General features: G+C 61.2%; 51 protein-coding genes (1 of these 51 only partly in view). 22 read left to right on the forward strand and 29 right to left on the reverse strand.

Annotated features, from left to right (window positions below; translation table 11 throughout):
* Positions 1 to 272, reverse strand: the 5' portion of a protein-coding gene (locus tag BUC24_RS09765; RefSeq protein ID WP_073214367.1) for a DUF1801 domain-containing protein. It extends 148 nt beyond the left edge of the window; the window shows 272 of its 420 coding nt (coding positions 1-272); the start codon lies at positions 270 to 272; its stop codon lies off the left edge, out of view.
* Positions 273 to 513: 241 nt separating this feature from the next.
* Here BUC24_RS09765 and BUC24_RS09770 point away from each other — a divergent pair, with 241 nt between their 5' ends.
* Positions 514 to 1113 carry a chalcone isomerase family protein gene (locus BUC24_RS09770; protein WP_073214369.1) on the forward strand — a complete coding sequence of 200 codons (600 nt, stop codon included), beginning with the start codon at positions 514 to 516 and terminating at the stop codon, positions 1111 to 1113.
* Between the two features lie 45 nt (positions 1114 to 1158).
* On the opposite strand, the gene BUC24_RS09775 is transcribed toward BUC24_RS09770, so the two are convergent.
* A complete protein-coding gene (locus BUC24_RS09775) occupies positions 1159 to 1383 on the reverse strand; it encodes a DUF6139 family protein (protein ID WP_073214372.1) in 225 nt (74 codons plus the stop codon).
* A 195-nt stretch (positions 1384 to 1578) separates the two neighbouring features.
* Between BUC24_RS09775 and BUC24_RS27500 the strand changes: the two genes are divergently transcribed.
* Entirely contained in the window at positions 1579 to 3603 is a 2025-nt protein-coding gene (locus tag BUC24_RS27500) for a methyl-accepting chemotaxis protein (protein WP_073214375.1), read from the forward strand.
* Here the strand turns inward: BUC24_RS27500 and BUC24_RS09785 are convergent.
* From BUC24_RS09785 to mltG, 9 genes are all read right to left on the reverse strand, one after another.
* Positions 3600 to 3800 carry a hypothetical protein gene (locus BUC24_RS09785; protein ID WP_073214377.1) on the reverse strand — a complete coding sequence of 67 codons (201 nt, stop codon included), beginning with the start codon at positions 3798 to 3800 and terminating at the stop codon, positions 3600 to 3602. The two genes, BUC24_RS27500 and BUC24_RS09785, sit on opposite strands and share 4 nt — an antisense overlap.
* 141 nt (positions 3801 to 3941) lie before the next feature.
* Positions 3942 to 4190, reverse strand: coding sequence for a hypothetical protein (locus tag BUC24_RS09790; RefSeq protein ID WP_073214380.1), 249 nt, complete (start codon positions 4188 to 4190; stop codon positions 3942 to 3944).
* A 66-nt stretch (positions 4191 to 4256) separates the two neighbouring features.
* Complete coding sequence (locus BUC24_RS09795; protein ID WP_073214383.1) at positions 4257 to 5180, reverse strand: class I SAM-dependent methyltransferase; 924 nt, start codon at positions 5178 to 5180, stop codon at positions 4257 to 4259.
* Positions 5181 to 5309: 129 nt separating this feature from the next.
* Positions 5310 to 6092: a TatD family hydrolase gene (locus BUC24_RS09800; protein WP_073214386.1), complete on the reverse strand. Its 783-nt coding sequence runs from the start codon at positions 6090 to 6092 to the stop codon at positions 5310 to 5312.
* 16 nt (positions 6093 to 6108) lie between these two features.
* Positions 6109 to 6627: a GNAT family N-acetyltransferase gene (locus BUC24_RS09805; protein WP_073214388.1), complete on the reverse strand. Its 519-nt coding sequence runs from the start codon at positions 6625 to 6627 to the stop codon at positions 6109 to 6111.
* A gap of 39 nt (positions 6628 to 6666) precedes the next feature.
* The gene (locus BUC24_RS09810) at positions 6667 to 7044 is read right to left on the reverse strand and encodes a PilZ domain-containing protein (protein ID WP_073214392.1); all 378 of its coding nucleotides are present in this window, start codon (positions 7042 to 7044) and stop codon (positions 6667 to 6669) included.
* Between the two features lie 10 nt (positions 7045 to 7054).
* Positions 7055 to 8086 carry a DNA polymerase III subunit delta' gene (locus BUC24_RS09815; RefSeq protein WP_073214395.1) on the reverse strand — a complete coding sequence of 344 codons (1032 nt, stop codon included), beginning with the start codon at positions 8084 to 8086 and terminating at the stop codon, positions 7055 to 7057.
* Positions 8087 to 8133: 47 nt separating this feature from the next.
* Entirely contained in the window at positions 8134 to 8760 is a 627-nt protein-coding gene (gene tmk, locus BUC24_RS09820; RefSeq protein ID WP_073214398.1) for a dTMP kinase, read from the reverse strand.
* 14 nt (positions 8761 to 8774) lie between these two features.
* Positions 8775 to 9761: an endolytic transglycosylase MltG gene (gene mltG, locus BUC24_RS09825; protein ID WP_073214400.1), complete on the reverse strand. Its 987-nt coding sequence runs from the start codon at positions 9759 to 9761 to the stop codon at positions 8775 to 8777.
* Positions 9762 to 9862: 101 nt separating this feature from the next.
* Here mltG and BUC24_RS09830 point away from each other — a divergent pair, with 101 nt between their 5' ends.
* The 3 genes from BUC24_RS09830 to BUC24_RS09840 are packed head-to-tail and all read left to right on the forward strand — an operon-like array spanning position 9863 to position 11917.
* Positions 9863 to 10909, forward strand: coding sequence for a CAF17-like 4Fe-4S cluster assembly/insertion protein YgfZ (locus BUC24_RS09830; protein WP_073214403.1), 1047 nt, complete (start codon positions 9863 to 9865; stop codon positions 10907 to 10909).
* A 4-nt stretch (positions 10910 to 10913) separates the two neighbouring features.
* Complete coding sequence (locus BUC24_RS09835) at positions 10914 to 11189, forward strand: DUF4936 family protein (RefSeq protein WP_073214407.1); 276 nt, start codon at positions 10914 to 10916, stop codon at positions 11187 to 11189.
* Entirely contained in the window at positions 11180 to 11917 is a 738-nt protein-coding gene (locus BUC24_RS09840) for an NRDE family protein (RefSeq protein WP_073214410.1), read from the forward strand. Before BUC24_RS09835 ends, BUC24_RS09840 begins: the two co-directional genes overlap by 10 nt.
* Position 11918: 1 nt before the next feature.
* On the opposite strand, the gene BUC24_RS09845 is transcribed toward BUC24_RS09840, so the two are convergent.
* From BUC24_RS09845 to BUC24_RS09870, 6 genes are read right to left on the reverse strand one after another with little or no spacing between them, the layout of a single operon-like run.
* The gene (locus BUC24_RS09845; protein WP_073214412.1) at positions 11919 to 12827 is read right to left on the reverse strand and encodes an SDR family oxidoreductase; all 909 of its coding nucleotides are present in this window, start codon (positions 12825 to 12827) and stop codon (positions 11919 to 11921) included.
* Positions 12824 to 13822, reverse strand: a complete 999-nt coding sequence (locus BUC24_RS09850) for an NADP-dependent oxidoreductase (protein ID WP_073214417.1) — start codon at positions 13820 to 13822, stop codon at positions 12824 to 12826. The genes BUC24_RS09845 and BUC24_RS09850 overlap by 4 nt, the downstream gene beginning before the upstream one ends.
* 2 nt (positions 13823 to 13824) lie before the next feature.
* Positions 13825 to 14607, reverse strand: coding sequence for an SDR family oxidoreductase (locus tag BUC24_RS09855; RefSeq protein ID WP_073214420.1), 783 nt, complete (start codon positions 14605 to 14607; stop codon positions 13825 to 13827).
* A gap of 17 nt (positions 14608 to 14624) precedes the next feature.
* Positions 14625 to 14927: a Dabb family protein gene (locus BUC24_RS09860; protein ID WP_073214423.1), complete on the reverse strand. Its 303-nt coding sequence runs from the start codon at positions 14925 to 14927 to the stop codon at positions 14625 to 14627.
* Positions 14928 to 14936: 9 nt separating this feature from the next.
* Positions 14937 to 16787 (reverse strand): acyl-CoA dehydrogenase, encoded by a 1851-nt coding sequence (locus BUC24_RS09865; RefSeq protein ID WP_073214425.1) that lies wholly within the window; start codon positions 16785 to 16787, stop codon positions 14937 to 14939.
* A gap of 59 nt (positions 16788 to 16846) precedes the next feature.
* On the reverse strand, positions 16847 to 18025 hold the full coding sequence (locus BUC24_RS09870) for an acetyl-CoA C-acyltransferase (protein WP_073214428.1): 1179 nt from the start codon (positions 18023 to 18025) through the stop codon (positions 16847 to 16849).
* Between the two features lie 206 nt (positions 18026 to 18231).
* Between BUC24_RS09870 and BUC24_RS09875 the strand changes: the two genes are divergently transcribed.
* The 3 genes from BUC24_RS09875 (at position 18232) to BUC24_RS26295 (ending at position 22961) form a co-directional block, all read left to right on the forward strand.
* A complete protein-coding gene (locus BUC24_RS09875; protein WP_073214432.1) occupies positions 18232 to 19929 on the forward strand; it encodes an MFS transporter in 1698 nt (565 codons plus the stop codon).
* A 142-nt stretch (positions 19930 to 20071) separates the two neighbouring features.
* Positions 20072 to 22129, forward strand: coding sequence for a S9 family peptidase (locus BUC24_RS09880; protein WP_073214435.1), 2058 nt, complete (start codon positions 20072 to 20074; stop codon positions 22127 to 22129).
* 109 nt (positions 22130 to 22238) lie between these two features.
* Positions 22239 to 22961: an energy transducer TonB gene (locus BUC24_RS26295; RefSeq protein ID WP_083598804.1), complete on the forward strand. Its 723-nt coding sequence runs from the start codon at positions 22239 to 22241 to the stop codon at positions 22959 to 22961.
* A 104-nt stretch (positions 22962 to 23065) separates the two neighbouring features.
* On the opposite strand, the gene BUC24_RS09895 is transcribed toward BUC24_RS26295, so the two are convergent.
* The 8 genes from BUC24_RS09895 to BUC24_RS09930 all read right to left on the reverse strand — a co-directional run bounded on the left by BUC24_RS09895 (position 23066) and on the right by BUC24_RS09930 (position 32350).
* Positions 23066 to 23353 carry a hypothetical protein gene (locus tag BUC24_RS09895; RefSeq protein WP_073214438.1) on the reverse strand — a complete coding sequence of 96 codons (288 nt, stop codon included), beginning with the start codon at positions 23351 to 23353 and terminating at the stop codon, positions 23066 to 23068.
* Between the two features lie 125 nt (positions 23354 to 23478).
* On the reverse strand, positions 23479 to 25566 hold the full coding sequence (locus tag BUC24_RS09900; protein WP_073214441.1) for a 3-hydroxyacyl-CoA dehydrogenase NAD-binding domain-containing protein: 2088 nt from the start codon (positions 25564 to 25566) through the stop codon (positions 23479 to 23481).
* Between the two features lie 76 nt (positions 25567 to 25642).
* The gene (locus BUC24_RS09905) at positions 25643 to 26347 is read right to left on the reverse strand and encodes an ABC transporter ATP-binding protein (protein ID WP_073214444.1); all 705 of its coding nucleotides are present in this window, start codon (positions 26345 to 26347) and stop codon (positions 25643 to 25645) included.
* Positions 26344 to 27093: an ABC transporter ATP-binding protein gene (locus BUC24_RS09910; protein ID WP_073214445.1), complete on the reverse strand. Its 750-nt coding sequence runs from the start codon at positions 27091 to 27093 to the stop codon at positions 26344 to 26346. Before BUC24_RS09910 ends, BUC24_RS09905 begins: the two co-directional genes overlap by 4 nt.
* The gene (locus BUC24_RS09915) at positions 27090 to 28367 is read right to left on the reverse strand and encodes a branched-chain amino acid ABC transporter permease (RefSeq protein ID WP_073214448.1); all 1278 of its coding nucleotides are present in this window, start codon (positions 28365 to 28367) and stop codon (positions 27090 to 27092) included. Before BUC24_RS09915 ends, BUC24_RS09910 begins: the two co-directional genes overlap by 4 nt.
* Complete coding sequence (locus BUC24_RS09920; RefSeq protein WP_073214449.1) at positions 28364 to 29308, reverse strand: branched-chain amino acid ABC transporter permease; 945 nt, start codon at positions 29306 to 29308, stop codon at positions 28364 to 28366. Before BUC24_RS09920 ends, BUC24_RS09915 begins: the two co-directional genes overlap by 4 nt.
* Positions 29309 to 29375: 67 nt before the next feature.
* Complete coding sequence (locus BUC24_RS09925) at positions 29376 to 30614, reverse strand: branched-chain amino acid ABC transporter substrate-binding protein (protein WP_073214452.1); 1239 nt, start codon at positions 30612 to 30614, stop codon at positions 29376 to 29378.
* A gap of 83 nt (positions 30615 to 30697) precedes the next feature.
* Positions 30698 to 32350, reverse strand: a complete 1653-nt coding sequence (locus BUC24_RS09930) for a 3-(methylthio)propionyl-CoA ligase (RefSeq protein WP_073214455.1) — start codon at positions 32348 to 32350, stop codon at positions 30698 to 30700.
* A 195-nt stretch (positions 32351 to 32545) separates the two neighbouring features.
* Between BUC24_RS09930 and BUC24_RS09935 the strand changes: the two genes are divergently transcribed.
* From BUC24_RS09935 to BUC24_RS09980, 10 genes are all read left to right on the forward strand, one after another.
* A complete protein-coding gene (locus BUC24_RS09935; RefSeq protein WP_083598805.1) occupies positions 32546 to 34030 on the forward strand; it encodes a protein adenylyltransferase SelO in 1485 nt (494 codons plus the stop codon).
* Between the two features lie 25 nt (positions 34031 to 34055).
* Positions 34056 to 34463, forward strand: a complete 408-nt coding sequence (gene msrB, locus BUC24_RS09940; protein WP_073214460.1) for a peptide-methionine (R)-S-oxide reductase MsrB — start codon at positions 34056 to 34058, stop codon at positions 34461 to 34463.
* A 5-nt stretch (positions 34464 to 34468) separates the two neighbouring features.
* Positions 34469 to 35101, forward strand: a complete 633-nt coding sequence (locus BUC24_RS09945; RefSeq protein WP_073214463.1) for a septation protein A — start codon at positions 34469 to 34471, stop codon at positions 35099 to 35101.
* On the forward strand, positions 35098 to 35376 hold the full coding sequence (locus BUC24_RS09950) for a BolA family protein (RefSeq protein ID WP_073214465.1): 279 nt from the start codon (positions 35098 to 35100) through the stop codon (positions 35374 to 35376). Before BUC24_RS09945 ends, BUC24_RS09950 begins: the two co-directional genes overlap by 4 nt.
* Positions 35377 to 35482: 106 nt before the next feature.
* Positions 35483 to 36262, forward strand: a complete 780-nt coding sequence (locus tag BUC24_RS09955) for a peptidylprolyl isomerase (protein ID WP_073214468.1) — start codon at positions 35483 to 35485, stop codon at positions 36260 to 36262.
* A 92-nt stretch (positions 36263 to 36354) separates the two neighbouring features.
* Positions 36355 to 37134, forward strand: coding sequence for a peptidylprolyl isomerase (locus BUC24_RS09960; protein ID WP_073214470.1), 780 nt, complete (start codon positions 36355 to 36357; stop codon positions 37132 to 37134).
* Between the two features lie 67 nt (positions 37135 to 37201).
* The gene (locus tag BUC24_RS09965; RefSeq protein ID WP_073214472.1) at positions 37202 to 37528 is read left to right on the forward strand and encodes a hypothetical protein; all 327 of its coding nucleotides are present in this window, start codon (positions 37202 to 37204) and stop codon (positions 37526 to 37528) included.
* Between the two features lie 129 nt (positions 37529 to 37657).
* Positions 37658 to 41641, forward strand: a complete 3984-nt coding sequence (locus tag BUC24_RS09970; RefSeq protein WP_073214474.1) for a Pls/PosA family non-ribosomal peptide synthetase — start codon at positions 37658 to 37660, stop codon at positions 41639 to 41641.
* Positions 41605 to 42153: a 4'-phosphopantetheinyl transferase family protein gene (locus BUC24_RS09975; RefSeq protein WP_073214476.1), complete on the forward strand. Its 549-nt coding sequence runs from the start codon at positions 41605 to 41607 to the stop codon at positions 42151 to 42153. Before BUC24_RS09970 ends, BUC24_RS09975 begins: the two co-directional genes overlap by 37 nt.
* A 481-nt stretch (positions 42154 to 42634) precedes the next feature.
* Entirely contained in the window at positions 42635 to 43078 is a 444-nt protein-coding gene (locus BUC24_RS09980; RefSeq protein WP_073214479.1) for a GNAT family N-acetyltransferase, read from the forward strand.
* Between the two features lie 20 nt (positions 43079 to 43098).
* Here BUC24_RS09980 and purL read toward each other — a convergent pair whose 3' ends face one another.
* Positions 43099 to 47145 carry a phosphoribosylformylglycinamidine synthase gene (purL, locus tag BUC24_RS09985; protein WP_073214482.1) on the reverse strand — a complete coding sequence of 1349 codons (4047 nt, stop codon included), beginning with the start codon at positions 47143 to 47145 and terminating at the stop codon, positions 43099 to 43101.
* A gap of 230 nt (positions 47146 to 47375) precedes the next feature.
* Here purL and BUC24_RS09990 point away from each other — a divergent pair, with 230 nt between their 5' ends.
* A complete protein-coding gene (locus tag BUC24_RS09990) occupies positions 47376 to 49001 on the forward strand; it encodes a response regulator (protein WP_073214485.1) in 1626 nt (541 codons plus the stop codon).
* Positions 49002 to 49003: 2 nt separating this feature from the next.
* On the opposite strand, the gene BUC24_RS09995 is transcribed toward BUC24_RS09990, so the two are convergent.
* Positions 49004 to 49585, reverse strand: a complete 582-nt coding sequence (locus BUC24_RS09995; RefSeq protein WP_073214487.1) for a hypothetical protein — start codon at positions 49583 to 49585, stop codon at positions 49004 to 49006.
* A 74-nt stretch (positions 49586 to 49659) separates the two neighbouring features.
* Positions 49660 to 53265 (reverse strand): hydantoinase B/oxoprolinase family protein, encoded by a 3606-nt coding sequence (locus tag BUC24_RS10000; RefSeq protein ID WP_073214490.1) that lies wholly within the window; start codon positions 53263 to 53265, stop codon positions 49660 to 49662.
* A gap of 74 nt (positions 53266 to 53339) precedes the next feature.
* Between BUC24_RS10000 and BUC24_RS10005 the strand changes: the two genes are divergently transcribed.
* On the forward strand, positions 53340 to 54833 hold the full coding sequence (locus BUC24_RS10005) for a bifunctional ADP-dependent NAD(P)H-hydrate dehydratase/NAD(P)H-hydrate epimerase (protein WP_073214492.1): 1494 nt from the start codon (positions 53340 to 53342) through the stop codon (positions 54831 to 54833).
* On the opposite strand, the gene BUC24_RS10010 is transcribed toward BUC24_RS10005, so the two are convergent.
* Positions 54805 to 55521 (reverse strand): ABC transporter ATP-binding protein, encoded by a 717-nt coding sequence (locus tag BUC24_RS10010; RefSeq protein WP_073214494.1) that lies wholly within the window; start codon positions 55519 to 55521, stop codon positions 54805 to 54807. The genes BUC24_RS10005 and BUC24_RS10010 overlap by 29 nt on opposite strands.
* Here BUC24_RS10010 and BUC24_RS10015 point away from each other — a divergent pair.
* Both BUC24_RS10015 and mnmH read left to right on the forward strand, forming a co-directional pair.
* Entirely contained in the window at positions 55520 to 56149 is a 630-nt protein-coding gene (locus tag BUC24_RS10015) for an arylesterase (protein ID WP_083598806.1), read from the forward strand. The two genes, BUC24_RS10010 and BUC24_RS10015, sit on opposite strands and share 2 nt — an antisense overlap.
* Positions 56146 to 57198, forward strand: coding sequence for a tRNA 2-selenouridine(34) synthase MnmH (gene mnmH / locus BUC24_RS10020; RefSeq protein ID WP_073214501.1), 1053 nt, complete (start codon positions 56146 to 56148; stop codon positions 57196 to 57198). Before BUC24_RS10015 ends, mnmH begins: the two co-directional genes overlap by 4 nt.
* The last annotated feature ends 265 nt before the right edge of the window (positions 57199 to 57463 follow it).

Raw genomic sequence — 57463 nt, forward strand, 5'->3', positions numbered from 1 at the left:
TTGAACAAGCCGGCAGGATCGCTGACGGCAGCGCCTTTCAGAAACGTTAATTTGACGGCCGCCTTATAGGTCTCGCCTGTGCAAATGATGCCGTTGCTGGACCACACCGGCGTGCCCATCCATTTAACTTCTTCCACCACCTCGGGCAGCGCATCGTGAATCAGCTTGCGCACTTCGCTCAGAGCGGCGCCGCGCCAGTCGCCAAGGCGCGCGATTTTTTGGTCGATGAACGCGCCCGGCGGCATGCTATCGGCGAGGTCGGCCACGGTCATGTTGTGCTCTCCTGGTCTGCGTATTGATTGAAATATAACGCTGTCCGGAATGGTGCGTCAAAGGGAATGTGCACCAAAAGGTGTCACGTTCGCATCAACGAAATCCACGAGTGTTGTTAGTTGATCGTGCAAATACATACGGATACATCTGCAGGCTTTTAGTTGCCGTTCATAAACAGTAGAATGGTATCAACTGTGAAATGTTCCTCAGCACAGTGTGACCATAAGCGACGGAGAAAAGATGACCGCAGTAAGTAAATTCAGCAAAGCTGTACTTGCATGTATGTTCCTCGTCATGGCCTCCGGCCAGACCATTGCGGCAGTCGATGCCGGCGGAGTCAAGTACGAAGACACGATGGCCTTGGGGGGCAAGGAATTAGTGCTCAACGGCGCTGGTGTGCGGAACAAGTTCGTCGTCAAGGTGTACGCCGCCGGCCTGTATTTGGCGGAAGCGCAAAGCACCGTCGATGGGGTGCTGAAGGTGGACGGTCCGCGCCGCATGCGGCTGGTCATGCTGCGTGACATTTCCGCCGAAGATCTGGGCAGCGCGTTCATGGTGGCACTGAGCCAGAACACGAGCGAACAGGACATGGCGAAGATCGTCACCCACGTCAGCAAGTACGGCGAGATGTTCGGCCAGGTCAGCTTCTTGCGTCGCGGCGACATCATCGATACCGACTGGATTCCAGGTGTGGGTAACCAGTGCTACGTCAACGGCAAGAAAGTCGGCCCGAACATTCCTGACCCGCTGTTCTATAACTCGGTCCTGCGTATCTGGCTCGGTGACAAGCCTGTCGATCCTGCACTGAAGGCCAAGCTGCTGGCCCCAGCCAAGAAATAATTGCTGTCTTACAGGGATGGCCATGCCATCCCTGCCGGCCCGCCCTCAATGCAGGGCGGTGACCGCATACCCTTTTTCGGCAATCTGCTCGCTCAGATGCTCGATATCGTAGTCCTCGATTTTTTCCGCGTCGTCATCGACTTCAAACGCCCTCGCCTCCACTTCCCAATCCGTATTGGTCGCTTCGTTGGGGATATTGCGGCTTTCAGGCACAGCAAGGTAAGAGAACTTGCCATCGTGTTCGGCACGGCGATAGATATCAAGGCGCATGATGATTCCTGGGTCAAGGTGGACTGCTTAATGTAAAGCACGGCAAGCCGTGCGTCTGTTAAATGCCCAACACTGACATTGCTGGACAAATCCCGCCTGCGTTGCTCGAACTAAAAATAAATTGTTACATTCCGCGTATTTCTTCTAAGACAGGACTAATATTATTCTCATCAGTAAAACTTTTGGGAGGCGGACATGTTCATCTCTTCGATGTTTGGCAAACTCAAATTGTGGCAAACCTTCACTGCCTTGAGCCTGCTGGGCTTGCTACTGGCAAGCATTCCCACCTATTTATACACCAAAGAAGCGGGCAAGGCCCTTGAAGCCTATACCGGCGAGCAAAATGGTGTCCCCGCCGTGACTGCGGTCTTGAAGGCTGTTCAGCTCACCCAGCAACACCGCGCCTTGTCCGCACTGGCACTGAGCGGCGTTCCCGAGGCCGATGCCAAACGCGCCGCAGTACAGGCGCAAGTCGATGGCGCATTCGACCAGGTCGACCAGGTCGTCCAGCAAAGCGGCAGCGCGGCATTGGCCGAAGTCTGGTCTGCACCGCGGCGCGAGTGGGCCACGCTGCGCGCTGCCGTGGCGGGCAAACAGGCCAGCGTGCCCGACAGTTACGCCGCCCATGTGCAACTTTTGGCCAAGATGCTAAAGGTCAATGAATTAATCGGCGATGAATACGGTTTGAGTCTGGATCCGGACAAAGACACCTACCAGCTGATTCAAGCCATCTATTACCAGTTGCCAGCGCTAACCGAAGACTTGGGGCAACTGCGGGCCAAGGGCGCAGGCTTGCTTGCAAAGAAAATGGCCGCCCCCGACGAGCGGCTCGCTGTCTCGGGCAACATTGCCCGAATCAATGAACGGATGGCGCAAACCGGCAACGCTTTCAGCAAGGCGGCCCGTGATAACGCTGTGATCGCCGGCCGGCTCGGGCCGTTGATGGCGGAAGCAAACAATCAGGCGCGGCAACTGGCAGAAACGGCCCAAAGCGCCATCGTCCCGCCCGCCGAGCTGACTGGCGAGCCGAGCCAGTACGTGGAGCAAGCCACGCGCGCCATTGACGCCCAATTCGCCCTGATCGACGCCACCCGGGTCGAACTCAGCGGCATGTTGGCCGATAAGATTGCAGCTTTCCACAAAACGCGCTGGACCATGCTCGGCTCCATGCTGGCGCTGGTTGGGCTGGGCGCCGGGCTGACGTGGATGATTTCGCATGCAGTCACCGCGCGCCTGAACAATGCGGTGGCGGTTGCCCAAGCTGTCGCCCGGGGCAACCTGGTGCAGGATTTTGATGTCGGCGCCGACAATGAAGTGGGCCAGATGCTGCGCGCACTCAAGGAAATGAATGACAGCCTGCGTGCCATCGTCAGCGACGTCCGTGCCAGCGTGCACACCATGAGCGCGGCAACGCGCGACATTGCCAGCGGCAATGCGGACGTCTCGCAGCGGCTTGAGTCGCAAGCATCCAATCTTGAAGAGACAGCCTCGTCCATGGAAGAACTGACCTCGACCGTACGTCAGAACGCGGACAACGCGCGCCAGGCCAATGCCCTGGTGATCGGCGCCGCAACGGCGGCCACCAAAGGCGGCAGCGTGGTATCACAGGTGGTGCAGACCATGGGCGACATCAACGATGGCTCGCGCAAGATTGTTGACATCATTGGCGTGATCGACGGCATCGCCTTCCAGACCAACATCCTTGCCCTCAATGCCGCAGTGGAAGCAGCGCGCGCTGGCGAACAGGGACGCGGTTTCGCCGTCGTGGCAACGGAAGTGCGCAATCTGGCGCAGCGCTCCGGCGCTGCGGCCCGGGAAATCAAGGACTTAATCACCAGCAGCGTGGAAAAAGTCGAGGCTGGAAACCAGCTTGCCGATCAGGCCGGTCTTGCGATGGAAGAGATTCAGAGCAGCGTGCGCCGGATCACGGCCATCATGTCGGAGATTGCGGTCGCGTCCGCCGAGCAGGGGGAAGGCATTGAGCAGATCAATCAGGCCGTCACTCAGATGGACGATATGACACAGCAAAATGCTGCCCTGGTAGAGCAAACGGCGGCGGCATCAAGCAGCCTGGAAGAACAAGCGGGCGCGCTGGTGAAGGCGATGAGCATCTTTACTCTCGGCGACGAGGCGCACGCACTTGCGGCCGGGCCCGTCATGGTGGCGGCGGCACGGCCACCGCGCCAGCGCCCCATGCTGCGGCAAGTCATCCGGAATTAACGTCCGGGATTGCTGCCCAGGATGCGCGCCGGCAGCATCACAATGGCGCGCAGCAGTTCGAACACGGCCTCAACGCCGACACCGAGCAAGCGAAACGGCAGCAGGATCAGCCACACCAGGGGATACAGGACCAGGGCCAGCAAGGCCAATGGCCAGCACAGGAACAGCACCAGCAGCCAAATCAGGAAAGTCAGCATTGCACACTCCGTTACGGGAAACAATCGGATGTGCAGACTGTAAGGAAGCAGCGGCGTTGACGCCAGCGGCATGCGATGGGCGGCATGCTGGGGGCGATCAAGCCGAAAAAAACGGGGATGAATGGTGCGGCTTGCGCTGCCTTACTGACCGACGCAGATGATCTTGGTGGTGTATTCGTGCGCGTTGGGTTTCTTGCCGGTGGCCCAGTTGATGGCTTCCTGGGCTTCCGCCACGGTCATGACCGTGGCTTTTTCCTTGTTCTTGATAAAGGAAACACCTTCGAATTTGCCCTCTTTGCTGCGCATGACTTTGGCAAACACGGGCGGTTTGGTGTCGCCATCGCTGATTTTGTTTTGCTGGACGAGGTAACGCTGATCGATCGATTCCATGGGGCGAACTTAAATAAGGTGAGGAAACCGCCATTTTAAGGCTTGCCGCCCCCGCATGCGGAAAAATCAGGCGTAGGCCGACAGCTGCGCGTTGCTGCTGTGGGCATGCGCGTGCACAAGCTCAGTCCGGATGGACGCTTCCAGCGATGGGATTGATCCCCCTGCCCGGTACTGGAAACTGACCTGCAGTACATCGCCTGGTTTTACCTGAATGGGCTGGCTCATAGGTACGCTCATGTAATGGTTGAGCCAGTCGATCGTGCTGTTCTCTTCGGGAACCACGGCAAGAATGTTCTTGGTGATAAAGCGCATGGCATTGACGATGCCGGCTTTTTCAATGGCAAACTGGCCTTGCCAGGCAATGGCGCTGTCCGTCGGCTGGCTGAAGTCCAGGATGCTGTAGACCGCCGGTGCAGCCAGTTCCACCGTACCTGGCTTGGCTGTCGAGGTTTCCTGGAACTGCACGATGGGCGCGTAGAACCCCTCGAAGTCATAATCCTGCTGCAATGGCTGCGCCGCCATGATCACCGCCTCGGGCAAAAACACGGGCAGCGGGCCGCCGAAACGGGCCAGATAGCGGCGCTTGAACGATTCCATGACTTCGACCTGCTTTTCACGCAGCATTGCCACGTGAATCATCTCGCAGATGACGACATCGACCGGCTCCGGCGGCAAATACTCGAAGGCATCGGCATGCACCACTTCGACTTTGTGGCCGTTGGGATTCATGGACAGCATTTTGCGCGCAGCCTTGACCATATCGGGATTGAATTCGACACAGTAGACCTTCGCCGCGCGGCCCGCCGCAAACCAGGACAGCACCCCGGTGCCGCCACCCAATTCGAGCACCTTGGCGCCGGGTTTAACCGCGTAATTGATGGCTGACTTGAACCCGTGCATGCGGTTCTGGTCCATCAACATATTGTGATGATAATGGACCGGGATAAATTGCCCCAGATAGCAGCTTTCAATTTCGCGTTCGTTGAGCATGGCGTTCCCTGGTGTGCAGTTTGAAGTCGATGTCACCATTATCAACAAACACCCATCGCGTCGAATTGCCGAGAAAAATCGCTTTTCCCCGTCAGTTCAGCGCATGCACATCACAGAAACAACTTCAACTTATCGCTGCACGCCCTTGAATAAATTGAAGAAGTTACTGGTGGTCTGCTCCGCCACCTGGACCAGCGGAATGCCTTTCAGGTCGGCGATGTATTCGGCCACATGCTTGACGAAGCCCGGCTCGTTCATTTTGCCCCGGTGCGGCACGGGCGCAAGATAGGGCGAATCGGTTTCAATGAGAATGCGCTCCATGGGCACTTCCCTGGCCACTGCCTGCAGATCTTTCGCGCTTTTGAACGTGACGATGCCGGAAAACGAGATGTAAAAACCCATTTCCAGGGCCGCTTGTGCGACCTCAAGCGACTCGGTAAAACAGTGCATGACGCCGGCCACACCGCCTTTGTCGGTCCCTGCGCCCTCTTCCTGCATGATGCGAATGGTGTCTGCGCTTGCTGCTCTTGTGTGAATAATCAAAGGCTTACGCGTGATTCTTGAAGTACGGATGTGGACGCGGAAGCGCTCGCGCTGCCATTCAAGATCGCCTTCGAGCCGGAAATAGTCGAGCCCCGTTTCGCCAATGGCAATGATTTTTGGATGTGCTGACAGTGAGACCAGCTGGTCCACGGAAGGTTCGGGCGTATCCATGTAATCGGGATGCACGCCAACCGAAGCGTAAATGTGGGGGTAAGTTTCGGCCAGCGCCAATACTTGTGGGAAATCGGGCAAGTCGACCGAGACGCACAGTGCGTGCGTGACCTTGTTCTCGGCCATCTTGGCGAGAATTTCAGGCATCCGGGCCGACAGCTCGGGGAAATTGATATGGCAGTGGGAATCGATATACATCCCACGATTATAAAGTCTAGCCGACGCGCCTGCCGAGGATAATCAGGTCGCGCTCAATGCCGTCCAGGTTGGCAACCCGCGGCAAATTCGCCCAGGTATCAAAACCGAACTTGCGGAACAGCGCCAGACTGGGCACATTGTGGCCAAAGATAAAACCAAGCAAGGTGTGCACAGCAATCTTCGGAGCAAAGGCCACGGCCTCCTCCAGGCAGTAGCGACCAATACCCTTGCCGCGCCAGGCCTCCTCGATATAAATCGACAATTCGGCCGTGCCCGAGTAGGCCGGACGGCCATAGAAATTGGAGTACGACATCCAACCCAGGACGGCAGGTGCCGCCGCCGTATCGGCCGCATCGTGAATGATCCACAGGGGGCGCCGTTCAGGATGGTGGTCGTCAAACCATTGCTGGCGCGAAGCCACCGAGACAGGCTCGGTATCGGCCGTCACTTCACGCGACGCAACCGTCGAGTTATAGATGGCAACAATGGCAGGCAAATCATCGGGACGGGCAATGCGATGGGTAAAAGACGGCATAGTACGAAACAAGGTTGAACCAGAGTGATAGACGCACGCTCAAAGCGTGTGGGTGGCGCGCGACGAACGCAGTGCCGCACCGAGGATTTCCTCAATGCGCAGCTTGGCACGGTGGCCCGTTTCATCGTCCGGGAAATGCACACCGATGCCCTGCGCCTTGTTGTTATTGGCGCCAGCCGGGGTAATCCAGGCGACTTTCCCCGCGATCGGGTACTTGTTCGGGTCGTCCATCAAGGCCAGGATCAGGTAGATCTCGTCGCCCAGCTTGTACGGCTTAACGGTCGGCACAAACATGCCGCCGTGTCGAAGAAAAGGCATGTATGCGGCGTACAAGGCCGCCTTTTCCTTGATGGCCAGCGAGAGCACCGAGGGCCGCGCAGGCTGCGTGGCGGTCGGGTCAGGTGGTTTGCCGGTCATGTAAATCCTTTCAGGTGCAGCATGTAGTGTAATCGAGCAACAAATCTTCTAAAAACAGTTTCGGCGACAAGGGGTGATCCGCAGTCGCCCGGCGCGCGTTGGCGCCCTTGATTGCGCGCAGCAGATTGGAAGTGTGCACTTTCCCGGCTAACGCTGCAAGTTCCTTCTGATATCGGGGGAAATATCTGATGCTTCCAGACAGTTTGTAGGAAAACACATCATAAAGCCAGCGTTGCTGCCAAGACACCACAGAACTGAGGGGTGTCTTGCTTAATTTATCAGCCGTTTTCAGCGCGCCGTCAACGCTGGGGTGGGCCAGCAGCTGCAGCAGGGTTTCCATTTCATCACGGTTGCCGGTCTCCGACTGGGCCAGCGCCGCCAGCGGCGCCCCGCCCTGTTCACGCAGCCAACTGTCGGCGTCGGCCAGACCTTGCGCTTTCAGCCAGGCAGCGGCCTGGGCGTGGTCGGGCATGGGCAAGGCAAACTTGCGGCAGCGCGACAGAATGGTCGGCAGCAGCCGGTCCAGGCTGTTCGAGGACAGCAGGAACACGGTGCCCGGCGGCGGCTCTTCCAGCGTCTTGAGCAGGGCATTCGAGGCGGGGGTATTGAGCGCCTCGGCCGGGTACACCACCACCACGCGTAAACCTTGGCGGTGGGTAGAAATGTTCATGAAGTCGGCCAGGTTGCGAATCTGCTCGATCTTGATTTCCTTCGATGGGGTCTTGCTGGCCTTGGCCTTCTTGCCCTCGCCGTCCGTACCTTCTTCGCCTTCCGGCGCCTCGTCTTCAAACGATTCCGGACGCACGCGCCGATAGTCCGGGTGGTTGTGCTGCGAGAACCAGCCACAGGATACGCAAGTGCCGCAAGCATGGCCGTCTGGCCGGCCGTTTTCGCACAACAATGCCTGGGCAAAGGTTTCGATAAAGTCAGCTTTTCCAGTCCCGGCGGCGCCGTGGAACAGGATCGCATGCGGCATGCGCGACCGCAGCTGTTGGAGCTGGCTCCACGCGGCCTCTTGCCATGGGTAGATAGAATTACTCATTTAATCAACAGCTTGCGACAAATAGATGAAGTCATTTCGAGCTTCACTTAAAGTAGTTTCTCAAGTATGGCCGCCAGCTGTGCGCGGATTGCATCTATACTTTGCGTCGAATCGACAACGACTATGCGTTCTGGAAACTGGGCGGCACGCCGCAGATATTCGGTGCGGCACGCCTCGAAAAAGTCCGCCTGCTCCTGCTCGAATTTGTCGAGCGTGCGGGTAGCGTCCAGACGCGCTCGCGCCACGGCCAGGGGCACATCAAACAGCAGTGTCAGATTGGGCTGCAGCGTGGGATGCACCCATTGCTCCAGTGCTTCCATCTTGCTGCGGTCCAGGCCGCGTCCGCCACCCTGATAGGCAAAACTGGCATCGGTGAATCGGTCGGAAACAACCCAGTCGCCGCGCGCCAGACCGGGCGCAATGACTTGGGCGATGTGTTCGCGCCGGCTGGCAAACATCAGCAGCGCCTCGGTTTCCAGGTGCATCTTTTCGTGCAGCAGCAAATCACGCAACTTCTCGCCCACGGTGGTGCCGCCAGGTTCGCGGCTCGACACCACGGTCTTGCCATGCGCCCCCAGCCACTCTGCGACAAAGGCAATGTGGGTCGACTTGCCGGCACCATCGATGCCTTCGAAACTGATGAACTTGCCTTTTACGGTGCTGCTTTGAGTCATGGAACGGCGACGCTTTATCGTTGGTATTGATTAACTGCTTTGTTATGGTCGTTCAAGTTATCCGAGAACTTGCTGGTACCGTCGCCGCGCGCCACAAAATACAGGGCATTGCTTTTGGCCGGCCCCAGCGCTGCCGCCAGCGATTGCACGCCTGGCAGGGCAATCGGGGTGGGCGGCAAGCCGCTGCGGGTGTATGTATTGTACGGGGTATCGGTCTCCAGATCCTTCTTGCGGATGTTGCCAGCGAAGTTGTCACCCATGCCGTAGATGACGGTCGGATCGGTCTGCAGCATCATGCCCTGCTTCAGGCGGTTGACGAACACGGCCGCAATCATGGCGCGCTCGGACTTCTGCCCAGTTTCCTTTTCGACAATCGAAGCCATGATCAGCGCTTCATACGGGGACTTGTATGGCAGGCTGGCATCGCGCTTTTCCCAGGCCGCGTTCAAGCGGTTGAGCAGCAGCTCATGGGCTTGCTTGTAGACGGCCAGATCGCTCGATCCCTTGGCAAACAGGTAGGTATCCGGGAAGAACAAGCCTTCAGGCGACTTGAACTCGCTTGAAATGCGCGCCAGCAGCTCTTTGTCGCTCAGCTCGGCCGTATCGTGCTTGAGGGTCTTGCTGGCGGCCACGGCCTGACGCATCTGCTTGAAGGTCCAGCCTTCGATGATGGTCAGCGACTCTTGCGCAAACTCGCCACGCACCAGCTGATCAACCAGCGCGCGCGGCGTTGTGCCAGGCTTGAGCTCGTAACTGCCGGCCTTGATGCGCGACGCCTTCTGGGTCACGCGCGCCAGCGTGGAAAACAAGTAGGGATTGATCGGCACCCCGGCACGGGCAATATCCTGCGAGGCAGCCGATACGCCACTGCCTGGCGCAATGACAAAGGCAATCGGCTCGCCTTCGGTCGTAATGGGCTGCTTGGCCCAGTACGAAAAGCCGGCCACCGCGGCAAGTGCGATCAGGATGACGAGATAGATGAATTTTTTTATGGCTCGCATGGGTGACTTGGCGGTTTTGTGCGGCGTCCGGCGGGATTTTCTCGACATCTCTATAATGAGCCCGTAATGATAAAGCTTTAATCAAAAATACATCAATTTATATGACCACCTGGAATGACTTACTCTTGGCGCAAGGTGCGCGACATAGTGCCACAGAGCAGCCGCATGTGCCAGATTTTGGACGCACATTCAGCGCTGCCGAGCTGGCGGCCGGTTTTGTGGCTGTTACCGGCGGCCTGGGCGTCATCGCCGTCAGCGGCGACGATGCCGCCACTTTCCTGCACAATCAGCTGACCAACGATGTCGAGCATCTGGGGCAAGGCGACGTCCGTCTGGCCGCCTATTGCTCGCCCAAGGGACGCATGCAGGCCTCCTTCCTGATGTGGCGCACGGCAGAAGCCGTGTTCCTGCAACTGCCGCAGCAATTGCAGCCTGCCCTGCAAAAGCGCTTGTCGATGTTTGTGCTGCGCGCCAAGGCCAAACTGGCTGACGCCACGCCCGAAGTGATCCTCGGTTTCGGTGGCGCAGCCGCTGGCAAGGTACTGGAAGGCATGTTCGGTGCGCTGCCAGCGCAGCCTTATACCCGGATCGACCATGCGCTGGGCACGCTCCTGCGCCTGGCCGACGCCTTTGGCGCACCCCGCTATCAATGGCTGACCACGGCTGCGCAGGCGCAGAGCGCCTGGCCCACGCTGAGCGCTGCCCTGATCCCCGCGGGCAACGATGCCTGGCAACTGTCGGCCATTCACGCCGGCGTGCCGGAAATCACGCTCAAGACGCAGGAACAGTTTGTACCCCAGATGGTCAATTTCGAGCTGCTGGGCGGCGTCAACTTCAAGAAGGGCTGCTACCCCGGCCAGGAAATCGTGGCACGTAGTCAATATCTGGGCAAACTGAAGCGCCGCACCGCGCTTGCCAGCATCGACACGACCGCAAGTGCCGGGGACGAAGTCTTTTCCGCCAGCGATCCCGACCAGCCCTGCGGCATGGTGGTGAACGCCGCGCCCAACGGCAAAGGTGGCGTGGATGCGCTGGTGGAAATGAAGCTGGCCGCCATCGAACAAGGCGATGTGCATCTGGGCTCGGCCAGCGGCAGCGCCCTGCACTTCCAGCCCATGCCCTACCCGCTCGACGCCATTGACGTCTGACCGCATGGACCTGTACATCTACTATCGCGTCCGCGACGAGCATGCCGCGCAACTGGGGCCGCGCGTGCGCGCGATGCAGGCGGCCCTTGGCGGCGCCGGCCAGCTCAAGCGCCGCCCCGGCTCCAGCGACGGCGTCCAAACCTGGATGGAAATTTACAGCGCCACGGCAGCGGATTTCGAAGCCCGCCTGGCGCTGGCCGTGCGCGAGGCTGGCTTGGCAACATGGATTGCTGGCGAGCGTCATACCGAAGCCTTTACGGACGTCGCCCCATGTGCCTGATCGTTTTTGCATGGCAAGTGGTGCCTGGCGCACCGTTGATTGCCGCTGCCAACAGGGATGAGTTCTACGACCGCCCTGCCGCGGCTGCCGGCACCTGGCCCGAGCACCCGCAGGTGTTTGCCGGGCGCGACCTGAAAGGCGGCGGCAGCTGGATGGGCATTACCCAGGAAGGCCCGCACGGCCCCAAGTTTGCCGCCCTGACCAACATTCGCGGCCCACAGGAACGCCGTCCCGACGCGCCATCGCGCGGCGCGCTGGTGGCCGACTATCTGGCTGGCGACCTGGATGCGCCCGCCTACATCGCCAAAATTGCCCAGGAAGTCGCCGACTACAACGGGTTTAACCTGGTGCTGGGCGACCGCGAAAATATGTACTGGTTTTCGAACCGCGCCATGGACGACGCGCGCAACGGCCAGGCGCTGGCGCCCGGCATCTACGGTATTTCCAATAGCTTGCTGGACGCGCCGTGGCCGAAGGTGGTGCGCACCAAGGCGCAGTTTGCCAGCCTGCTGTGCCAGGGCGCGCCCGAGGAAGCCTACTTCGAAATGCTGGCCGACACCACGCGCGCGCCGGACATGCGTCTGCCAGACACGGGCATTGCGCTCGACCTGGAACGCGTGCTGTCCGCCGTGTGCATTGAAACCACGGGCTACGGCACCCGCACCTCAACCGTGGTCAAGCTGTACCAGGACGCGCCCGCCGAACTGCACGAGCGCGTGCTGCAGTAAATTACTGGGCCGCCTTCATCTTGCTGCGCAGCAGATCGCGCACATGGGGCGTGGCCTTGTACGGATCGCTTGGGTTTTTCGCGTGCACAATTTCATCCATGCGGTCGGCCACGCCGCCCAGCGCGCCCGGATGCGAATAAATATAGAACTGACCGTTGGCGATGGCGTCAAACGTCATCTGCGCCACTTCGGCAGCAGATACTTTGCCAGACTCCACGGCTTTCACCGTCATTGCCTGCGCCACCTTCTGGCTGGCGGTAGCGGGTGTGGTCATGGCCACGTCTGCCGGGCGGTTGCGGTGCGACTGGCTGATGCCGGTGGGCACAAAGTAAGGGCACAGCACCGAGGCGCCAATCGGTGCTTCCACCAGTTGCAGGTCGTGATACAAGGTTTCCGACAGCGATACCACCGCGTGCTTCGACACGTTATACACGCCCATGGTCGGCGCATTGAGCAAGCCGGCCATGGATGCAGTATTCACAATATGGCCTTCATATGACGGATCTTTGGCCGCACTGTCGAGCATGAGCTTGGTAAAGGTGCGCACGCCGTGGATCACGCCCCACAGATTGACGCCTAGCACCCACTCCCAGTCGCTGACACTGTTTTCCCAGATCAAGCCCGCCGATCCAACGCCGGCATTATTGAACACCAGATGCACCGCGCCAAAGCGGGCCATGGTGGCGTCTGCCAGCGCTTGTACTTCCTCGGCGTGGCGCACGTCGCAGCGCATGGCAAGTACCTGCACGCCCTGCGCTTCAAGCTCGCTGCGGGTCGCGTCCAGGGCATCTTGCTGCACGTCGGCCAGCACCAGTTTCATGCCCAGTTGCGCTGCCTTGAGGGCAAATTCACGGCCCAGACCACTGGCGCCGCCGGTGATCACGACCACACGATCATTGAAATTTTTCATGGAATAAGTTGAACCAGTTGTTTGCCAAAGTTGCGGCCCTGAAGCAGGCCGATAAAGGCGTCGGGCGCTGCTGCCAGCCCCTGTGCCACGGTTTCACGGTATTTGAGCTTGCCGCCGGCAACCAGCGCGGCCAGCTCGGCCAAGCCTTGCGGCCACAGATCCAGGTGTTCGGTCACGATAAAACCTCGTACGCTCAGGCGGCTGGTGAGCATGAAGCGCAGATTGCGTACGGCCAGGTCGTCGCCGTTGTAGCCAGCGATCAAACCGCACAGCGCAATCCGGCCAAAGGCGTTCATCAGCGGCAAAGCTGCGTCAAAACAAGGGCCGCCCACGTTTTCGAACAGGGCATCGATCCCATCCGGCGCCGCGCGCGCCAGATCGGCCGCCAGATTGCCCGCTTTGTAATCGACGCAGGCATCGAAGCCAAGTTCGTCGATCACGTAGGCACATTTTTCGGCGCCACCAGCAATGCCCACCACGCGGCAACCTTGCAGCTTGGCCAGCTGCCCTACCGCGCTACCGACCGCCCCGCTGGCTGCCGACACGAGAATCGTGTTGCCGGCCACCGGCTTCATGATGTGGTTCAGACCGTACCAAGCGGTCATACCCGGCATGCCCACCACGCCCAAATAAGCGGACAAGGGAATGCGGCTGGTGTCGACCTTGCGCAGCAAGGCCCCGTCGCACACACCCATCTCGGCCCAGCCCAGCATGCCGACCACGTGGTCGCCCGCAGCAAAGCGGGCGTGTTTGGAGGCGAGCACTTCGCCGGCCGTGCCACCAAGCATGGTCTCATCCAGCGCCTGCGCGGTGGCATAGCTCTTGGCCTCGCTCATGCGCCCGCGCATGTACGGGTCCAGCGACAGGAAATGGTTGCGCACCAGGACTTCGCCATCCTGCAGTGCTGGCAAGGTCGCGGTTTCCAGTCGGAAGTTCTCGGGCTGGACCGCGCCGCGTGGACGGGCCGCCAATACAATACGTTGATACTCGGTCATGCTCAAACCGCCGAAACGCCACCGTCCACGGCCAGCGTCTGGCCCGTGATGTGCTTGCCGGCATCAGACGCGAACAGCAAGGCCACGCCCTTCAAGTCTTCATCGTCGCCAATGCGGCCCAGCGGCGAACCCTTGGCCAGCGCTTCTTCACCTATGCTCTCGAGCACGCCCTTGGTCATCTTGGAGGGGAAGAAGCCCGGCGCAATCGCATTCACGGTGATGCCGTGCGCGCCCCATTCGCCTGCCAGCGTGCGCGTGAAGTTGATGACCGCACCCTTGGAGGTGTTGTACGCCACCGTTTTCATGGTGCCTGGCGGATTGCCGGCCAAACCGGCGATGGAGGCGATATTGATGATGCGCCCGTATTTGCGTGGAATCATGGACAGCTTGCCCACCGCCTGACTGACCAGGAAGATGCTGCGGATATTCAGGTTCATGACCTTGTCCCACGCTTCGACCGGGTAGTCTTCGGCGGGTGCGCCCCAGCTGGCGCCGGCATTGTTGATCAGAATATCGATATGGCCCAGGCGCTTGATGGCTTCGTCCACCAGAGGGCCGATATGCGCTTCCTGCGACAGGTCCGCTGCAATGGCCGAGGCCTTGATGCCGCGCGCGGCAAGGTGGGCCACTGCCTCGTCCAGATCGGACTGCTTACGGGAGGACAGCACCAGCGTGGCGCCCTGCTCGCCCAGCGCCTCGGCCATTTGCAAGCCGAGACCACGCGAGCCGCCCGTGATGAGTGCCGTTTTGCCTGCGAGCGAAAATAATTCTTGGGTAGTACGCATCAGTTTTCCTTGGTCGGTCAAATTTCGTAGTCCATGCATTGCCGTTCAGCGCGTACGGCGCCGATGAACGGAATGAGGGCCTTGTGGGTGGGATGGGCGGCGTATTCGGCCAGTGCCGCGCGGTCGCGGAATTCCGAATACAGAATCACGTCGTACGTCGCTTCCAGGCCAGGCTGGGCCAGTACGACTTCAAACTTGATCGTGCCGGAGGACAAATTGGCACAGGCATCGAGGCGCTCCTTCATCAGGCGCGCATTGGTGGCCCGGTCGGCGCCCTCGGCGTGATCTTTTAACTTCCACATGACTATGTGTTTGAGCATCGTTATTCCTTAGAACCAGGCATCTTGCATGTCCAGCGTGGTGGTGTCGATACTGGCCAGCAGATCGAGTTGCTGCGGCACCTTGGGCAATTCCCACTGGAAGAAGTAGCGGCACGCCTGCAATTTGCCGTGATAGAAATTGGCATCGTCCTCGCTGGCGCCGGCCAGCTTGCCGCTGGCGACCAAAGCCTGTTCCAGCCACATCCACGCCACCACCGCATGCCCCACTGCTTCCAGATACAAGCTGGCATTGGCCAGGGTCTTGTTCATGTCGCCGGCTTCATACAGCGTGGTAGTGACCCGGCCGATGCGGGCCCAGACTTCTTCCAGCTGGGTAGCGTAACCTTGCAAGTCGGGCGCGTCGGCCAGGCGGACTTTGCCAATGCCGGCGGCAAGTTCGGCGCTGATCGCCTTGAACAGCGCGCCTTTCTGCATAGACACCTTGCGGCCCAGCAGATCGAGGCCATGGATGCCATGCGTGCCTTCGTGAATCGCGTTCAGGCGGTTGTCGCGGTAAAACTGTTCGACGTTATATTCGCGCGTATAGCCATAGCCGCCGTGCACCTGGATCGCCAGGCTGTTCGCCTCCACGCACCATTGCGATGGCCACGATTTGGTAATCGGCGTCAGGAAGTCCAGCAGCATGCCAGCGTGCGCACGCGCTTCGGCTTCCGGCGCCGTATTGAAATCGTCGACCAGCCTGGCCGAATACATGACCAGCGCCATCGCGCCTTCCGCGTACGCCTTCTGCGCCAGCAACATGCGCCGTACATCGGTGTGTTCGATGATGGCCACTTGCGGCCGTACCGGATCTTTTTCCGCCGGATGGCGGCCCTGCGGCCGGTTGCGCGCGTAATCAAGCGCGTGCAGATAGCCAGTCACACCCAGTACCGCAGCGCACATGCCGACGCCGATGCGGGCTTCGTTCATCATGTGGAACATGTTCATCAACCCCTGGTGTGGCTCGCCCACCAGATAGCCGATCGCGCCCGCCTTGCCATCGGGCTTGAAGCGGCCTTCGCCAAAGTTGAGCAGGCAATTGGTGGTGCCACGGCTGCCCATCTTGTGGTTCAGTCCCGCCAGCACGACATCGTTGCGTTCGCCTGGCACGCCATCTTCGCCCACCAGATACTTGGGCACGATAAACAGGGAAATGCCCTTCACGCCAGGAATCAGGCGGCCGTCGGGGCCGGGAATCTTGGCCAGGACCAGGTGCACGATATTGCCGGCCAGGTCATGCTCGCCAGCGGAAATCCACATCTTGTTGCCGGTCAGCCGATATTGGCGCTCGCCTTCCGGGCCGGCCACGGGATCGAGCTCGGCGCGAGTGGTGATGTCGGACAGGCTGGAGCCAGCCTGCGGTTCCGACAAGCACATGGTGCCGAAGAATTCACCCGCCAGCAAAGGCCGCACGAAGCGCTCGATCTGGCGCGGCGTGGCGGTCTTGAGCAAGGTGTTGGCATTGCCGACCGTAAGGAAAATATAGGCCGAGGTGGCGATATTGGCCGAGGTGAACCAAGCCGACAAGGCCTTGTCTACCACACACGGCAGCTGCATCCCGTCGAACTCGTAGTCCTGGCCAGACGCCATCAAGCCCGCTGCCGAAAACGCGTCCAGCGCTGTTTTCACCTCGGGAATAATGGTCACTTTTTCGCCATCGAAATGCGGTTCGTTGGCGTCGTTCTTCTTGTTATGGGGGGCAAACAGATCGGTGGCAATCTGCTCGGCGGTATCGAGTGCAGCGTTGAACGTTTCGCGGCTGTGGTCCTGGAAACGCGGACGCGCCGTCAGCGCCTCCACGTCCAGCCACTCGTACAACAGAAAGTCGATGTCGCGGCGCGACAATATCTTCGATTGCATGAGAATTCCTGGGGTGATGCCAGGGTGCCGTGGCCAGGGCGGCCACGCCCCGGCTGGGTTTACACGACTTCGAACAGGCCGGCAGCGCCTTGGCCGCCACCGATGCACATGGTCACCACGACATACTTGGCACCGCGGCGTTTGCCTTCGATCAGCGCATGGCCAACCAGGCGCGCACCGGACACACCGTAAGGGTGGCCCACGGCAATCGCGCCACCGTTCACGTTCAGGCGTTCCATTGGAATGCCCAGGCGGTCTGCGCAATACAGCACCTGCACTGCGAACGCTTCGTTCAATTCCCACAGACCGATGTCGGACACCGACAGACCCGCCTTCTGCAGCAGCTTGGGAATGGCAAACACAGGGCCGATGCCCATTTCGTCCGGCTCGCAACCAGCGACGGCAAAGCCGCGGAAGATGCCCAGCGGCTGCAAACCACGGGCCTCAGCCACCTTGCTGCTCATCAGGATCGATACGGAGGCGCCGTCCGAAAACTGGCTGGCATTGCCCGCGCTAATGACACCGCCAGGCACGGCCGAGCGGATTTTGGACACGGCTTCGATGGTGGTGTCGGCGCGAATGCCTTCATCAGCGGAAATAGTGACTTCGCGCGAGAGCAGCATGCCCGATTCTTTGTCGGCCACACCCATGATGGTGGTCATCGGCACGATTTCGGCATCGAACTTGCCGGCCGCCTGGGCATTGGCAGCGCGCTGCTGGCTCTGCACACCGTATTCATCCTGGCGGTCGCGTCCGATGTTGTAGCGCTTGGCGACCGTTTCAGCCGTCTGCAGCATCGGCCAGTACAGTTCCGGCTTGTTTTGCTTGAGCCAAACCTCGGCCAGCATATGGGTATTCATTTCCTGCTGTACGCAGGAGATCGACTCGACGCCGCCGGCGGCATACACCTCGCCTTCGCCGGCAATGATGCGCTGGGCCGCCAACGCAATGGTCTGCAAGCCCGAAGAACAAAAACGGTTGACGGTCATGCCCGCCGTGGTGACCGGGCAGCCGCCGCGCAAGGCGATCTGGCGTGCAATGTTGGCACCAGTGGCGCCTTCCGGATTGGCGCAACCCATGATGACATCTTCCACCATGCCTGGCTCGATGCCGGCGCGGGCGATCGCCGCCTGCAGCACATGGCCGCCGAGGGTGGCGCCGTGCGTCATATTGAAGGCCCCTTTCCACGATTTGGCCAGGCCGGTGCGGGCGGTCGATACGATGACGGCGTCTAACATGTTTGTCTCCTGAGATGGAATGTTGTGGGTGCTGCGATCGATACGAGAATAGCACATTTTAGTACGACCGTTCGCAAATTTATCGCAGTAAGTTTGGCGTAAGTTTCAAGCAAGGATGACGTAAGGTTCAGCATAGACACTCTATTGCAGCTAAGGAAATATTGGCTAAACCGATGACGCAACGAACACAACTACACGGAGACAACATGGCTATTACATCGGCGACAAACGGGCGCAAGCCGGTCCCGACGACGGAAGGACTGACCAAGGAAGAAAAAAAGGTCATTTTCGCTTCCTCGCTGGGCACCGTTTTTGAATGGTACGACTTCTACTTATACGGCTCGCTCGCAGCCATTATCGCCAAGCAGTTCTTCGTTGGCGACCCCACCACCACCTTCATTTTCGCGCTGCTCGCGTTTGCAGCCGGCTTCATCGTGCGTCCATTCGGCGCGCTGGTGTTTGGTCGCCTGGGCGACATGATCGGCCGCAAGTACACCTTCCTGGTCACCATTCTGATCATGGGTGCATCGACCTTTGTAGTCGGCCTGCTGCCGTCGTACGCCAGCATTGGCATTGCCGCACCAATCATCCTGGTCACCCTGCGCATTCTGCAAGGCCTGGCACTGGGCGGTGAATACGGCGGCGCGGCCACTTACGTGGCTGAGCACGCACCGCACGGCAAGCGCGGCTTCTTCACCTCGTGGATTCAGACCACCGCGACCATGGGCCTGTTCATGTCGCTGCTGGTGATCACCAGCACCCGTACCTTCCTGGGCGAAGCCGACTTTGAAGCCTGGGGCTGGCGCGTGCCGTTCCTGGTCTCCGTGCTGCTGCTGGGTATTTCGGTGTGGATCCGTCTGTCGATGAGCGAATCGCCAGCGTTTGCCAAGATGAAAGCCGAAGGCAAGACCTCGAAAGCACCGCTGACCGAATCCTTCCTGCGCGGTAAGAACGCCAAGATCGTGCTGCTGGCGCTGATCGGCCTGACCATGGGCCAGGCAGTGGTGTGGTACACGGGCCAGTTCTATGCGCTGTTCTTCCTGACCCAGACCCTGAAAGTGGACCTGCTTACGGCCAACATCCTGGTGGCCATTGCGCTGTTGCTGGCGACGCCATTCTTCATCGTGTTCGGCAGCCTGTCGGACAAGATCGGGCGTAAATGGATTATTCTGGGTGGCTGCCTGATTGCTGCCCTGACTTTCTTCCCGATCTTCAAGGGTCTGACCCACTTTGCCAATCCAGCCCTGGAAACCGCATTGAAGAACTCGCCAGTGCGTGTGATTGCCGATCCGGCCACCTGCCACTTCCAGTTCAAACTGACCGGCACCGAGAAGTTCCCATCGTCCTGCGACATTGCAACTGGTCTGCTGACGGCCGCATCGGTGAGCTACACCACCGAGCCGGGCGAGCCATTCTCGATGGCCAAGATTGCCGTGGGCGACAAGGAAATCACTTCCTTCACCGCTGGCATGACCGCTGACGGCCTGAACTTCGACGCAGAAAGCAAGGCCAAGGAAGCCGCGCTGAAGAAAGAAGTTGGCGCTGCCATCAAAGCAGCTGGCTACCCAGCCAAAGCCGATCCGGAGCAAATCAACAAGCCGATGGTCGTTGTGCTGCTGTTCATCCTGGTGCTGTATGTGACCATGGTGTATGGTCCGATTGCCGCGATGCTGGTTGAAATGTTCCCGACTAAGATCCGCTACACCTCCATGTCGCTGCCGTATCACATCGGTAACGGCTGGTTCGGTGGCTTGCTGCCGACCACGGCCTTCGCCCTGGTCGCGCTCAAAGGCGACATCTACTACGGTCTGTGGTACCCGATCATCATCGCCGGCATCACCGTCGTGATCGGCGCCCTGTTCGTCAAAGAAACGAAAGACAACGACATCTACGCCGCCGACTAAGCCGGCCTGCTGTCACCCCAAATGCCGCTAGCAATAGCGGCATTTTTTTTGCCGCCTCCCTCAGGGGGATATCCAAGAAATATGCACTGACCCCGGTTTGGTATGATGTCGCCACTTTTCAAAAAACAATGGGGATGAATTAATGATTTCACGTCTGTTCCTGCTCGCGGCCGGTGCGTTGGCCGTCAATACCGCCTTTGCCGCGCCACGTGGTTTTACTGCCGATGATCTGGTCCGGCTTGAACGCGTCGGCAGCCCGGCGCTCTCGCCCGATGCGGCGCGCGTGGTCTATACCGTGCGCAGCACCAATATGGAAAAGAACCGCGGCAATACCCAGCTGTGGATGCTTGATCTGCGCAACGCAAAGTCGTCCCCGCTGCGCCTGACCAACAGCGATGCCAGCAGCAGCGATCCGGAATGGTCGCGCAGCGGCGATGCCATTTACTTCCTCTCCGCCCGCTCGGGCTCGTCCCAGGTCTGGCGCCTGCCGGTCAACGGCGGCGAAGCCGTGCCCGTGACCGATCTGCCAGTCGACGTCGACAATTTCCGCCTGTCGCCAACTGGCGACCGCATCGCCTTGTCGCTGGCCGTGTTCCGCGATTGCCCTGACCTGGCTTGCACCAAAACCCGCCTCGATGGCGCCGCCAAAGACAAGGCCACTGGCAAAATCTACGATCGCCTGTTCGTGCGCCACTGGGACACCTGGGCCGATGGCCGTAACGCCGTGCTGTACTCGGCCCCGCTTGACGCCAGTGGCCGCGTCAGCGCTGCCCCGGTCAGCCTGAGCGGCAGCCTGGATGGCGATGTGCCATCGAAGCCCTTCGGCGATCGCGAAGAATACAATTTCAGCCCCGACGGCAAATCCATCGTCTTCGGCCTGCGCGTTGCTGGAAAAACGGAAGCCTGGTCGACCAATTTTGACCTGTTCCAGGTCCCGGCCGCTGGCGGCGCGGCGCCGCGTAACCTTACCGAGGGCAATCCTGCCTGGGATGCGAAACCAAGTTTCTCGCCAGACGGCAAGACCCTGGCCTACCTGGCCATGCGCAAGCCCGGCTTTGAGGCGGACCGCTTCCACCTGATGTTCATGGATGTGGCTACTGGCAAGACCCGCGAAGTTGCCGAAAGCTGGGACCGTTCGATCGCCGACTATCGCTGGACCGACGATGGCAAGGCCATCCTGGCCACCGCCGATGACATTGGCAACCATCGCCTGTTCTCGATCAACGCTGCCAGCGGCAAGGTCAGCCCGATCAGCGGTAAAGGTTACGTCAGCGCCTTCGATGTCAGCGGCAAGACGCTGGTCACGGCGCAAGCTGACCTGGCCAGCCCGGCCCAGCTGTTCCGCGCAACCCTGGGCGACAGCAAGACCACCCAGATCACCAACCTCAATGCGGACGCCTTGAAGGACGTGAAATTCGGTGAGTACGAACAGTTTTCCTTCACTGGCGCCAACGGCGAAACCGTCTACGGCCACGTGATGAAGCCGTGGAACGCGGCGCCCGGCGGCAAGTACCCGATCGCCTTCCTGGTCCATGGTGGCCCGCAAGGCAGCTTCGGCAACTCGTGGAGCTACCGCTGGAATCCGCAGACCTACGCCGGCGCCGGCTACGCCAGCGTGTTCATCGATTTCCACGGCTCGACCGGCTACGGCCAGGCCTTTACCGACTCCATCAGTGGCGACTGGGGTGGCAAGCCGCTGGAAGACCTGAAGAAAGGCCTGGACGCGGCCGTCAAGAAGTTCCCATGGCTGGACCGCGAGCGCAGCTGCGCCCTGGGCGCCTCATACGGCGGCTACATGATGAACTGGATCGCCGGTAACTGGAACGATGGCTTCAAGTGCCTGGTCAACCACGACGGCGTGTTCGACACACGCGGCATGGCCTACGCCACCGAAGAACTGTGGTTCACCGAATGGGAAAACGGCGGCACCTATTACGACAAGCCGGCCGAGTACGAAAAGTTCAATCCAGTCCACCACGTGAAGAACTGGAAAACGCCAATGCTGGTGATTCAGGGCGACCTGGACTTCCGCATTCCGACGTCCCAGGCGCTGGGCACCTTCAGCGCCTTGCAGCGCCAGGGCGTCGAGAGCAAGCTGATCGTGTTCCCGGACGAGAACCACTGGGTACTCAAGCCAGCCAATTCGGTGCAGTGGCATAACACCGTGAAGAACTGGCTGGATGCGCATATCAAGCCCTAAGAAGTAGCCGGGATGCCACCGTGCCGAAGGCGCGGTGGCCTGTCCGTTTGAACCGAGCGCAGCATTACCGCGTCAGGCATCCGCCCAGCGCCATTTGAATAAGGTCGACATGAAACTGTCCGGTCGCTTGACCCAAGGGTGCGCCAAGGCCCTGCTCGCCAGCATTGCCTGCGCCGCGCCCTTGCACTACGCTCACGCCCAATTTTTGCCTACCGCCCAAGCGGTGGCCGAGGATAATATCGGCTTCGGTGATTGCAACCAGTTGCCCATTCCACCTCAGGCATTCGAGAAGAACGAATCAGGCATTGTCACGCTTGAGATTCTGGTGCAAGCGAACGGTCAGGTCATGGACGCCAAAATCCTGTCGAGCAGCAAGTCTGCCCTGCTGGACCAGCGTGCCATGCAGCGCGTCCGCGCGTGCCGCTTCTTGCCGTTTCGCGATCTCGATGGCAAGGCACAGCCAAGCCGGATGATCAAACGGTATGAGTGGAGCCCGGATGAGTTCGTCCGCCATACCGCGTCGAAGCCGCCCGCACCAGACGTGCCGGTCTCTGGCCCCGCTGCGCTGATGCTGCAAACCCGAACTTGCGCCAAACCGGTGTGGCCAACCGCTTCGCTGCGCGCAGAAGAAACGGGTACAGTGACGATGCGCTTCCTGGTCAATACCGAGGGCAAAGTCACGAAAAGCGAAATCCTGAACAGCTCCGGATTCCCATTGCTGGACAACGCTGCCCTGGACGGGCTGAGCCTGTGTCGCTTTGCCTACACCGACAAAAGCCCGATTGCAGCCGCAACCTGGGTCAAGATGCAGTACGTCTGGACGCTTGAGTAAAACCTGGTCAAGCTGGAGGGAATAACGGCATCATCAGTGGCAGTACCGGCAATCGGTTCTGCCATTTTTTTATGCGCAGTGAAACCAGGGTAGCCAGGTTCGCCCTAGTCGTCGCTTACGTCGCCGCGGGCTAACAGCGAACAGCCATCCCCACCGTCTTCATAGTAGAGATGCTGCGAATATTGGCCGGACGGTGCTGGTGGCTCGCGGTGCATGGCCAGCACCATTAATGAACCCAGAAGGGGCACGAACCAGATCATGCCAAATTGGGCCAATCGTTGTTTCGGTTCCGACAAGTCATCCTGCAGGACCCGCCGTGTTGCTTGCGCATTGATCGCTAGCAGTGCAACTGGCACGAGTCCGACAATCAGGTATTCCGTGGTGATCGACATAATGCCCTCATTGCAGATTTACAAACCGGGTGCCCGATGGCGCCGAGTATGCCCGCAAATTATTGAGATGGCAATGCAAAAAAAGCCGCTATCGCTAGCGGCTTTCATTTGCTGAAGTAACGCTGTTAGCCGTTAAAGCCCTTCCCCTCACCGGCCAGCTTGACCATCAGCGGCGCCGGCGCCCAGGCATCGCCATGGCGTCCCTTGGCATATTTCTGCATCGCGGCCAGTACATTGGCCAGGCCCACCGTATCGGCGTAGAACATTGGCCCACCGCGGAACACCGGGAAGCCATAGCCGGTCAGGTACACCATGTCGATGTCGGAAGCGCGCATCGCAATGCCCTCTTCCAGAATGCGCGCGCCTTCATTGACCAGCGAGTACACCAGGCGTTCGACGATCTCCTGATCGCTGATCTTGCGCCGCTCGACGCCAATGTCGGCCGAGTGCTTGACGATCATGTCATTCACGTCGCTTGAGGCATAGGCCTTGCGGTCACCGGCCTTGTAGTCGTACCAGCCGGCGCCGGTCTTCTGGCCAAAGCGCCCCATTTCGCACAGCAGATCGGCGGTTTTCGAGTAGGTGATTTCGGGCGACTCGACATAGCGGCGTTTGCGGATGTACCAGCCAATGTCATTGCCAGCCAGGTCGCCCATGCGGAACGGGCCCATGGCAAAGCCGAATTTTTCCACCGCCTTGTCCACCTGCTCCGGCAGGCAGCCTTCTTCCAGCAAAAAGCCGGCCTGGCGGCTGTACTGTTCGATCATGCGGTTGCCGATAAAGCCGTCGCACACGCCCGATACCACACCAGTCTTGCGCAGCTTTTTCGACAGCGCCAGCGTGGTTGCCAGCACGTCTTTGCCGGTCTTGGCGCCGCGTACGATTTCCAGCAGCTTCATGACATTGGCAGGGCTGAAGAAGTGGGTGCCGACCACGTCCTGCGGGCGGCTGGTGAAGTCGGCGATCTTGTTCACGTCCAGGGTCGAGGTGTTGGACGCCAGGATCGCGCCCGGCTTCATCACGGCGTCCAGCTGCTTGAACACGGTCTCTTTGACGCCCATGTCTTCGAACACCGCTTCGACCACGATGTCGGCATCGGCAATGTCGGCATAGGCCAGCGTGCCGCTAATCAGACCGACGCGCTGCTCGAATTTTTCGGGCGTCAGTTTGCCCTTCTTCATGGTGTTTTCGTAGTTCTTGCGGATGGTCGCAATGCCCTTGTCCAGCGCTTCCTGGCGCGTTTCCAGCAGCACCACGGGAATGCCCGCGTTGACGAAGTTCATGGCGATGCCGCCGCCCATGGTGCCGGCGCCAATCACGGCCGCTTTTTTGATGTCGCGGGTCGGGGTATCGGCCGGCACGTCTGGCACCTTGCTGGCGACGCGTTCAGCGAAGAAGGCATGGCGCAGAGACTTCGATTCCGGCGTCTGAATCAGATGCATGAAGCGCTGGCGCTCGAAATTGAGGCCGTCTTCAAACTTCATGGTCACGGCGGCAGCCACGGTCTCCACGCATTCGAGCGGCGCCGGGAAGGGGCCGGCCATGGCCTTGACAGTATTGCGCGAGAACTGCAGGAAGGCTTCGTGGTTCGGGTAATCGACCTTGCGGTCGCGCACGCGTGGCAGCGGACGGACATCGGCCACCTTGCCGGCAAATGCGATGGCGGACGTCAGCAAATCGGCATCGGCTGCAAACACTTCGTCAAACAGCGCCGTCTTGGCCAGCTTTTCGGACATGACGGGGGTCCCCGAGACCACCATGTTCAGTGCCATTTCCAGACCCAGCACGCGCGGCAGGCGCTGCGTGCCGCCGGCGCCTGGCAGCAAACCGAGTTTGACTTCGGGCAGCGCGATCTGCGCGCCTGGCATGGCCACGCGGTAGTTGCAGCCAAGCGCCAGTTCCAGCCCGCCGCCCATGGCGACCGAGTGAATGGCAGCGACCACCGGCTTGGTCGACGCTTCGACGATATTGATCAGGGTGCCCAGCGTGGGCTCGGTCATCGCCTTGGGCGAATTGAATTCCTTGATGTCGGCGCCGCCGGAAAACGCCTTGCCGGCGCCGGTCAGCACGATGGCTTTCACCGCGTCGTCGGCGAGCGCCTTGCGGATGCCGTCGGCAGTGGCAGCGCGCGTCTCAAGGCCCAGTCCGTTGACGGGCGGATTGTTCAGAGTGATGACAGCAACACTGCCATTGACCAGGTATTCGGCGCTCATGTCTCTTCCTTTATTAGTTGAAGCAATCTCTCAACTATACATGAATAATAGTACGGTCGTATTATTTTATTGGCGCCTAGACTTCCAGCCATTCCTTGCGCACGACCGCATTCGCCTTGAGCTCTTCCGGCGTCCCTTCGAAGACGATGGCGCCGTGCCCCATCACGTACACGCGCTGCGAAATTTCGAGCGCAATGGCCAGCTTTTGCTCAACCAGCAGCACCGAAATGCCCTTCTCCTTGAGCGCCAGCAGATATTCTGCCACCAGGGCCACGATCTTTGGCGCCAGCCCTTCGGTTGGCTCGTCAATCATGATCAGGTCCGGGTCGCCCATCAGGCTGCGGCACAGCGTCAGCATCTGCTGCTCGCCGCCCGACAGGAAGCCGGCCGGCACGGTGCGCCGCTCTTCCAGGCGCGGGAACATGCGGTACATGTCGGCGATCGACCAGCGCGGGCTGCTGGTGGCTTTCTTCTGCCCCAGAATCAGGTTCTGCTCCACTGTCAGGGTGGGGAAGATGTCGCGATTTTCCGGTACGTAGGCCAGTCCCTTGTGCGCGATCTGAAATGCCTTCAGTCCCAGCATTTCCTGGTCCTTGAACTGGACCGAACCCGTCGCATTGACCTGTCCCATGACCGCCTTGACCAGGGTTGAGCGTCCCACCCCGTTGCGCCCCAGCAGACTGACGATCTCGCCCCTGCCGATACGCAAATCGACACCATGCAGAATATGCCCCTTGCCGTAGTAGGCGTGCAGGTCCTTCACTTGCAGGATGTCGCTCATGCGTGCTCCCCATCGCCCAGATACGCTGCCTGCACGGCGGCGTTGGAGCGGATGTTGGCGGGCGTGTCGCAGGCAATCACTTCGCCATACACCAGCACCGCGATCTTGTCGGCCAGGCCAAAGACGACACTCATGTCGTGCTCCACCATCACTAGCGATTTACCTACCGTGACTTTGCGGATCAATTCCACCGCGGCGTCGGATTCGGAGCGGCTCATGCCGGCGGTCGGCTCGTCGAGCAGAATCACCTCGGCGCCGCCTGCAATCGTGATGCCAATTTCAAGTGCGCGCTGCTCGGCGTACGTCAGCACGCCGGCCAGCACCTTGCGCTGGCGCTGCATGCCGATCTGCTCCAGCACCTCCTCGGCCCGTTCGTGGGCGTCGCGCAAGCCGTTCAGGCGCTGCCAGAACGAGTACTTGTAACCGAGCGACCACAGGACCGCGCAGCGCAGATTCTCGTACACCGACAGGTTTTCGAACAGATTACTGATCTGGAAGCTGCGCGACAGGCCAAGCCGGTTGATTTGATACGGCCGCAGACCGCTGATGCTGCTGCCGTTCAGGCAGATGTCGCCGCTGCTGATGCCAAAGCGGCCCGAGACCAGATTGAACAAGGTGGACTTGCCGGCACCATTTGGCCCGATCACGGCCACCCGCTCGCCCTTGGCCACGGCCAGGCTGGCGCCGCGAATGATCTCGGACTTGCCAAAGCTTTTGCGGACATCCTTTAATTCCAATGCGTTCATGCCATGCTCCCGCGCTGTTTGGCCACGATTTGTGCATTCACGTCGCTCCAGGCGGCGTAATACGCAGGCTGGAACCAGCGGTAGCCCACCACCGCCGAGGCCAGCAGGGCGCCCGCAATCACCCATGGCAGCGCGGTCTTGGTATCGATCTGCTGGCGCCACAGCGTCATGGTGCTGCCGTTCGCGCCTTCCAGCGTCAGGTGGTAGAGCATCTCGATGCCCATCACAAAGCCAATCAGACCCAGAATCGCAACCACCGTCAGAGCCAGCAAACCCTTCCAGATGCGGCGCAGATGACCGTGCGCCACGACCCGCATCAGCATCAGGATCAAGCTGGCCAGACCGGCAGGCGCATAGCGCACCATCAGAATGAAGAACAGGCCCAGGTAAAGCTGCCAGGCCGGCGTGAAGTCGGACAGCATGACCGAGAAGAAGACGCCAACCACAGCGCCAAGCAAGGGGCCAAAGAAGAAACCGATCCCGCCGATGAACACGAACAGCAGCACGGCGCCTGAGCGGATGGCGCTGACGTTTTCGGCACTGACGATCTCGAAATTGATTGCGCCCAGTCCGCCCGAGATGCCGGCAAAAAACGCCGACAGAATGAGTGTCAGGTAGCGCACCCACTGCGTGTCGTAACCAACAAACTCGACCCGCTCGGGATTGTCGCGCACAGCATTGACCATGCGCCCCAGCGGCGTTTGCGTGAAGGCGAACATGGCGATGGTGCTGACGAACAGCCAGGCCGCAATCAGGTAATACACCTGAATCTGGGGGCCATAGCTGATGCCCCATAGCGCGGTGCCGCGTACCCGGTTGGTGGTGACGCCGCCCTCGCCGCCAAAGAAATCAGGGAACATCAGCGAGCTGGCAAACACCAGTTCCACCAGTCCCAGTGTGATCATGGCAAAGGTGGTGCCCGATTTTTTGGTGGTCACATAGCCAAACAGGATGCCAAAGCCCATCCCCGCCAGGCCACCCACCAGGGGAATGAGCGCAGTGGGAATGGCCGCGCCCACGCCACTGCTGTTCATGGCATGCACGGCAAAGAAGGCGCCCAGACCGGAATACACCGCGTGCCCGAACGAGAGCATGCCGCCCTGCCCCAGCAGCATGTTGTAAGAGAGCGCGAAGATCATGACGGTGCCGATCTGGGACAGGATCGACAAGGCAGCGCCCTTGGTGAACACCATTGGCGCCAGCAGCAGTATCAAGGCGAATGCGCCCCAGACGAAGTAGCGGCCAAAATTGATTGGCGAGTAGGTCAGCCTCATTCGCGCGTCCCCATCAAGCCCTTCGGACGGAAAATCAAGATCAGCACCAGCAGCAGGTACGGCAGGATGGCCGCGCTTTGCGAAATGGTCAGCTTGAAGATGGCGTAACCGGGCGTAGCCTCATTGATGCTCGCACCCATGCCGTTCAGGAGCGACATCAGCGAGTAATCGAGCGCCACTGCAAAGGTCTGCATGACGCCGATCAGAATCGAGGCCACAAACGCACCCGCCAGCGATCCCATGCCACCGACCACCACGACCACGAAGATGATGCTGCCCACGGTGGCCGCCATGCCAGGCTCGGTGACAAAGGCGTTGCCGCCAATGACGCCAGCCAGCCCGGCCAGCGCGCAACCGCCGCCAAACACCCACATGAAAATACGCGGCACGTTGTGGCCCAGCGCTTCAACCGCATCGGGATGGGTCAGTGCAGCCTGGATCACCAGGCCGACCCGGGTGCGCGTGAGCACCAGGTAGATCGCCGCCAGCATCGACAGCGCCACCAGCATCATGAAGCCGCGATACATGGGAAAAGTAGTGCCGAACAGGGTGAACAAGGGACCGTCCAGCGAGGCCGGAATGGCGTACTTGACTGCTGCCCTGCCCCACAGCAGCTGCACCAGCTCCACCACCAGGTAGGACAGGCCGAAGGTAAACAGCAGTTCGACGATGTGGCCATATTTGTGCAGGGGGCGCAAGCCGTAACGCTCGACCAGCGCGCCGATCAGGCCCACTGCCACCGGCGCCAGAATCAGGGCTGGCCAGAATCCGATGAAGGTACTGATGGTGTAGGCCATGTAAGCCCCCAGCATGTAGAAGCTGGCGTGCGCAAAATTGAGCACGCCCATCATGCTGAAAATGAGCGTCAGTCCGGACGAGAGCATGAACAGCAGCAGCCCGTAGCTGACGCCGTTCAACAGGGTGAACAGCGTGAATTCCATGGAGGGATCGCAGACGTAGGAAGAAGAAAACACCCGCGGCCCCGACCGGGCCGCGGATCTGCAGTGCTTAGGCGCCTGGGCGCTTCATCTGGCACGAAGTTGGCTGCGTCGCATAGTACGCATCGATCTTCTTGTCCATCTTCCAGCCGTAGCCGGTGTTTTCCTGGTCATACTTGACGGCCTTGCCATCGACTTTGGTCCAGGTGCCAATGTACAGCGGCTGCTGCAGCTGGTGATCGACCTTGTTCATCATGACGCCGCCGTTCAGGCTCTGGAACTTGGCGCCTTCCATGGCAAATGCCACTTTGACCGGGTCGGTCGACTTGGCTTGCTTGATCGCCTGCGCCAGCATGCCGATGCTGCTGTGGGTCTGGGCCGTGTAGAAGTCGTCGTTGTACTTCTTTTTGTAGCCTTCCACGATGTCCTTGCCGCTGGCCGGATCGGCATTGATCATCCAGTTGCCCACGATTTTAACGCGGTCGGCGCCAGCAGCGCCCATGGCCGTCGGCACCCCGGTGGTGACGGCGTAATAGGTGTAGAAGTTGGCCTTCAGGTCAGCGTCTTTGGCGGCGCGAATCAGCAGGGCCAGGTCGGCGCCCCAGTTGCCGGTGATGACAGTGTCAGCCCCGGAGGCCTTGATCTTGGCCACGTACGGCGAAAAATCCTTCACCTGGGCGATTGGGTGCAGGTCGTCGCCCACAATCTTGATGTCCGGCCGCTTGCGCTTGAGGTAATCCTTGGCCGCGCGGCTGACCGCCTGGCCGAACGCGTAGTTCTGGCCAATGATGTAGACGTTCTTGATGTCCTTGTTGGGCGCCATGTAGGTGGTCAGGGCTTCCATCTTCATGTCGGAATTGGCGTCGAAGCGGAAGTGCCAGAAGCTGCACTTGCTGTTCGTCATATCCGGATCGATGGCGGCGTAGTTGAGGAAGACCACTTCCTTGCCCGGGTTGCGCTCGTTGTGCTTGTTGATCGCGTCCAGCAAGGCCAGCCCGACGCCCGAGCCATTGCCCTGGGTGATGTAGCGGTAGCCCTGGTCAATCACGGCCTTGAGCTGGGTCAGCGACTCTTGCGGGCTGCCCTTGTTGTCGAAACCGACGACTTCGATCTTGTGTTCGCCCGCCCATTTACCCTGGTTGGCCAGGTCGGCGATGGTCTGGAAACTCTTGAGCTGGTTCTGCCCGACCGGCGCAAACGGACCGGAAAGCGGGTCGATGAAGGCGATTTTTACGGTCTCGGCCTGCGCTGCAACGCTCATCAGAGCGAATGAAACGGCCAGGGTCAACGGGCGAATTGTCTTGATCATGAGTCTCCATCCTTCGGTTTTATAGTGCGGGTCTATGCCCATCGCAGCAAAGCGCTGCCCATCGAACTGCAAGGTGAAACGAATCAGGCGGTCGGTAGCTTGTACTCCTTGAATTGTTCGCGCAGCTTGTTTTTCTGGACCTTGCCGGTAGCGCCCATCGGCAAGGCATCGATAAAGACCACGTCGTCGGGCATCCAGAACTTGGCGATTTTGCCGTCGTAGAAGTGCAGCAGTTCGTCGCGCGTGACGTCCATGCCGGGCCGGCGCACCACCAGCAGCAAGGGGCGTTCATCCCATTTCGGGTGGGCCACGCCAATGCAGGCGGCCTGCAGCACCGCCGGGTGGGCCATGGCGATGTTTTCCAGGTCGATGGTGCCGATCCACTCGCCGCCGGACTTGATCACATCCTTGCTGCGGTCGGTAATTTGCATGTAACCGTCTTCGTCGATGGTGGCCACGTCGCCAGTGGGGAACCAGCCGTCCACCAGCACATCGCCACCCTCGTTCTTGAAATAGCTGCTGATGATCCACGGCCCCTTCACATACAGGTGGCCATAGGTCACGCCGTCCCAGGGCAGCGTTTTGCCGTCGTCGTCGACAATTTTCATGTCGACGCCAAACACGGCATGGCCCTGCTTTTGCAAAATCTTGCGTTGCAATTCCTTGGGCAGGGCCAGATGCTTGTTCTGCAGCACACCGGCGGTGCCCAGCGGCGACATTTCCGTCATGCCCCAGGCGTGAATGACTTGCACATCCAGCTTGTCAATCAGGGTATCCATCATCGCTGGCGGGCAAGCCGAGCCACCAATGACAGTGCGGCGGAACGTGGAAAACTGCAAGTTATTCTGCAACGCATAATTGACCAGACCCAGCCACACGGTGGGCACGCCGGCCGAGAACGTGACGCCTTCGGCTTCGAACAGCTCGTACAGCGACTTGCCATCGAGCGCAGCGCCCGGATACACCATCTTGGCACCCGACAGCAGCACTGAATACGGCAAGCCCCAGGCATTCACGTGGAACATGGGGACCACCGGCAACACGGTATCGCGCGCCGACACATTCAGTGCGTTGGGCATCGCGGAACCATACGCATGCAGCACGGTCGAACGGTGTGAGTACAGGGCGCCCTTGGGGTTGCCGGTGGTGCCAGAGGTGTAGCACAGCGAGGCAGCCGCGTTTTCATCAAACAGCGGCCACACGTAGTCGTCGCCACTGGCAGCCATCAAGTCTTCGTAGCACAGCAGGTGGGCAATCTTGGTCTCCTGCGGCATGCGGTCGCGGTCGGCCATCAGCACAAATGCTTTCACGGTCTTGCAATGGGCTGCCACCGCTTCGATCAGCGGCAGGAAGGTCAGGTCAAAGAACAGGTACTGGTCTTCCGCGTGGTTGACGATGTAGGCAATTTGCTCGGGGTGCAGGCGCGGGTTAATGGTGTGCAGTACGGCGCCGGAACCAGACACGGCGTAATACAGCTCCATGTGGCGGTAGCCGTTCCAGGCCAGTGTGGCCACGCGCTCGCCCATGGTCACGCCCAGGCCGGCCAGTGCATGGGCCATCTTGCGGGCACGCAGTTCGCAGTCGCGGTAAGTATATCGGTGGAGATCGCCTTCAATGCGGCGCGAGACAATTTCTGAATGGGGGTAATGCTTTGCTGCGAATTCCAAAATGCCGGAAACGAGCAACGGTTGGCTCATCATCTGGCCCATCACGGGACTCATCTGGTACGACGTCATCGACACTCCTGTTCACGCGCGGCGGTAGGAGACTCAGTTTCGTACGACCGTGCTAAAACAGTCAATGTTTTTCGGTTGTGCATTGCAACAAGAGCATTTTTCACACCAGTTACAAGATGTAAGGACAAAAGGCCGCTACCGTGCAGCCGTCTAGAATCGGCCCAATACGGTAGAATTCTGTCATCTTAAATTCCACTGACTGCGACTGGAACTGCCATTACTGCCGACGACCTTCCCTTCGACAACGCGTTCGCCGCACTGCCGCCCGCGTTCTTCACCCGCCTGATGCCGACGCCCCTGCCCGCGCCCTACTTTGTGGCAGCGAGCCCGTCTGCCGCAGCGTTGGTAGGACTTGATGCGGAGAAACTAAAAGACGCAGAATTGGTTGCCGTCTTTACAGGCAATCACGTACCACCGCGCGCCAAACCGCTTGCTGCCGTGTATTCCGGGCACCAGTTCGGGGTCTGGGCTGGCCAGCTGGGCGACGGCCGCGCCATCTTGCTGGGCGAACTGCCGGGTCCGGACGGGCCCATGGAAATCCAGCTCAAGGGGGCCGGACTGACCCCGTATTCGCGCATGGGCGATGGGCGGGCCGTGCTGCGTTCCTCGATTCGCGAGTTTCTGTGCTCGGAAGCCATGGCCGCGCTCGGCATTCCGACCACGCGCGCCCTGATGATCACCGGTTCCGACAAACCCATCATGCGTGAAACGGTGGAAACCTCGGCCGTGGCCACCCGCATGGCGCCCAGCTTCGTGCGCTTTGGCTCCTTCGAGCACTGGTTCTACCGTGACCATCCGGAAGAATTGCGCATCCTGGCCGATTATGTGATTGACGCCTTCTATCCAGCGCTGCGTAGCCAGCCCAACCCGTACAAGGCCCTGCTGGCCGAGGTGACCCGCCGCACCGCGCGCCTGATTGCGCAATGGCAGGCGGTGGGCTTCATGCACGGCGTGATGAATACTGACAATATGTCGATCCTGGGCTTGACGCTCGACTATGGTCCCTTCGGCTTCATGGAAGCCTTCGATTCCCAGCACATCTGCAACCATACAGACCAGCAAGGCCGCTATGCGTATGCGAATCAGCCGCAAATTGGCCATTGGAATTGCTTTGCCCTGGGTCAGGCCCTGCTGCCCCTGATCGGCACTGTGGAAGACGCGCAGGAAGCGCTGGGCGTGTATGAGGCCGAGTTTGCTGCCAAAATCGACGAACTGCTCCATGCCAAGCTGGGCCTAGGCATGTTCTACGAAAACGACCGCGCCCTGTTTGAATCGATGTTTTCGCTCATGCACGATAACCACGTCGATTTCACCCAGTTCTTCCGTAAACTGTCCCTGCTGCAGGTGGACTTGCCCGAGCTCGACGCGCCCATTCGCGACCTGTTCCTCGACCGCGAGGCCTTCGATGCCTGGGCGCTGGACTACCGCGCCCGCCTGCGCAAGGAATTGCGCAACGATATCGAGCGCCGCCGCGCCATGGACCAGGTCAATCCCAAATTCGTGCTGCGCAACTACCTGGCCCAGGTGGCCATTGAAAAGGCCCAGAACAAGGATTTTTCGGAAGTGGAAAAATTGCTGTCAGTTCTGGCCCGCCCCTTCGACGAACAACCAGAGAACGAGGCGTATGCCGCGCTGCCGCCCGACTGGGCCAGCCATCTTGAAGTAAGCTGTTCGTCCTGATCCCCGAATCGACAAGGAAAGCACGATGACCGACGATGTAAAGAAGACCGTGACCAAGACGGATGCCGAATGGCGCGCCATGCTCGACCCGATGGAATACCAGGTCACGCGCCACGCCGCCACCGAACGTGCCTTTACCGGCAAGTTCTGGGACCACCATGAGCACGGCATTTACACCTGCGTGTGCTGCAATACACCGCTGTTTGCCTCCGACGCCAAATTCGATTCCGGCTGCGGCTGGCCCAGTTACTTCAAGGCCCTGGACCCAGCCAATGTGATCGAAAAAACCGACCGCACCCATGGTATGCTGCGCACCGAGATTATTTGCGCCGTCTGCGACGCCCATCTGGGGCATGTGTTCCCCGACGGTCCACCACCGACAGGATTGCGCTATTGCATTAATTCCGCATCGCTGCGGTTTGACCCTACCTGATTCCCATGAAACTTCTGTTCGATTTTTTCCCGATTGCCCTGTTCTTCGGCGTATATCGACTGGCGGCCATGTTCCAGCAGCCGTCGTTTGATTTTGTCACCAAATACATGTCGTGGATGATTTCTGGCGGGGCCATCAAGCCTGACCAGGCGCCCATGATGATTGCAACTGCCGTGGCGATCGTCGCCACGACCTTGCAGGTGTCCTACGTAAAACTGCGCGGCCGCAAGGTCGACACGATGCTGTGGATTTCCTTCCTGATCATCACCGTGTTTGGTGGCGCCACCATCTATTTCCATAATGGCGATTTCATTAAATGGAAGCCGACCATCATTTACTGGGTGTTTGGCACGGCGATGCTGGTGGCCCAGCTGGCCTTCAAGAAAAACATGATTCGTCAAGCGATGCAGGAGCAAATCAAGCTCCCGGACGAGGTATGGGCGAAGCTAGGGAGCGCGTGGATGCTGTTCTTCTTCCTGCTGGGCGCGGTGAACCTGCTCGCTGCCTTCGTCATTTTCAAAGATAACGACAGCGACTGGGTGACCTTCAAACTGTTCGGCATGATGGGCATCATGTTCGCGTTTATCGTTGGCCAGACCATCTATCTATCCAAATACATCGAGGAAGAGAAGGCATGAACGCGCCCACCCGCGCCGAGCGCATCGAGCAAAAGTTGCAGGCTGCCCTGCAACCGACGCTGCTGGAACTGACGGACGAATCGGCCCTCCACGCTGGCCACGCTGGCGCCGCGTCCGGCGGCAGTCATTTCCGCCTGAAAATTGTCTCTGCCAAGTTCGAAAGCCTCAGACTCGTCATGCGACATCGACTCGTGTATGATTCCGTGCACGATATGATGCACAGCGAGATCCATGCGCTTGCCATCACTGCTCTGGCACCGTCCGAGCAGCCATAGGGAGCGCCTTGATTCAGCGTGTCTTAAGAAATCTGTCTGACAATTGAACCGCAAAGTAAAACAACGAACTTGTCCTAGTAACTTTTTCCCCCAACAGGAATTGATAATGACCTTGAAGCCATCCCGTTTGCTGTTTGTCCTGATCGCCCTCGCTGCAGCGCCTGCATTCGCGCAAAACGTCGCCGTTGTAAACGGTAAAGCCATTCCGATGTCGCGTGCCGATGCACTCGTCAAGCAGTATGTTGCACAGAGTCAGCAGCCAGAAACGCCGGAACTGCGCGAAATGGTCAAGAAAGATCTGATCTCGCGTGAAGTCCTGATGCAGGAAGCAACCCGTCAAGGCTTCGACAAGAGCCCAGCCGTCAAGCAACAGCTGGAAGTGGCCCGCCAGAGCATCATCGTCAACGCCATGGTGCGTGACTACCTGAGCAAATCGCCAGTCAAGGACGAAGAGATCAAGGCCGAATACGACCGCTACGTCACTCTCATTGGCAACAAGGAATACCACGTGCGCCACATCCTGGTCGACAGCGAAGCCGATGCCAAGGCTGTCATCACCAAGCTCAAGGGCGGCGCCAAGTTCGAAGAACTGGCCAAGACCTCCAAGGACACCGGCAGCGCTGCCAATGGTGGCGATCTCGACTGGCATAGCCCAAGCGAGTTCCCGAAGCCATTTAGCGATGCCTTCGTTGCGCTGCAAAAAGGTGCCATTACCGAAACCCCAGTGCAAACCCAGAACGGTTTCCACGTGATCAAGCTGGACGACGTTCGCCCGCTGAAGGCACAAACGCTGGAAGAGCTCAAGCCGCAAATCGGCGAGCGCCTGCAGCAAGCCAAACTGGCCAAGCTGCAAGAAGAACTGCGCAAAAAGGCCGTTATCAAGTAATGCAAAGCGGGTAGCATCTGGTATGCTGCCTGCGCATTGCTTGCCGTGCACGCTTTCGGGCGTGCACGTTTATTTTTATTAGGATCAGAATCATGAAGTTGATGCCCGCCCGTTTGCTATTGTCCCTGTGTGTTCTGAGTGCCGCGCCCGCTTTTGCGCAGGTCGCCGCGACTGTCAACGGGAAACAAATTCCTTCAAGCAAGGTTGAGCAGGGTGTCAAACAACTGCTTGCCCAAGGCAAATACTCGGACACGCCGCAGCTGCGCGATGTCATCAAGCGCGACCTGATCACCCGGGAAGTGATGATCCAGGAAGCGGACCGCCAGGGTTACGGCACCCGTACCGAAGTCAAGTCAGCGCTGGACAATGCGCGTCAGAGCGTGGTCATCAACGCCCTGCTCGCGGCCCATCTGAAATCTCACCCTGTCGAAGAGTCCGACCTGCGCGCCGAATATGCCAAGGTCAAGGCCGGCTGGCCAGAGAAGGATTACCGCGCGCGCCACATCCTGGTAGAAAGCGAAGACGAGGCGAAGAGCATCCTCGCCAAAATCAAGGCGGGCAGCAAGTTCGAAGACATGGCAAAGCAATATTCCAAAGATGCGTCGGCAGCCAATGGCGGCGATCTGGACTGGGCCAGCCCGAACCGCTATGTTCCGGAATTTTCACGCGCCCTGATGGCCATGCAAAAAGGCGCCCTCAGCGACGCACCGATCAAGTCGCGCTTCGGCTATCACATCGTGCGTCTCGACGATACGCGTGCCGCCAAGATTCCGGCCTACGAAGACGTGCGCCAGGAATTGGGCGAAGGCTTGCAGCAACGAAAACTGCAAGCGTACAAAGAAGAGCTGATGAAGAAGGCCAAGATCCAATAGGTACTTTTTGTGCGTCACAAGAGCCGCCCCAGTCATTCTGCGGCGGCTTTTTTGTTATGATGCTCCCATGTCGCCGTTCCGCCACCTGTTCACTGTGCTGTTGCTGGTCCTGATGCCGTTCCAGGCCATGGGCGCCACGTACTCGAACACGGCTGCGCCAGCGCTGGCCGCTTGCGAATCGATCATTGCCCTCGCTTACTACGAAGACGATGGTGCAAACGGCGCTGCCTGCCAAGCTGCGTGCAGCTCGGCAGCAGTGGCGCTGGCTCCCCCGGTCATGCTCATTCCCCAGGCAAGCAAGGCCACCGCAGCCGCTGCCGTCGCTGGCCCTGCTCTGCTCCCCGCCTCGCATATTCCCCACGGCCCGCAACGGCCTCCGTGCGCCCAGCGCTGATCTGCGGATGCGTCTGGCTGCGCTGGACGCGTTGAAGTTGGGAATACAATGAAATAGACAAATCACAGCCGATGGGCGTGCACCGCGGTGCATGCCCGCCCGGCTCACCTGCTTTAAGGCCATAGCCAGATGCTCGACCAAATCACCACGCCCATTTTGCACGGCATCGCCGATCCATCGCTGCTACGCGAGGAAATTCTGGCCGAACTGCTGGAAGCGAGCGCGCGCCGCACCCCCGAACAGATCGCCCTGATATTTGGTACGCGTCAGCTCACCTACGCCGAACTCGATTCGCTCAGCGCCATCGCAGCCTCGCGCCTGATGGCACGCGGGATCGGTCCAGGCGCAATTGTCGGACTGTGGCTGGAACGCGGCATCGCACTGCTGGTCCTGCAGGCCGCCATTGCCAAGGCCGGCGCAGCCTGGCTGCCGGTAGACCAGGACACGCCTCTGGAACGCTTGCAGGTGTGCCTGGACGATGCCAGCGCGGCCGGCGTCATCGCCAGCGCGGCTGCATGCGCTGGCCTGGATGGCGCGATCAGCGCCGAATCGCTGATGGCGCCGCTGGCCGCTGGCGAAGTTCTGACGCAGCGCGGCGCCGTCTCGCCCGATGCACCGGCCTATATCATTTACACCTCTGGCTCCACCGGCAAACCGAAGGGCATTCTGATTTCGCAGCGCAGTATCTGCCACTTCCTGCGCAGCGAAAACCAGGTACTGGGCATTCGTGCGTCGGACCGTGTCTACCAGGGCTTTTCGGTTGCCTTTGACATGTCGTTCGAAGAGATCTGGATCGCCTACCTGGTCGGCGCAACGCTGTGGATCGGCCCCAAGGACATCACCGGCGACCCGGAAACGCTGCCACGCATGCTGGCCCAGAACAGCGTGACGGTGCTGCATGCCGTGCCTACCCTGCTGGCGCTATTTAGCGAAGACGTCGCCAGCCTGCGCCTGATTAACCTGGGCGGCGAAATGTGTCCCGAGTCCGTGGTTGAACGGTTCGCGCGACCGGGGCGCGAGATCTTCAATACCTATGGCCCGACCGAGGCCACGGTCTCGGCCAGCCTGGCGCGTCTGGCACCTGGCCGCCCGATCACCATCGGCACCCCGCTGCCCAATTACGGCATGCTTGTCATCGCCACCGAAGGCACCGGGCTGCGCCTGCTGGCGCGCGGCGAGACGGGCGAACTCTGTCTGACAGGACCGGGACTGTCTGCCGGCTATCTGGGCCGGCCCGATCTGACGGCTGAAAAATTCCTCACCAACCCTTGGTCCAGCGGCCCACATGACGGGCGCCTGTACCGTACTGGCGATCTGGCACGCATCGACGAGGAAGGCACGGTCCAATGCCTGGGACGCACCGACGACCAGGTCAAGATTCGCGGCTTCCGGGTCGAACTGGGCGAGATTGAGGCGGTGCTGGCCCAGCAAGCCGGCGTGGGCACGGTCGCGGTCCTGCTGCGCAAGGACGACGGGATCGACCAGCTGGTCGCGTATCTGGTCCCATCGAGCGGCAACGAAACGCTGGACCCAGCTGCCTTGCGCCACGCCCTCAACGCCCACCTGCCGCCGTACATGGTGCCGGGCCGCTACGAACAATTGCCGCTGATGCCGCGCCTGACCTCCGGCAAAATCGACCGCAAAGCCTTGCGCGCCATGCCGCTGCAGGCCGCGCCCGTGGGCACAGGCGAATCCGACCTGCCCGAAACCGCAGCCGAAAGCGCCTTGTTCAGCGCCCTCGCCCAGCTGTTCCCCGGCCAGCCGATCAAGCGCGAGGCCGACTTCTTTACCGATCTGGGCGGGCACTCCTTTTTCGCAGCGCGCCTGGCCACGGCCCTGCGCGCGGACAGCGCCTTCGCCCACGTGACGGTGCGCGACATTTACCAGCATCGCCAGATCGGCAAAATCGCCAGCGCCATTGGCAGCGCCCCGGTTACCGCAGCCGAGCAGGATTGGACGCCACCGCCCGCGTGGCGGCGCTGGACCTGCGCTTTTGGCCAGGCCTGCGCGGTGCCGCCCCTGGTCACCTTGCGCATGACCCAGTGGTTAGCGCCCTTCTTTACCTATCACTTCTTTACCGGTGAACCGGGCGACTCGGTGCCACGTGCGATTGCCGCCTCGATCGCCGTCTTCCTGCTGGCGACGGTCCTTGAATTCGTGGTCGCCATTGGCGGCAAGTGGCTCATCGGCGGACGCCAGCGCCCCGGCTCGTATCCCTTGTGGGGCTGGACCTATTACCGCTGGTGGCTGGTCGACCGCCTGCTCGAAGGCGCGCCAGTCTATTTGCTCAGTGGCTGTTCGCTGTACGTGTGGTGGCTACGGGCGCTGGGCGCGCGGGTTGGCGATGACGTGATCATCGGCTCCATGACCTTGCGCGCGCCCGACCTGCTGGCACTTGGTCACAACGTCAGCATCGGCAACGCGGTCAACTTTGAAAATGCGCGGGTCGAGCGCGGCCGCCTGCTGCTTGGCCAGATCACCCTGGCCGACGACGTGTGCGTGGCCTCCTTCTCTGTCCTGGAAGGCAATACCTCGGTGGGCGCGCGCAGCCATGTGGAGGGCCAATCGGCGATTGCCGATGGCACCACGGTGCCACCAGGGCGGGTCTGGGGCGGGTCGCCAGCGCGCGACCTGGGCGCCTTCGTGCCGGCCCTGCCGCCAAGGCCAGTGGCGTCGCCTTTACGCCTGCTGGGCGAGACACTGTTTTTTGTATTCGGCATCGTGCTCGTCTCCACCCTGTTCTTCATGCCGGTGTTCCCCAGCTTCGTGCTGATCGACTCGCTCGATGAAGCTGGCGTTCTGCCATGGCTGCAAGGCAGCGAGGTGCACACGCAGCTGCTGCGCTACTTTGTGCTTGCCTTCCCCGCCAGCGCGGTGCTGATCGTGCTGACTGCGCTGGTTTCGGCAGGCATCCGCTGGGGCGGTCTGCCGCGCCTGAAGCCCGGACGGTCGGCGGTACACAGCAATATCTACTGCGCCAAATGGCTCGTCAGCCACATTCAGGAATCGAGCATGAACGTGCTGCACGGGATTTATGCGACCGTCTTCGCCCCCTACTGGTATCGCCTGCTGGGGGCCAAGGTCGGGCGCGACGCAGAAATCTCGACCGCCCTGGGCGTGGTGCCCGACATGCTCACCCTTGGTGACGAAACCTTCATCGCCGACGCCGTCATGCTGGGCGACGAGGAGATCGATGGCGGCTGGATGACCATGCAGGAGACCGTCGTCTCGCACCGGAGCTTTGTCGGCAATGGCAGTTATGTCCCGGACGGCACGGTACTGCCGGAGCGCGTGCTGGTGGGGGTGCACACCCATGCCCCGGCCAATGCGCAGATGGCCAGCGGCGACACCTGGCTAGGCTCGCCCCCGCTGCATTTGCCGGCCCGCGAGGAAGCCAGCGGCTACCCGGACCACCTGACTTACCGGCCGTCGGCCCTGCGCCGCCTTGGCCGCACCGTGGTTGAAACGTTCCGCATTGTCGCGCCACATGCGCTGGTGATTGCGGTGGGCTACACCATCGTGCTGGACGTGATGCCCGCCGCTGGCGCGGGCCGCTGGGGCGAAGTCGTGTTTGATCTGGCTCTGGCGGGACTGCTGTACGGGATCGGCAATTTCCTGTTCGTGCTGATCATCAAATGGCTGCTGCTGGGACGCTACCGCAAACGCGCCGAGCCGATGTGGACCCCGTTCGTGTGGCTGTCCGAGGGCGTGACCAATCTGTACGAAGGCATCGCCGTGCCCAACTTCATGCGCTACCTGCGCGGCACGCCGTGGCTGCCAATGGCCTTCAGCATGCTGGGCGCAAAAATGGGCCGTGGCGTGTATCTGGACACCACCGACATCACCGAGTTCGACTGCGTGTCCATCGGTGACTACAGCGAGCTCAATGCGCTGGCCTGCCCGCAAACGCACCTGTTCGAAGACCGCATCATGAAAATTGACCAGGTCGACATTGGCAGCAAGGTGTATATCGGGCCACGCGGCTGCGTGCTGTACAGCGCCCGCGTCGGTGACAACGCCCGCCTCGGGCCGCTGACGCTGGTAATGAAAGGCGAACATATTCCCGCCCACTCGGCATGGGCCGGCTGTCCAGCGGCGCCAGCGGGCGCATGAGCGACCAGGTGACCCTGGTGACCGTGGCGCATGCGCCAGGCACGACTCGGGCGTCGGCGCGGCTGGCGATCCGAACGGTGCTGTGCCAATCCATCATGGATATCCTTGGCGTGGCCAATGTCAGCGTTGCCTCCCTGCCCGGCATGGCGCCTTGTTTGCTTGTCGGCGGCAAGGCGACAGCCATTGGTATCGCCATCAGCCACACTGACGCGTTCTCGTTTGCGGCCTGGCATCCGTACGCGCCGGTCGGACTGGATGTGATGCAGGTGGTGGATGTCCCGGAGTGGCGCGCGCTGACACGCGACTATCTTGGCCCGCAAGCTCTCAAGCGCCTTGACGCAGTCGCCGGCCCTGACTTGGCAAGCGCTTTCGCGCGTGAATGGACAGCGCGCGAGGCGTGCCTCAAAGCCCTGGGCCTGGGGATCGCCGAATGGACAGCGCTGCCAACTGAGTGCATGCTGAGGCAGCTGTCGCCGCGACCCGGCTACGTAGGCACCATTGCCAGCGTATGATCCGCCACCACATCGCCCTCGCGCAGGCGGGGGCCCATACCATCGTGGAACATCGTTGCCGCCTCTCTGAGCGAAGGCGCCATGGGTCCCCGCCTTCGCGAGGACGATGTGCTGGCGTCAGCAGGTACGCCCCCTTCACCACATCGCCCTCGCGCACCATCGTTGCAGCCTCTCTGAGCGAAGGCGCCATGGGTCCCCGCCTTCGCGAGGACGATGTGCAGCGAAACCGCCTGATCGGCCACCACATCGCCCTCGTGGAACATCGTTGCCGCCTCTCTGAGCGAAGGTGCTATCGATCCCCGCCTTCGCGAGGACGATGTGCAACGAAACCGCCTGATCGGCCACCACATCGCCCTCGCGCAGGCGGGGGCCCATACCATCGTGTACCATCGTTGCTGCCGCTCTCAGCGAAGGCGCTATCGGTCCCCGCCTTCGCGCGGACGATGTGCTGGCGTAAGCAGCTACTTACTATAAACCGCAAATGAACGTCACCCTCCATCCCATCACCATCGACAATTTCGAAGCCGTCATGGACCTGGAACTGCCGCCGGAACAAGCGCGCTATCTTGACAGCAACGCGTACTCCATCGCGCAAGCGCATTACTACCCGGACTGGCAACCGCGTGCCATCTACTGCGATGGCACTCCCGTCGGCTTTGCCCTGTACGACACCAGCGGCGACGACGAACCGGGGCATTACGCCATCTATCGCCTGATGGTGGCGCATCATTTGCAAAACAAGGGAATTGGCAGGCGCGCCATGGCGCTGCTGCTAGACGAGATACGAGCGCAGCCCGACGTGCGCCGCGTCACGATTTGCTACAAGACCGACAACCCCACAGCACGCCGCTTTTATGCGTCGCTGGGCTTTGCCGAAATCGGACTCAGTGAAGATGGCGAGATGGTCGCGCAACTGCGTGCGTAACCACCTCGCCGCGGGCTGAATCAGCCGACGAACTTGCGCGCGTTGCGGAACATGCGCATCCATGGCGAATCCTCGCCCCACGACTCGGGGTGCCACGACTGCTGCACCGAGCGGAACACGCGCTCGGCATGCGGCATGATGACGCTGAAACGTCCGTCCGCCGTGGTCACACCGGTCAAGCCGGCTGGCGAACCGTTCGGGTTGAACGGATAGGTTTCGGTGGCCGCACCCCGGTTGTCGACAAAGCGCATGGCCTTGACCACAGCATCGATGTCGCCCGTTTGCGAGAAGTCGGCAAAGCCTTCGCCGTGGGCGATGGCAATCGCGGTCTGGGTGCCTGCCATGCCCTGCATGAAGATCGACGGCGAGTCGAGCACTTCAACCATGGCAAAGCGCGCCTCGAACTGTTCCGACTTGTTGCGCGTGAACTTGGGCCAGGCTTGGGCACCCGGAATGATGGACTTCAGATTGCTCATCATCTGGCAACCATTGCACACGCCCAGACCGAAGCTGTCGGGACGGGCAAAGAAGCGGGCAAACTGTTCGGCAAGTTTGTCGTTGAACAGAATCGTCTTGGCCCAGCCTTCGCCGGCGCCCAGCACGTCGCCGTACGAGAAGCCGCCCACGGCAATGATGCCCTGGAAGTCATCGAGCTTGGCGCGGCCGGCAATCAAGTCGCTCATGTGCACGTCCACCGCGGCAAAACCTGCCTGGTGCATCACCCATGCCGTCTCGATATGCGAGTTGACGCCCTGCTCGCGCAGAATCGCCACGCGTGGACGCACGCCAGTCGCCAGGAATGGCGCGGCCACGTTCTCGCTTGGGTCGAAGGTCAGCTTGGGTGAAATGCCCGGGTCGGTTTCGTCCAGCAGACGCGCATATTCGGCGTCGGCGCAGGCCGGGTTGTCGCGCAGGCGCGCGATGCGCCAACTTGTTTCGCTCCACAGGCGGTGCAAGGCGCTGCGCTGTTCACTGTAGATCACTTTGGCGTCGCGCGTGAATTCAATCACGCCGCGATCATTGAGTTTGCCGATGATATGGCTGCAAGCGCCCAGATTATGCTCGCGCAGCACGTTCATGACGGCAGTCTTGTCGTCCGCACACACCTGAATCACGGCACCCAGTTCCTCGTTGAACAGTGCGCGCAAGGTCAGTTCGTTGCGGCGTTCGGCCACCTGCCCGGCCCAGTTCTTGGCGTCGCCCCAGTCGGCGGCATGCTCGCCTTCCATGGTCAGAATGTCGAGATTGACCGTCACGCCCGCGCGGCCGGCAAAAGCCATTTCGCACAGCGTGGCAAACAAGCCGCCATCGGAACGGTCATGGTAGGCCAGCAGCTTGGCGTCCTTGTTCAGTTGCTGGATCGCCGCGAAGAAGCCTTTCAGGTCTTCGGCGCTGTCGACGTCCGGCACCTCGTTGCCAAGCTGCTGGGTCACCAGCGACAGGGCCGAAGCGCCCAGGCGGTTCTTGCCGCGCCCCAGGTCGATGGCGATCAGTGCGGTCTCGCCATGGCCGGTTTGCAGCTGTGGCGTGAGCGAGCGGCGGATGTCGGCCACCGGCGCGAACGAGGAGACGATCAGCGACACCGGCGAACTGACGGCTTTCGCTTCGCCCTCGTCCTTCCAGGTGGTGCGCATCGACAGCGAATCTTTGCCGACCGGGATACTGATGCCCAGTGCCGGGCACAGTTCCATGCCGATTGCCTTGACGGTGTCAAACAGGGCCGCGTCCTGGCCCGGCTGGCCGCAGGCGGCCATCCAGTTGGCGGACAGTTTGATGTCCGAAATATCGTTGATGGCGGCAGCGGCGATGTTGGTGACCGCTTCGCCCACAGCCATGCGGCCCGAGGCGGCGGCGTTGATCACGGCCAGTGGCGTACGCTCGCCCATGGCCATGGCTTCGCCAATGTAGCCTTCAAAGCTCATGGCGGTCACCGCGCAGTCGGCCACCGGTACCTGCCATGGTCCGACCATCTGGTCGCGCACGGTGGTGCCGCCCACGCTGCGGTCGCCAATGGTGATCAGGAAGGATTTGTCGGCCACGGTGGGCAGCAGCAGCACGCGTTTGGCAACGTCGGCCAGTTCCAGCCCGGTCAGGTCGATGGCGGGGAATTCGTTGTGCACGTGATGCACGTCGCGCTGCATCTTGGGTGGCTTGCCAAGCAAAACGTCCATCGGCATGTCGACCGGTGCATTGCCCTGCTCCGGGTCGATCAGCTTGAGCTGGCGTTCTTCGGTGGCCACGCCCACAGCGGCAAACAGGCAGCGCTCACGCTCGCACATGGCGGCAAACAGCGCCAGGTTTTCAGGTGCAATCGCCAGTACATAGCGTTCCTGCGACTCGTTGCTCCAGATTTCTTTCGGCGCCATGCCGCTTTCTTCCAGCGGGATCTTGCGCAGGTCGAAAATCGCGCCGCGCTTGGCGTCATTGGTGATTTCCGGGAAAGCGTTCGAGAGACCGCCCGCGCCCACGTCGTGGATCGAGATGATCGGATTGTCCGCGCCCATCTGCCAGCAGCGGTTGATCACTTCCTGGGCCCGGCGTTCCATCTCCGGATTGCCGCGCTGGACCGAGTCGAAGTCCAGGTCGGCGGTGTTGGTACCGGTGGCCATCGACGAGGCGGCGCTGCCGCCCATGCCGATGCGCATGCCAGGGCCGCCCAGCTGGATCAGCAGGCTGCCAACCGGGATGTCGTTCTTGTGGGTGTGCTGACCGGCGATGTTGCCGATACCGCCGGCGATCATGATCGGCTTGTGGTAGCCGTACACGGTGTCACTCACACCCGCGGTAAGGCGCCCAACGTTTTGCTCGTAGGTGCGGAAGTAGCCACCCAGGACAGGACGGCCGAATTCATTGCTGAACGCGGCGCCGCCGAGCGGCCCTTCAATCATGATCTGCAAAGGCGATGCGATGCGGTCAGGCTTGCCGTAGGCTGGTGCTGCTCTGCGGCCGGCCAATGGCGCGGTCACGCTGGCGGCGTTTTCCCACGGCTGCACGGCATCCGGAATCATCAGGTTCGACACGGTGAAGCCGGTCAGGCCGGCTTTTGGCTTGGCGCCGCGGCCAGTCGCACCTTCGTCGCGGATTTCGCCGCCGGCGCCGGTGGAGGCGCCAGGGAATGGCGAAATGGCGGTTGGGTGGTTGTGCGTCTCGACCTTCATCAGCGTGTGCGTCAGTTCGGTCGACGCTGCGTATTCGTGCCCTTCTCCGCGCGGGTAGAAGCGCGTGACGGTGGCGCCTTCCATGATCGACGAATTGTCGCTGTACGCGACGATGGTGCCTTTCGGCTGCAGCTGGTGGGTGTTCTTGATCATCTGGAACAGGGACTTGTCCTGCGCCACGCCGTCGACGATCCAGTCGGCGTTGAAGATCTTGTGGCGGCAATGCTCGCTGTTCGCCTGCGCGAACATCATCAGTTCGACGTCGGTCGGGTTGCGCTTGGCCTTGGTGAAGGCGTCCAGCAGGTAGTCGATTTCGTCGTCCGACATCGCCAGACCCAGATCGGTGTTGGCCTTTTCCAGCGCGTGTTTGCCGGCGCCCAGCACGTCGATCGATTCGAAGGGCTTGGCTTCCAGGGCGCGGAACAGGTGGATCGCGTCGTCCGCGCTGCGCAGCACGGTTTCGGTCATGCGGTCGTGCAGCAGGGCCGCCACGGCCTGGGTTTCAGTCTCGTTCAGGTGCTTGGTCGAACCCAGGCTGGTGCCCAGAATGCCGCCCTTCAGGAACACGGTAAAGGCGATGCCGCGTTCAATCCGGTGCACATGGGCCATGCCGCAGTTGTGCGCGATGTCCGTCGCTTTCGAGGCCCATGGGGAAATGGTGCCCAGACGCGGAATGACGAAGAAGGCTTCGGTGGCGCCCTCCTGGGCTGGCGCTGCGGCAGGTTCGCCGTAGGTCAGCATCTTGCCCAGGCGTTCCTGGTCGTCCTCCGACAGCGCGGCGCTGCTATCGATGAAGTGATAAAAGCGGGCCTGGACTGCCACGATCGCGGGCGCGACAGCTTGCAATTGGGTCAGGAGGCGTTGGCTACGGAAGGCGGACAGGGCATTGGAACCCGGCAGTATCAACATGATTGGGAGATGGTTGATGCAGCGTGGCTGCGGGTTAAAGGTAAATAGGGCACTAGATCGAGTGAGGCTGAAATCCTTTAGGCCAGTATTATACCGCGTTGCACCATGTACAGCGAAGCAACATGTTGGCATGCAGCCCGACATTAGCGTATCTTACAGTTTCAAGACATTCGCCTTTCGACCGTTAACATTTGTAACGACCCGCGCCGCGGGCTTGAGAGCAGAACACGATGCAAGATAACAGCGCCCTGTCGGTCCTCGTCATCGATCCCAATCCGGGCATGCGCGGCAGCCTCCAGAACATGCTGACGCTGGCAAATATCACCAAGGTCGACTTTGCCGTTAGTTCCGGCACCGCCATTCGGCAGCTGGGCAAGCGCTCGTACGACATCATTTTGTGTGAGTACGACCTGGGCAGCGGCCAGGACGGACAGGATGGCCAGCAATTGCTGGAAGACCTGCGCCACCACAAACTGATCGGCCTGACGACCATTTTTATCATGCTTACCTCCGAGGGCGTGTACAGCAAGGTGGTCAGCGCGGCCGAACTCACCCCCACTGACTACATCCTCAAACCCTTCACCGTCGACGTGCTCAGTCAGCGGATTTCGCGCGCCATCGAACGGCGCGCGGTGTTCTTGCCGACTTATCAACTCATTGGCCAGGGCAACCTGCGCGAAGCGATCAAATCCTGCATCAGCGCCGAGTCGGCCAATCCCCGCTACGCGGCCGATTTTGTGCGCTTGCGCGCTGAAATGCACAGCAATTTGGGCGAACTGGAAGAAGCCGCTGACCTGTACAGTTCCGTGCTGGCAGTGAAGCCGGTTGGTTGGGCCCAGCTGGGCCTGGCGCGCTCACTGTTTGGCCAGGGCCGTGTGGACGAGGCTGAACGGGTGCTGGGCGTGCTGATTGTCGACAATCCCAAGCTGATGGCCGCCTACGACTTGCTGGCGCGCTGCCGTGAAGTCAACGGCAACACGGCTGGCGCGCAAAAAGTGCTGGAGGACGCCGTCGGCATTTCCCCGCATGTGATCCGGCGTCTGCGCAAGCTGGGCGAAGTGGCGCTTGAGGCGGGCGACGTTGGCACGGCCGAAAAATCCTTCAAGCAGGTGGTGGCAAAGGCCAAGTATTCGGAGTTCCGCAATCCGGAAGACCACGTCAATCTGGTCAAGACGCTCATCAAAAAAGGCGATGCAGCCCAGGCCAGCGGCGTGATCCGGGACATGGAGAAATCCCTGCGCGGCAATTCGAACGTGGATGTGTGCCGCTCGATCTCGGTGGCCATGCTGCACGAGTCCGCTGGCAACAGCGCCGCGGCCCTGACCGAGCTCAATTCGGCAGTCGGGGCCGTGCGCACGGCGACGGGCTTGTCGGCAAATCTCAAAATCGGACTGGCAAAGACCTGCCTTGGCAACCAGCTGGACAAGGAAGCATCCGAAGTCATGCTGGCGGTGATGAATGACGTCAACAGCGGCGTATCAGTGCAGGAAGTGATCCAGGTATTTTCCCGCGCTGGCCGCCCCGACCTGGCCGAAGGCATGAGCGTACAGCTCAGGCAGCAGTCGAACGAACTGCTCAGCGTGGCTGCGGAAAAGACCAATATGGGCGACTTCCGGGGCGCGGTGCAGACACTGACCGAAGCGCGCCACAAGTCGCCAGGCAGCCTGCCAGTGATGATCGCCCTGGCGCAAGGCATTTTGCGCCAGCTCGACGAACTGGGCTGGGATCATCCGCTGGCCGAACAGTGTCATGCCCAGCTTGACGCCATCCGCAAGCTCGATCCAGGCCATCCCAAGCTCGAGGCGCTCGCCAACGAGTACATTGCCATGCAGCGCAAGTACGGTATTGCCGCCTGATTTCAGCGATAGCGCGCGAGGCATTCGCGCACCAGTTCGCCATGCTGGCAGCGGATTGCCGGCCCTGCCTTGCTTGCCGCGGCCATGATGGGCTTGCGCCATGCGGTGCTGGCGGTAATTGGCTGCGGACGGTTTTTTGCACGGGCTACCGTGCGCCCACCTGGCGCAGCCACGCGACGCCTGGGAACGCTGGTTTTTTGCACAGCGGGAATCGCACGGGCGGCTGGCGCAGGCGGCACCTCGGCCGGCACGGCGGGCTCGGCCACCATGACCATGGGCGGCACATCGGTGACGGGCGCGGCTGGCTGCGCGACTGCCACTGCGGGCGCAGCTGGCGCCGGCATGCTTGCAACCGTGGCGGGTGGCGCTGGTGTCTGCGAATCGCCCAGCCACAAGCCAAATGCCACCATCAATGCCGTGGCAAGCAAGGTACCGGACCAGGTGACGACTGGGTTGCTGAGCGGGCCAGGCGGCACAGGTTGGGCATCCGGTGCCAGCCAGGACGGCAAGTCATCCGTATGCTGGAGCACGGGCGGTTCGGCTTGCTCGGGCGCCACTTCCCGGTGTTGGAGGGTGTCGTTCATATCCACGATCTAACTCGGCAGTGAAGTCAGATCGCAGTGTAGCGATTTTTACAAAACCCCAGAGCACGAATGAGCTATTGCTCTACGTCTCCAAAGCCACCACCGCCCGGCGTTTCCACGACGAAAATATCACCCGCCTGCATCTGCGTCTTGCCGATGTGCGCCAGGTGGTCGACGCTGCCATCTTGCCGCTCCACGCGATTGATGCCGGTGGCGCCGGGCTGCCCGCCCTGCATGCCAAACGGCGCGTGCACACGGTTATTGGACAGGATGGCGGCCGTCATGGGTTCCAGGAAACGCACTTTGCGGATGCCGCCATTGCCACCGTGCCAGCGCCCCGCACCGCCGGAGCCGTGCCGAATGGCATAACTTTCCAGCCGTACAGGGAAGCGGAACTCCAGGATTTCCGGGTCGGTCAGGCGCGAATTGGTCATATTGGTTTGCACGACATCGGTGCCGTTGAAGCCCTCCCCGGCCCCGGATCCGCCTGAGATCGTTTCGTAGTACTGGTAGGTCGCATTACCGAACGTGAAGTTGTTCATCGTCCCTTGCGAGGCCGCCATGACGCCCAGCGCGCCATACAGGGCATTGGTGATGCAGGTCGATGTTTCCACATTGCCCGATACGACAGAAGCCGGGTAATGCGGGTTGAGCATCGAGCCAGTCGGGATGATCACCTCGAGCGGCTTGAGGCAGCCCGCGTTGAGCGGAATTTCATCGTCCACCAGTGTCCGGAACACATACAGTACGGCAGCCATGCAGACGGCCGATGGCGCATTGAAGTTGTTGGGCAGCTGGGCCGAAGTGCCGCTGAAATCGATTTGTGCACTGCGCTGCGCCTGATTGACGCGGATCGCGACCTGGATCCGGGCACCGTTATCCAGTTGGACGGTGTAAGCGCCATCCTTGAGTGCCGTGATCACGCGCCGCACCGCTTCTTCGGCATTGTCCTGCACGTGGCCCATGTAGGCCTGCACCACGGCCAGACCGAAGTGCGCGACCATTTTGTGCAGTTCTTCCACGCCCTTCTGGTTGGCGGCCACCTGGGCGCGCAAGTCCGCCATGTTCTGGTCCGGATTGCGGGCCGGGTAGCTGGCGCCGGCCAGCAAGGCGCGCGCTTCCTGATCGCGCAGCAGGCCATTGGCACCGTCCACCAGCTTGAAGTTATTGATCAACACCCCTTCCTGCTCGATCGAGACCGAATCGGGTGGCATCGAACCGGGCGTGGTGCCGCCGATATCGGCGTGGTGGCCGCGCGATCCGACGTAGAACAGGATCGTCTGGCCCGCCGCATCGAATACAGGCGAGATGACCGTCACGTCAGGCAGATGGGTGCCGCCGTGGTATGGATCGTTGAGCATGAACACGTCGCCCGGGCGCATCTGCCCCTCGTTGGCCGTCATCACGGTCTTGATGCTCTCGCCCATGGAGCCCAGGTGAACTGGCATGTGGGGTGCATTGGCGATCAGATTGCCGGCCGCGTCAAAGATGGCGCAGCTGAAGTCGAGCCGTTCCTTGATGTTGACCGAATACGCAGTGTTCTGCAGGCGCAGGCCCATTTGCTCGGCAATCGACATGAACAGATTATTGAATATCTCCAGCATGACCGGATCGGCGCTGGTGCCCATGGCGCGGCGCTCCGGCATCGCCTGCACGCGCTCGAGCACCAGATGGTTGTGCGGCGTAACGCGCGCCTGCCAGCCCGGTTCCACGATGGTGGTGGCATTGTCTTCGGCGATGATGGCCGGGCCGTCGATGCTGTCGCCGATGCGAATGCCGGCGCGCTGGAACAAGCTTGTTTTGCGCCAGGCGCCGCCTGCGTACATGTTCACCGTATCGAAAGCGGCCAGGCCGCCACTGCGCGGCGCCTCCTGCGCCAGCGTTTCGGCCGGCGCATCGGAGACGCCAATGGCCTCGACCGAAATCGCCTCGACGACCAGCGCCTTGGTCGGCATCAGGAACGAGAAGCGCTTTTTGTACGCCGCCTCGAACTGCGCCTGCATCTGCGCCGCATCGGCAAACAGCACGATGATGGCCGAATCGGTCCCCTCGTATCGCAGGTGCACGCGCCGCACCAGCCGGATGCGCGCTGCAGCCACGCCTTGCGCTTCCAGCTCGCCGGTGACGGTCTGGCCCAGCGTGTCCAGGCGCGCGGCCAGGTCGGCCGGGGGCGCCGCGTCAAGGCGCAGTTCCACGGCTTGCTCGCGCATGGCGCTCTGGTCGGCCAGGCCCATGCCGTAAGCAGACATGACACCAGCCAGCGAATGCACGAACACCTTCTTCATGCCCAGGGCATCGGCCACCAGGCAGGCATGCTGGCCGCCGGCGCCACCGAAACTGGTCAGCACATATTCGGTCACGTCGTGGCCACGCTGCACCGAGATCTGCTTGATCGCATTGGCCATATTGCCAACGGCGATCTGGATAAAGCCTTCCGCCACCGCTTCCGGCGCCGGTGTGGTGCCGGTGGCGGCGCCGATCTCGCGCGCCATGGCCTCGAACTTGTCGCGCACCGCCTGCGGATCGAGCGCCTGGCTGGCATCCGGCCCGAACACCTTGGGGAAATGCGCGGGCTGAATTTTACCGACCATGACGTTACAGTCGGTCACGGCAAGGGGCCCGCCGCGACGGTAACTGGCTGGCCCCGGATTGGCCCCTGCACTGTCGGGACCGACGCGATAGCGGCTGCCGTCGAAGTGCAGGATCGAGCCGCCGCCGGCAGCCACCGTATGAATGCTCATCATTGGCGCGCGCATGCGCACACCGGCGACCTGGGTCTCGAACACGCGTTCGAATTCGCCCGAAAAATGCGAGACGTCGGTCGAGGTGCCGCCCATATCGAAGCCGATCACGCGCTCAAAGCCGGCCAGCTGGCTGGCCCGGACCATGCCGACGATGCCACCCGCGGGGCCGGACAGAATGCTGTCCTTGCCCTGGAAGGTATGGGCGTTGGTCAGGCCGCCGTTGGACTGCATGAACTGCAGGTTCACATCCGGTAGCTGTCCTGCCACCTGCTCCACATAGCGGCGCAGAATGGGAGACAGGTAGGCATCGACGACGGTGGTGTCGCCGCGCGCCACCAGCTTCATCATGGGGCTGACTTTGTGCGACACCGAGATTTGGGTAAACCCGATGGCGCGCGCAATGCGCTCGGTGGCCGCTTCGTGCGCGCTGTAGCGGTAGCCATGCATGTAGATGATGGCCAGCGAGCGCAAGCCACGCTGGTACAGCCCTTGCAGCGCGGCGGCGGTGGCTGCTTCGTCCAGCGCCGTGATGACATCGCCATGGGCGCCCACGCGTTCGTCGATTTCCACCACCTCGCTGTACAGCAGTTCGGGCAGCACGATGTGGCGGTCAAACAGGCGTGGCCGGTTCTGGTAGGCTATGCGCAGTGCGTCGTGAAAGCCGCGCGTGATCGCCAGTGCAGTCCGCTCGCCCTTGCGTTCCAGCAGTGCGTTGGTGGCCACCGTGGTGCCCATTTTCACTGCTTCAATGGTGCCCACTGGCACGGGATCACCTGGGGCAAGTCCCAGAAGGTGACGAATGCCGGCCACGGCCGCATCCTGGTATTGCTCTGGATTTTCCGACAGCAACTTATGTGTTTGCAGAGTGCCGTCAGGTTTGCGCGCCACGATGTCGGTAAAAGTGCCGCCCCGGTCGATCCAGAATTGCCAATCCATATGCATGCCTCAAGCTGGTAGGTGTGCGCTATTGTAGTGCCGCAGCTTCAAAATTTTATGTGGAAATAGTGACGATGACACCACTTTACAGCGTTGCCGAAATTCGCGGCATTGAACAAGCCGCCGCGGCCAGCCTCCCGGCTGGCAGCCTGATGCAGCGCGCCGGCCTGGCCGCCGCTGCCGCCGCGCTCGACATGGCGGGCAACGGCAGCGTGCTGCTGCTGGCAGGACCGGGCAATAATGGCGGTGACGCGCTGGAAACGGCCGCCAATCTGTCGCAGGCCGGGGTGGAAGTCGCTGTGCTGCATTTGCCTGGCGAGGGCACGATATCGGCCGAGACAGCGCATGCGTTGGCGCGGGCGCGGGCCAGCGCCGCCCGCTTCGTGGACGCCCTGCCCGCTCACGGTGAATGGGCGCTGGTGGTCGATGGCCTGTTCGGCATCGGCCTCGCACGGCCGCTGGCGGGCGCCGCGCGCGCGCTGGCACTGGCCATCAATGACTGGGATTGTCCAGTACTGGCGCTGGACGTGCCCAGCGGCCTGGATGCCGACAGTGGCGCCGTGATCGGTCCTGACGGCGTGGCCATCGAAGCCACCCGCACCATCACCTTCATTGGCGACAAGCCGGGCTTGCACACCTTTGCCGGGCGCGATGTGGCCGGCGACATTCTGGTGGCATCGCTCGGCATCGATACGGCGCTTGTGCCCGCGTCCAGCGCTCACCTGGGCAGTGCGCAGCCGTTTGCATCGCGGCTGACAGCGCGCCGCCACAACAGCCACAAAGGCAGCTTTGGCGACGTGGCCATTCTGGGCGGGGCTGCCGGCATGGCCGGTGCGCCCGTGCTGGCGGCCCGCAGCGCGCTGTTTGCCGGCGCCGGCCGCGTGTTCGTGGCGGCCATCGACCCCGGCGCCGCGTTCGACAGCGCCCATCCGGAGATCATGTTCCGCGCGGCCGCCGGCTTTGCAGGCACCGACAGCACGCTGGTGGCCGGCCCCGGCATGGGTGATTCGGCCGCGGCCATCCGGGTGCTGGTCAAGGCGCTCGACAGCATGGCGCCGCTGGTGCTCGACGCCGATGCACTCAATCTGGTGGCGGCCAGTCTGGATTTGCAGGGTCACCTCGCGCAGCGTCAAGCTGCCACCGTCCTCACGCCCCACCCGCTTGAGGCGGCGCGCCTGCTGGGCGTGACCACGGCCGTGATCCAGGGCGACCGCCTGGCCGCTGCGCGCGAAATGGCAGCGCGCTTTCAGGCGGTGGTGGTGCTCAAGGGTTCAGGCAGCGTGATTGCAGACCCCGACGGCGCCGCCGTGATCAATCCAACCGGGAACCCGGGCCTGGCCACCGGCGGCACCGGCGACGTGCTGGCAGGCCTGTGCGGTGCCTTGCTGGCGCAGGGCTGGACGGCGTGGGAAGCGGCGCTGGGCGCGGTATGGATGCACGGGGCGGCGGCGGACCTGCTGGTCGCGCAAGGCGTGGGTCCGGTCGGACTGACTGCCGGCGAACTGGCGCCGGCAATCCGCACCGTGTTCAATCAACTGATCAGACAATACGCCCGGCAGCGATCGTGATGGTGCGCCCGCAGCGGGCTGCAATGGAAGGGTCGTGCGTAACCAGCACCAGGGTCGAACCGCGCTCGCGATTGAGTTCAAACATGAGCTGAATAACAGCTTCACCGGTGGCGGCATCCAGACTGCCGGTCGGTTCGTCGGCAAACAGCAAGGGCGGCTCGGTCACGAAGGCCCGCGCCAGCGCCACACGCTGCTGCTCGCCGCCGGACAAATACTTGGGATAGTGTTTCAGGCGGCTGGACAAGCCGACCCGCTCCAGCATGGCGGCGGCCTTGTCTTTCGCTCCATCGTCTCCACGTAACTCCAGCGGCAGCATGACGTTTTCCAGCGCATTCAGGTGTGCCAGCAGCTGGAAGGACTGGAACACAAAGCCCAGCCTGGCCTTGCGCAGACTGGCGCGGCCATCTTCGTCGAGCGCAAAAATATCCTGGCCACCGAGGATGACTTTGCCGCTGGAGGGGCTGTCCAGCCCGGCCAGCAAACCCAGCAGGGTCGATTTGCCCGATCCCGAGGCGCCCACAATGGCAAGCGTCTCGGCAGCTTGCACTGTAAAATCGACGCTATGCAGGATGGTCAGCTCGCCGCTGGCGTCGGCCACCCGCTTCGACAAGTCGATGACCTCGATGGCGGGCGCCGACTTATTGCTATCGGAAACGTAACTTTTGGAAGCTTCAGGGATGTCACGCATGCAAATTAATCTCAAGAGTTGGGCGATTGGCGGCCTGTTCATGCTTGCCGTATCAGCGAGCGCCCATTCTGCACCAAAAACCGTGCTTGTGCTGGGCGATAGCCTGTCGGCCGAATACGGCCTGGCGCGCGGCAATGGCTGGGTCGCCCTGCTCGAGCAAAAACTCAAGCAGGAAAAAATCGACGCCAAGGTTGTCAATGCCAGCATCAGCGGCGAAACCACCAGCGGCGGGCGTGCGCGCCTGCCTGCCCTGCTGGGCCAGCACAAGCCTGACGTGGTGGTGATCGAGCTTGGGGCCAACGACGGCTTGCGGGGCCAGCCTGTCAGGGCGGCCGAAGCCAATCTGCGCGCCATGATCGAGCAATCGCAAAAGAACAGTGCGCGCGTGCTGCTGATCGGCATGCGCATGCCGCCCAATTATGGGCGCGACTACACCGAACGCTTCTTCGGTATGTACAAAAACCTGGCCGGTCAATACAAGTCGCCACTGGTGCCGTTCATGCTGGAGGGCGTGGCCGACAAGCCCAAGCTGTTCCAGGCAGACCGCCTGCACCCGAATGCCGAGGCCCACCCCATCATTCTGGCCAATATCTGGCCGCAGTTTGCCCCGATGGTCAAAGCCCGATGAAGTATCCGGAACTGCTGAACTTCAGCCATGTGCTGCCGCAGCTCGACCAGTTCGACTGCATCATCGATGCGCGCAGCGAGGCGGAGTACGCGCTTGATCATCTGCCCGGCGCCATCAACTGCCCGGTGCTCGATAACGCCGAGCGGATCCGCGTTGGGACCATGTACAAGCAGGACAGCGCGTTTGAAGCGAAGAAGGTGGGCGCGGCACTGGTAGCAAAAAACATCGCGCGGCACATCGAGACGCTGTGGCTGGACAAGCCGCGCGAATGGCGCCCGCTCGTGTATTGCTGGCGCGGCGGTAACCGCAGCGGGTCGATGGTGCATATCCTGGCGCGCATCGGCTGGCCCGTGGTGCAGCTTGACGGCGGCTACAAAGCCTATCGGGCTCACGTCAGTGAAACCCTGCTGGAAGCGCCGCAGGTGGAGTTCAAGGTGGTGTGCGGCACGACCGGCAGTGGCAAGAGCCGCCTGTTGGAGGTGTTGGCCTCGGTCGGCGCCCAGGTGCTCGATCTGGAGCAGTTGGCGGCCCACCGCGGATCGGTTCTGGGCAGTCTGCCCAGCTGCCCGCAGCCGTCGCAAAAAATGTTCGAGACAACGATCTGGGATGCCCTGCGCCGTTTCGATCCGGCGCGCCCGGTGTTTGTGGAGTCCGAGAGCAAAAAGGTGGGCCAGTTGCGCGTGCCCGATGCCTTGATGGACAAGATGCGGCGCTCGCCGTGCATCTCGCTGGCGCTGTCGCGTCCTGACCGGGTGCGGCTGCTGATGGAGGACTACCAGCACTTTACCGCCAGTCCGGACATACTCAACGCGCAGCTGGACTGTCTGGTCAAGCTGCACGGCCGCGAGAAGATCAATGCATGGCACGAGATGGCCAATGGCGGACGGATGCCGGAGCTGGTGGATCAGCTGCTGGTGGAGCATTACGACCCGGCCTATCTGCGTTCGATTGACCGCAATTTCGTGCGCTTTAACGAAGCGGAGCTCGTGGAGCTGGGCGATATCGGCAAGGATGATTTCCTGGCCGCGGCCACACACCTGAACCGCTGATACATCGCCCTCGCGAAGGCGGGGGCCTATAGCACCTTGCCGAATTCGGATAGGTGGCATAGGCCCCCGCCGCCGCGAGGGCGATGTGCGGTTTGTTTATTCCGCGCTGCCGATTACTTCGCCGCGGCCAAACACCTGAACCGCTACTACATCGCCCTCGCGAAGGCGGGGGCCTATAGCACCTTGCCGAATTCGGATAGGTGGCATAGGCCCCCGCCGCCGCGAGGGCGATGTGCGGTTTGTTTATTCCGCGCTGCCGATTACT

Source organism: Massilia sp. CF038, from assembly GCF_900129765.1.
GTDB lineage: Bacteria > Pseudomonadota > Gammaproteobacteria > Burkholderiales > Burkholderiaceae_D > Telluria_A.

Bases quoted from the DNA above. Each gene is read 5' to 3' on its own strand.
- BUC24_RS09770 (WP_073214369.1), top strand. From the start codon at position 514: ATGACCGCAGTAAGTAAATTCAGCAAAGCTGTACTTGCATGTATGTTC.
- BUC24_RS09775 (WP_073214372.1), bottom strand. From the start codon at position 1,383: ATGCGCCTTGATATCTATCGCCGTGCCGAACACGATGGCAAGTTCTCT.
- BUC24_RS27500 (WP_073214375.1), top strand. From the start codon at position 1,579: ATGTTCATCTCTTCGATGTTTGGCAAACTCAAATTGTGGCAAACCTTC.
- BUC24_RS09785 (WP_073214377.1), bottom strand. From the start codon at position 3,800: ATGCTGACTTTCCTGATTTGGCTGCTGGTGCTGTTCCTGTGCTGGCCA.
- BUC24_RS09790 (WP_073214380.1), bottom strand. From the start codon at position 4,190: ATGGAATCGATCGATCAGCGTTACCTCGTCCAGCAAAACAAAATCAGC.
- BUC24_RS09795 (WP_073214383.1), bottom strand. From the start codon at position 5,180: ATGCTCAACGAACGCGAAATTGAAAGCTGCTATCTGGGGCAATTTATC.
- BUC24_RS09800 (WP_073214386.1), bottom strand. From the start codon at position 6,092: ATGTATATCGATTCCCACTGCCATATCAATTTCCCCGAGCTGTCGGCC.
- BUC24_RS09805 (WP_073214388.1), bottom strand. From the start codon at position 6,627: ATGCCGTCTTTTACCCATCGCATTGCCCGTCCCGATGATTTGCCTGCC.
- BUC24_RS09810 (WP_073214392.1), bottom strand. From the start codon at position 7,044: ATGACCGGCAAACCACCTGACCCGACCGCCACGCAGCCTGCGCGGCCC.
- BUC24_RS09815 (WP_073214395.1), bottom strand. From the start codon at position 8,086: ATGAGTAATTCTATCTACCCATGGCAAGAGGCCGCGTGGAGCCAGCTC.
- tmk (WP_073214398.1), bottom strand. From the start codon at position 8,760: ATGACTCAAAGCAGCACCGTAAAAGGCAAGTTCATCAGTTTCGAAGGC.
- mltG (WP_073214400.1), bottom strand. From the start codon at position 9,761: ATGCGAGCCATAAAAAAATTCATCTATCTCGTCATCCTGATCGCACTT.
- BUC24_RS09830 (WP_073214403.1), top strand. From the start codon at position 9,863: ATGACCACCTGGAATGACTTACTCTTGGCGCAAGGTGCGCGACATAGT.
- BUC24_RS09835 (WP_073214407.1), top strand. From the start codon at position 10,914: ATGGACCTGTACATCTACTATCGCGTCCGCGACGAGCATGCCGCGCAA.
- BUC24_RS09840 (WP_073214410.1), top strand. From the start codon at position 11,180: ATGTGCCTGATCGTTTTTGCATGGCAAGTGGTGCCTGGCGCACCGTTG.
- BUC24_RS09845 (WP_073214412.1), bottom strand. From the start codon at position 12,827: ATGAAAAATTTCAATGATCGTGTGGTCGTGATCACCGGCGGCGCCAGT.
- BUC24_RS09850 (WP_073214417.1), bottom strand. From the start codon at position 13,822: ATGACCGAGTATCAACGTATTGTATTGGCGGCCCGTCCACGCGGCGCG.
- BUC24_RS09855 (WP_073214420.1), bottom strand. From the start codon at position 14,607: ATGCGTACTACCCAAGAATTATTTTCGCTCGCAGGCAAAACGGCACTC.
- BUC24_RS09860 (WP_073214423.1), bottom strand. From the start codon at position 14,927: ATGCTCAAACACATAGTCATGTGGAAGTTAAAAGATCACGCCGAGGGC.
- BUC24_RS09865 (WP_073214425.1), bottom strand. From the start codon at position 16,787: ATGCAATCGAAGATATTGTCGCGCCGCGACATCGACTTTCTGTTGTAC.
- BUC24_RS09870 (WP_073214428.1), bottom strand. From the start codon at position 18,025: ATGTTAGACGCCGTCATCGTATCGACCGCCCGCACCGGCCTGGCCAAA.
- BUC24_RS09875 (WP_073214432.1), top strand. From the start codon at position 18,232: ATGGCTATTACATCGGCGACAAACGGGCGCAAGCCGGTCCCGACGACG.
- BUC24_RS09880 (WP_073214435.1), top strand. From the start codon at position 20,072: ATGATTTCACGTCTGTTCCTGCTCGCGGCCGGTGCGTTGGCCGTCAAT.
- BUC24_RS26295 (WP_083598804.1), top strand. From the start codon at position 22,239: ATGAAACTGTCCGGTCGCTTGACCCAAGGGTGCGCCAAGGCCCTGCTC.
- BUC24_RS09895 (WP_073214438.1), bottom strand. From the start codon at position 23,353: ATGTCGATCACCACGGAATACCTGATTGTCGGACTCGTGCCAGTTGCA.
- BUC24_RS09900 (WP_073214441.1), bottom strand. From the start codon at position 25,566: ATGAGCGCCGAATACCTGGTCAATGGCAGTGTTGCTGTCATCACTCTG.
- BUC24_RS09905 (WP_073214444.1), bottom strand. From the start codon at position 26,347: ATGAGCGACATCCTGCAAGTGAAGGACCTGCACGCCTACTACGGCAAG.
- BUC24_RS09910 (WP_073214445.1), bottom strand. From the start codon at position 27,093: ATGAACGCATTGGAATTAAAGGATGTCCGCAAAAGCTTTGGCAAGTCC.
- BUC24_RS09915 (WP_073214448.1), bottom strand. From the start codon at position 28,367: ATGAGGCTGACCTACTCGCCAATCAATTTTGGCCGCTACTTCGTCTGG.
- BUC24_RS09920 (WP_073214449.1), bottom strand. From the start codon at position 29,308: ATGGAATTCACGCTGTTCACCCTGTTGAACGGCGTCAGCTACGGGCTG.
- BUC24_RS09925 (WP_073214452.1), bottom strand. From the start codon at position 30,614: ATGATCAAGACAATTCGCCCGTTGACCCTGGCCGTTTCATTCGCTCTG.
- BUC24_RS09930 (WP_073214455.1), bottom strand. From the start codon at position 32,350: ATGACGTCGTACCAGATGAGTCCCGTGATGGGCCAGATGATGAGCCAA.
- msrB (WP_073214460.1), top strand. From the start codon at position 34,056: ATGACCGACGATGTAAAGAAGACCGTGACCAAGACGGATGCCGAATGG.
- BUC24_RS09945 (WP_073214463.1), top strand. From the start codon at position 34,469: ATGAAACTTCTGTTCGATTTTTTCCCGATTGCCCTGTTCTTCGGCGTA.
- BUC24_RS09950 (WP_073214465.1), top strand. From the start codon at position 35,098: ATGAACGCGCCCACCCGCGCCGAGCGCATCGAGCAAAAGTTGCAGGCT.
- BUC24_RS09955 (WP_073214468.1), top strand. From the start codon at position 35,483: ATGACCTTGAAGCCATCCCGTTTGCTGTTTGTCCTGATCGCCCTCGCT.
- BUC24_RS09960 (WP_073214470.1), top strand. From the start codon at position 36,355: ATGAAGTTGATGCCCGCCCGTTTGCTATTGTCCCTGTGTGTTCTGAGT.
- BUC24_RS09965 (WP_073214472.1), top strand. From the start codon at position 37,202: ATGTCGCCGTTCCGCCACCTGTTCACTGTGCTGTTGCTGGTCCTGATG.
- BUC24_RS09970 (WP_073214474.1), top strand. From the start codon at position 37,658: ATGCTCGACCAAATCACCACGCCCATTTTGCACGGCATCGCCGATCCA.
- BUC24_RS09975 (WP_073214476.1), top strand. From the start codon at position 41,605: ATGGGCCGGCTGTCCAGCGGCGCCAGCGGGCGCATGAGCGACCAGGTG.
- BUC24_RS09980 (WP_073214479.1), top strand. From the start codon at position 42,635: ATGAACGTCACCCTCCATCCCATCACCATCGACAATTTCGAAGCCGTC.
- purL (WP_073214482.1), bottom strand. From the start codon at position 47,145: ATGTTGATACTGCCGGGTTCCAATGCCCTGTCCGCCTTCCGTAGCCAA.
- BUC24_RS09990 (WP_073214485.1), top strand. From the start codon at position 47,376: ATGCAAGATAACAGCGCCCTGTCGGTCCTCGTCATCGATCCCAATCCG.
- BUC24_RS09995 (WP_073214487.1), bottom strand. From the start codon at position 49,585: ATGAACGACACCCTCCAACACCGGGAAGTGGCGCCCGAGCAAGCCGAA.
- BUC24_RS10000 (WP_073214490.1), bottom strand. From the start codon at position 53,265: ATGGATTGGCAATTCTGGATCGACCGGGGCGGCACTTTTACCGACATC.
- BUC24_RS10005 (WP_073214492.1), top strand. From the start codon at position 53,340: ATGACACCACTTTACAGCGTTGCCGAAATTCGCGGCATTGAACAAGCC.
- BUC24_RS10015 (WP_083598806.1), top strand. From the start codon at position 55,520: ATGCAAATTAATCTCAAGAGTTGGGCGATTGGCGGCCTGTTCATGCTT.
- BUC24_RS10010 (WP_073214494.1), bottom strand. From the start codon at position 55,521: ATGCGTGACATCCCTGAAGCTTCCAAAAGTTACGTTTCCGATAGCAAT.
- mnmH (WP_073214501.1), top strand. From the start codon at position 56,146: ATGAAGTATCCGGAACTGCTGAACTTCAGCCATGTGCTGCCGCAGCTC.